At 72.7% G+C, this 57,671-nt stretch carries 42 protein-coding genes and 1 tRNA gene (1 of these 43 running past the window's edge); 20 read left to right on the forward strand and 23 right to left on the reverse strand.

Annotation, left to right across the window (positions count from 1 at the left end; translation table 11 throughout):
* Positions 1-93 precede the first annotated feature (93 nt).
* The 6 genes from pknB to AB0M03_RS25305 all read right to left on the reverse strand — a co-directional run bounded on the left by pknB (position 94) and on the right by AB0M03_RS25305 (position 8,486).
* Entirely contained in the window at positions 94-2,145 is a 2,052-nt protein-coding gene (gene pknB / locus AB0M03_RS25280) for a Stk1 family PASTA domain-containing Ser/Thr kinase (protein WP_363494586.1), read from the reverse strand.
* Between the two features lie 269 nt (positions 2,146-2,414).
* Positions 2,415-3,878 (reverse strand): penicillin-binding protein 2, encoded by a 1,464-nt coding sequence (locus tag AB0M03_RS25285; protein WP_363494588.1) that lies wholly within the window; start codon positions 3,876-3,878, stop codon positions 2,415-2,417.
* A gap of 13 nt (positions 3,879-3,891) precedes the next feature.
* Complete coding sequence (locus tag AB0M03_RS25290; RefSeq protein ID WP_363494683.1) at positions 3,892-5,280, reverse strand: FtsW/RodA/SpoVE family cell cycle protein; 1,389 nt, start codon at positions 5,278-5,280, stop codon at positions 3,892-3,894.
* Positions 5,281-5,370: 90 nt separating this feature from the next.
* Positions 5,371-6,972 (reverse strand): protein phosphatase 2C domain-containing protein, encoded by a 1,602-nt coding sequence (locus tag AB0M03_RS25295; protein WP_363494590.1) that lies wholly within the window; start codon positions 6,970-6,972, stop codon positions 5,371-5,373.
* 122 nt (positions 6,973-7,094) lie between these two features.
* Positions 7,095-7,607 carry an FHA domain-containing protein gene (locus AB0M03_RS25300; RefSeq protein ID WP_363494592.1) on the reverse strand — a complete coding sequence of 171 codons (513 nt, stop codon included), beginning with the start codon at positions 7,605-7,607 and terminating at the stop codon, positions 7,095-7,097.
* A gap of 12 nt (positions 7,608-7,619) precedes the next feature.
* Positions 7,620-8,486 (reverse strand): DUF3662 and FHA domain-containing protein, encoded by an 867-nt coding sequence (locus tag AB0M03_RS25305; protein ID WP_363494594.1) that lies wholly within the window; start codon positions 8,484-8,486, stop codon positions 7,620-7,622.
* Positions 8,487-8,938: 452 nt separating this feature from the next.
* On the opposite strand from AB0M03_RS25305, the gene AB0M03_RS25310 reads away from it, so the two are divergent.
* Together AB0M03_RS25310 and AB0M03_RS25315 are read left to right on the forward strand one after the other, a co-directional pair.
* A tRNA-Leu gene (locus AB0M03_RS25310) sits at positions 8,939-9,022 on the forward strand.
* A 397-nt stretch (positions 9,023-9,419) separates the two neighbouring features.
* Positions 9,420-12,452 (forward strand): S53 family peptidase, encoded by a 3,033-nt coding sequence (locus AB0M03_RS25315; protein WP_363494596.1) that lies wholly within the window; start codon positions 9,420-9,422, stop codon positions 12,450-12,452.
* A 76-nt stretch (positions 12,453-12,528) separates the two neighbouring features.
* Here the strand turns inward: AB0M03_RS25315 and AB0M03_RS25320 are convergent, their stop codons facing one another.
* A complete protein-coding gene (locus tag AB0M03_RS25320) occupies positions 12,529-13,665 on the reverse strand; it encodes a histidine kinase (protein WP_363494598.1) in 1,137 nt (378 codons plus the stop codon).
* Positions 13,662-14,333, reverse strand: a complete 672-nt coding sequence (locus tag AB0M03_RS25325; protein WP_363494600.1) for a response regulator transcription factor — start codon at positions 14,331-14,333, stop codon at positions 13,662-13,664. Before AB0M03_RS25325 ends, AB0M03_RS25320 begins: the two co-directional genes overlap by 4 nt.
* Positions 14,334-14,664: 331 nt before the next feature.
* Between AB0M03_RS25325 and AB0M03_RS25330 the strand changes: the two genes are divergently transcribed.
* Both AB0M03_RS25330 and AB0M03_RS25335 read left to right on the forward strand, forming a co-directional pair.
* Positions 14,665-16,443, forward strand: a complete 1,779-nt coding sequence (locus AB0M03_RS25330; protein WP_363494685.1) for a phosphatidylglycerol lysyltransferase domain-containing protein — start codon at positions 14,665-14,667, stop codon at positions 16,441-16,443.
* Between the two features lie 286 nt (positions 16,444-16,729).
* Entirely contained in the window at positions 16,730-17,458 is a 729-nt protein-coding gene (locus AB0M03_RS25335; protein ID WP_363494602.1) for a hypothetical protein, read from the forward strand.
* Between the two features lie 4 nt (positions 17,459-17,462).
* Here the strand turns inward: AB0M03_RS25335 and AB0M03_RS25340 are convergent, their stop codons facing one another.
* Positions 17,463-20,234: a SpoIIE family protein phosphatase gene (locus tag AB0M03_RS25340; protein WP_363494604.1), complete on the reverse strand. Its 2,772-nt coding sequence runs from the start codon at positions 20,232-20,234 to the stop codon at positions 17,463-17,465.
* Between the two features lie 362 nt (positions 20,235-20,596).
* On the opposite strand from AB0M03_RS25340, the gene AB0M03_RS25345 reads away from it, so the two are divergent.
* From AB0M03_RS25345 to AB0M03_RS25365, 5 genes are all read left to right on the forward strand, one after another.
* The gene (locus AB0M03_RS25345; RefSeq protein WP_363494606.1) at positions 20,597-21,781 is read left to right on the forward strand and encodes a rhodanese-like domain-containing protein; all 1,185 of its coding nucleotides are present in this window, start codon (positions 20,597-20,599) and stop codon (positions 21,779-21,781) included.
* Positions 21,782-21,926: 145 nt separating this feature from the next.
* Positions 21,927-22,559 carry a DUF5819 family protein gene (locus AB0M03_RS25350; RefSeq protein WP_363494608.1) on the forward strand — a complete coding sequence of 211 codons (633 nt, stop codon included), beginning with the start codon at positions 21,927-21,929 and terminating at the stop codon, positions 22,557-22,559.
* Positions 22,560-22,651: 92 nt separating this feature from the next.
* Positions 22,652-23,608 carry an HTTM domain-containing protein gene (locus AB0M03_RS25355; RefSeq protein WP_363494687.1) on the forward strand — a complete coding sequence of 319 codons (957 nt, stop codon included), beginning with the start codon at positions 22,652-22,654 and terminating at the stop codon, positions 23,606-23,608.
* 10 nt (positions 23,609-23,618) lie between these two features.
* Positions 23,619-25,760, forward strand: coding sequence for an FUSC family protein (locus tag AB0M03_RS25360; protein WP_363494610.1), 2,142 nt, complete (start codon positions 23,619-23,621; stop codon positions 25,758-25,760).
* An 11-nt stretch (positions 25,761-25,771) separates the two neighbouring features.
* The gene (locus AB0M03_RS25365) at positions 25,772-26,437 is read left to right on the forward strand and encodes a TrmH family RNA methyltransferase (protein ID WP_363494689.1); all 666 of its coding nucleotides are present in this window, start codon (positions 25,772-25,774) and stop codon (positions 26,435-26,437) included.
* A 7-nt stretch (positions 26,438-26,444) separates the two neighbouring features.
* Here AB0M03_RS25365 and AB0M03_RS25370 read toward each other — a convergent pair whose 3' ends face one another.
* From AB0M03_RS25370 to AB0M03_RS25390, 5 genes are all read right to left on the reverse strand, one after another.
* Complete coding sequence (locus AB0M03_RS25370) at positions 26,445-27,704, reverse strand: peptidoglycan-binding protein (protein ID WP_363494691.1); 1,260 nt, start codon at positions 27,702-27,704, stop codon at positions 26,445-26,447.
* Between the two features lie 142 nt (positions 27,705-27,846).
* Positions 27,847-28,734 carry a pyridoxamine 5'-phosphate oxidase family protein gene (locus AB0M03_RS25375; RefSeq protein WP_363494612.1) on the reverse strand — a complete coding sequence of 296 codons (888 nt, stop codon included), beginning with the start codon at positions 28,732-28,734 and terminating at the stop codon, positions 27,847-27,849.
* Positions 28,735-28,737: 3 nt separating this feature from the next.
* Entirely contained in the window at positions 28,738-29,211 is a 474-nt protein-coding gene (locus AB0M03_RS25380; protein WP_363494614.1) for a VOC family protein, read from the reverse strand.
* A gap of 118 nt (positions 29,212-29,329) precedes the next feature.
* Complete coding sequence (locus AB0M03_RS25385; protein WP_363494616.1) at positions 29,330-30,433, reverse strand: hypothetical protein; 1,104 nt, start codon at positions 30,431-30,433, stop codon at positions 29,330-29,332.
* 236 nt (positions 30,434-30,669) lie between these two features.
* Positions 30,670-32,820 (reverse strand): protease pro-enzyme activation domain-containing protein, encoded by a 2,151-nt coding sequence (locus AB0M03_RS25390; protein WP_363494618.1) that lies wholly within the window; start codon positions 32,818-32,820, stop codon positions 30,670-30,672.
* A 199-nt stretch (positions 32,821-33,019) separates the two neighbouring features.
* Between AB0M03_RS25390 and AB0M03_RS25395 the strand changes: the two genes are divergently transcribed.
* On the forward strand, positions 33,020-33,577 hold the full coding sequence (locus tag AB0M03_RS25395; RefSeq protein ID WP_363494620.1) for a CGNR zinc finger domain-containing protein: 558 nt from the start codon (positions 33,020-33,022) through the stop codon (positions 33,575-33,577).
* 148 nt (positions 33,578-33,725) lie between these two features.
* On the opposite strand, the gene AB0M03_RS25400 is transcribed toward AB0M03_RS25395, so the two are convergent.
* Positions 33,726-35,210, reverse strand: coding sequence for an FAD-dependent monooxygenase (locus AB0M03_RS25400; protein WP_363494622.1), 1,485 nt, complete (start codon positions 35,208-35,210; stop codon positions 33,726-33,728).
* Between the two features lie 105 nt (positions 35,211-35,315).
* Between AB0M03_RS25400 and AB0M03_RS25405 the strand changes: the two genes are divergently transcribed.
* Complete coding sequence (locus AB0M03_RS25405; protein ID WP_363494624.1) at positions 35,316-36,533, forward strand: glycosyltransferase; 1,218 nt, start codon at positions 35,316-35,318, stop codon at positions 36,531-36,533.
* A gap of 76 nt (positions 36,534-36,609) precedes the next feature.
* Here the strand turns inward: AB0M03_RS25405 and paaN are convergent, their stop codons facing one another.
* Together paaN and AB0M03_RS25415 are read right to left on the reverse strand one after the other, a co-directional pair.
* Complete coding sequence (gene paaN, locus AB0M03_RS25410) at positions 36,610-38,310, reverse strand: phenylacetic acid degradation protein PaaN (protein WP_363494626.1); 1,701 nt, start codon at positions 38,308-38,310, stop codon at positions 36,610-36,612.
* A 102-nt stretch (positions 38,311-38,412) separates the two neighbouring features.
* Positions 38,413-39,684: a glycosyltransferase family 39 protein gene (locus AB0M03_RS25415; protein ID WP_363494628.1), complete on the reverse strand. Its 1,272-nt coding sequence runs from the start codon at positions 39,682-39,684 to the stop codon at positions 38,413-38,415.
* Positions 39,685-39,900: 216 nt separating this feature from the next.
* Between AB0M03_RS25415 and AB0M03_RS25420 the strand changes: the two genes are divergently transcribed.
* Positions 39,901-40,485: a TetR/AcrR family transcriptional regulator gene (locus tag AB0M03_RS25420; RefSeq protein ID WP_363494630.1), complete on the forward strand. Its 585-nt coding sequence runs from the start codon at positions 39,901-39,903 to the stop codon at positions 40,483-40,485.
* Positions 40,486-40,699: 214 nt separating this feature from the next.
* On the opposite strand, the gene AB0M03_RS25425 is transcribed toward AB0M03_RS25420, so the two are convergent.
* A complete protein-coding gene (locus AB0M03_RS25425; RefSeq protein WP_363494632.1) occupies positions 40,700-41,164 on the reverse strand; it encodes an Lrp/AsnC family transcriptional regulator in 465 nt (154 codons plus the stop codon).
* Positions 41,165-41,312: 148 nt separating this feature from the next.
* On the opposite strand from AB0M03_RS25425, the gene pdhA reads away from it, so the two are divergent.
* The 4 genes from pdhA (at position 41,313) to AB0M03_RS25445 (ending at position 46,833) form a co-directional block, all read left to right on the forward strand.
* Complete coding sequence (gene pdhA, locus AB0M03_RS25430; protein WP_363494634.1) at positions 41,313-42,455, forward strand: pyruvate dehydrogenase (acetyl-transferring) E1 component subunit alpha; 1,143 nt, start codon at positions 41,313-41,315, stop codon at positions 42,453-42,455.
* Positions 42,455-43,450: an alpha-ketoacid dehydrogenase subunit beta gene (locus AB0M03_RS25435; protein ID WP_363494636.1), complete on the forward strand. Its 996-nt coding sequence runs from the start codon at positions 42,455-42,457 to the stop codon at positions 43,448-43,450. The genes pdhA and AB0M03_RS25435 overlap by 1 nt, the downstream gene beginning before the upstream one ends.
* 5 nt (positions 43,451-43,455) lie before the next feature.
* Positions 43,456-44,802 (forward strand): dihydrolipoamide acetyltransferase family protein, encoded by a 1,347-nt coding sequence (locus tag AB0M03_RS25440; RefSeq protein ID WP_363494693.1) that lies wholly within the window; start codon positions 43,456-43,458, stop codon positions 44,800-44,802.
* 297 nt (positions 44,803-45,099) lie between these two features.
* Positions 45,100-46,833 (forward strand): globin domain-containing protein, encoded by a 1,734-nt coding sequence (locus tag AB0M03_RS25445; RefSeq protein ID WP_363494638.1) that lies wholly within the window; start codon positions 45,100-45,102, stop codon positions 46,831-46,833.
* 28 nt (positions 46,834-46,861) lie between these two features.
* On the opposite strand, the gene AB0M03_RS25450 is transcribed toward AB0M03_RS25445, so the two are convergent.
* Positions 46,862-47,389 carry an NUDIX domain-containing protein gene (locus AB0M03_RS25450; protein WP_363494640.1) on the reverse strand — a complete coding sequence of 176 codons (528 nt, stop codon included), beginning with the start codon at positions 47,387-47,389 and terminating at the stop codon, positions 46,862-46,864.
* A 344-nt stretch (positions 47,390-47,733) separates the two neighbouring features.
* Between AB0M03_RS25450 and AB0M03_RS25455 the strand changes: the two genes are divergently transcribed.
* Positions 47,734-48,162, forward strand: coding sequence for an SsgA family sporulation/cell division regulator (locus tag AB0M03_RS25455; protein ID WP_363494642.1), 429 nt, complete (start codon positions 47,734-47,736; stop codon positions 48,160-48,162).
* Positions 48,163-48,181: 19 nt separating this feature from the next.
* On the opposite strand, the gene AB0M03_RS25460 is transcribed toward AB0M03_RS25455, so the two are convergent.
* On the reverse strand, positions 48,182-48,559 hold the full coding sequence (locus tag AB0M03_RS25460; RefSeq protein WP_363494644.1) for a phage holin family protein: 378 nt from the start codon (positions 48,557-48,559) through the stop codon (positions 48,182-48,184).
* A 152-nt stretch (positions 48,560-48,711) separates the two neighbouring features.
* Between AB0M03_RS25460 and AB0M03_RS25465 the strand changes: the two genes are divergently transcribed.
* Entirely contained in the window at positions 48,712-49,029 is a 318-nt protein-coding gene (locus AB0M03_RS25465; protein WP_363494646.1) for a cupin domain-containing protein, read from the forward strand.
* Between the two features lie 59 nt (positions 49,030-49,088).
* Positions 49,089-49,751 (forward strand): thiaminase II, encoded by a 663-nt coding sequence (gene tenA / locus AB0M03_RS25470; RefSeq protein WP_363494648.1) that lies wholly within the window; start codon positions 49,089-49,091, stop codon positions 49,749-49,751.
* 62 nt (positions 49,752-49,813) lie between these two features.
* On the opposite strand, the gene AB0M03_RS25475 is transcribed toward tenA, so the two are convergent.
* On the reverse strand, positions 49,814-52,585 hold the full coding sequence (locus tag AB0M03_RS25475) for a PKD domain-containing protein (protein ID WP_363494650.1): 2,772 nt from the start codon (positions 52,583-52,585) through the stop codon (positions 49,814-49,816).
* Between the two features lie 223 nt (positions 52,586-52,808).
* Between AB0M03_RS25475 and AB0M03_RS25480 the strand changes: the two genes are divergently transcribed.
* A complete protein-coding gene (locus AB0M03_RS25480) occupies positions 52,809-53,009 on the forward strand; it encodes a DUF5326 family protein (RefSeq protein ID WP_363494652.1) in 201 nt (66 codons plus the stop codon).
* A gap of 58 nt (positions 53,010-53,067) precedes the next feature.
* On the opposite strand, the gene AB0M03_RS25485 is transcribed toward AB0M03_RS25480, so the two are convergent.
* Positions 53,068-55,833 (reverse strand): PKD domain-containing protein, encoded by a 2,766-nt coding sequence (locus AB0M03_RS25485; RefSeq protein ID WP_363494654.1) that lies wholly within the window; start codon positions 55,831-55,833, stop codon positions 53,068-53,070.
* A 32-nt stretch (positions 55,834-55,865) separates the two neighbouring features.
* A protein-coding gene (locus tag AB0M03_RS25490; protein ID WP_363494655.1) for a PKD domain-containing protein crosses the window boundary here: on the reverse strand, positions 55,866-57,671 show its 3' portion. It continues 960 nt past the right edge of the window; 1,806 of the gene's 2,766 nt are visible here — the last part of the coding sequence; its start codon lies beyond the right edge, outside the window — the gene reads right to left on this strand; it ends in the stop codon at positions 55,866-55,868.

A 57,671-nucleotide genomic window follows, 5' to 3' on the forward strand; every position in this document is an offset into this window, starting at 1 on the left:
GCCTGGACCGGACCGTTGAGCTCGGCGATCAGACGGCGGTGCGGGGCCGGGACCGGATCCGGCGGTGCGCGGCCCCTCCGGTGCGTTCGGTCGTCAGTTGCCCGGAGGCGTGTCACCCGGCTTGGTGGTCAGGCGGATGACCGTGCCCGGCTCGACCGGGGTGCCGGACGGCGGGTCGCTGGTCAGCACGATGGCGTTGTCGTCCTGCGGGCCGAAGATGACCTGCGGCTGGAGGCCCTTCTGGGTCAGCAGCGCGAAGGCCTGCTTGTAGGTCTTGCCCACGAGGATCGGCACGGAGGGCTTGTCCGCCAGCTTGCCGACCGTGATGGTGACCGTGGCGCCCTTCTTCAGCTGGCCGCTCTTGGGGCTCTGGTTCAGGACGAGGTCCACCTGCGCCGGGTCGGTCACCGGCTGGGTGTTGACCTTGACCTGCAGGTTGGCGTCGGTGATCGCCTGGTTGGCCGCGTCCTTGGTCTGGCCGACCACGCTCGGCACCGGGACCTTGTCGGCGCCGCCGGAGATGGTCAGGGTGATCTGGGTGCCGGCCGCGGCCTTGCCCTTCGGGTCGTACGAGATGACCTTGTCCTGGGCGACCGAGTCGTCGTTCTTGATCTCGGTCTTGACCGTGAAGCCCTTGCCCTGCAGCGTCGTGGTCGCCGCGTCCACCGACTGGCCGGTGACGTCCGGGATGTCCGTCTCCACGGGGCCGGAGGACAGGTGCACCTTGATCGGGGTGCTCACGTCGATCTGGGAGTTGGCGACCGGCTCCTGGGTGCAGACCTGATCCTTCTGGATCTTCGCGTCCGGGCAGGCGATCGGGTCGCCGGCCTGCACCAGCAGCTTGTCGTTCTGCGCCTTGGCCTTGGTCTGCGCGTCGGCGAGGCTCAGGCCGACCAGGTTCGGTGCGGTCGTCTTGCCGCCGCCGCCACCGCTGTTCAGCATCGCCTGCACGACGAAGAACGCACCGACCAGGACCAGTACCGCCGCGACGGCCAGCACGATCCAGGAGGTGTTGTTCTTCTTCTGCTGGCTCTGCCGGCGGCTGCTGCGCCCGTAGCCGTCCTCGTCGTCGTAGCCGCCGCCCTGGCCGCCGCCGTAGCCGTCGTCGTGCGCCTGGGGCGGGTAGCCGTAGCCCGACTGCGGGGAGCTGACCGGCGGGAGCATGGTGGTCGGGCCGGCCGCGCCCTGCTGCGGCAGCAGGTTGGTCTGGCCGTACGGGTCGTACTGCGGGGCGCCGCCCTGGTCGTAGCCGTAGCCGGCGCCGCCCATGCCGTACGCGGCGGCCTGCTGGGCCGCGGCCACCGGGAGGCCGTCGAGGAAGCGCTCGATGTCGTCGCGCATCTCGTCGGCGCTCTGGTACCGGTAGTCGCGCTCCTTGGCGAGGGCCTTGAGCACGATCGCGTCGACCTCGGGGCGGACCTCGGGGTCGAAGGCGGACGGCGGCTGCGCCTCCTCCCGGACGTGCTGGTACGCCACCGCCACCGGCGAGTCGCCGACGAACGGCGGACGCACGGTCAGCAGCTCGTAGAGCAGGCAGCCGGTGGAGTACAGGTCGGAGCGGGCGTCGACGGTCTCGCCCTTGGCCTGCTCGGGGGAGAGGTACTGGGCGGTGCCGATGACGGCCGAGGTCTGGGTCATCGTCATGCCGGCGTCGCCCATGGCCCGGGCGATGCCGAAGTCCATGACCTTGACGTTGCCCTGCCGGGTCAGCATGACGTTGGCGGGCTTGATGTCGCGGTGGACGATGCCCGCGCGGTGCGAGTACTCCAGCGCCTGCAGGATGCCGATGGTCATCTCCAGCGCGCGCTCCGGCAGGAGGCGGCGGCCGGAGTGCAGCAGCTCGCGAAGGGTCGAGCCCTCGACGTACTCCATCACGATGTACGGGATGGAGATGTTGTCGATGTAGTCCTCGCCGGTGTCGTACACGGCGACGATGGCGGGGTGGTTCAGCGAGGCCGCGGACTGGGCCTCGCGGCGGAAGCGCGCCTGGAACGAGGGGTCGCGGGCCATGTCCGCGCGGAGGGTCTTCACGGCGACCGTGCGGCCGAGCCGGGTGTCATGGGCCAGGTAGACCTCGGCCATGCCGCCGCGTCCGAGGACGCCGCCGAGCTCGTACCTGCCGCCGAGGCGACGAGGCTCTTCCATAGTTCCGACCCTCTCCCTCACCGGCCGGTGAGGATGTGACGTAGGTGTCCCCGCACGCACTGTTGGACGCTTGCCGCCGCCCCAGCGGTTCTGTGGCGCCGACCCCGCGGCCGGAGCCACGGCTTGGCAGTGGGTAGACCCGCTGCTGGCGGATACGCTACCGGGCGAACCCACGGCAACCCGAACAGCCTGCCAGCTGAGACCAGACCGGTATGCATCGGAACGGTCCCGCTGTGACGATTCCCTCAGGTCGGTGCCCGGCCCCCGTGCTACTTGCCCTGGACCACCGCCTGCATGATGCTCTTCGCGATCGGCGCGGCGATCGAACCGCCGCTGATCTCGCTGCGGTCGTTGCTGCCGTTCTCGACCACGACCGCCACCGCGACCTGCTTGCCGTCGGCGCCCTTCGCGTAGGACATGAACCACGCGAACGGCAGGCCGCTGTTGTCCTGGCCGTGCTGCGCGGTGCCGGTCTTGCCGCCGACCGTGACCCCGTCGATCTTCGCCTTGGTGCCGGTGCCGTTCTGCACCACCGACTCCATCAGCTGCTGGAGCTTCTGCGCCGTGCCGGCCGAGACCGCCTGGCTCATCACCTTCTCGGAGTGCTTGGAGACCACCGCGAGGGTGCTGGAGCGCTCCTGGTCGACCAGGTACGGCTCCATCAGGGTGCCGTTGTTGGCGATCGCCGCGGCGACCATGGCCATCTGCAGCGGGGTGGCCCGGGTGTCGTGCTGGCCGATGGCGTCCATCGCGGTGCCGTCGGGGGAGGAGTTCGTCGGGAAGACGCTGGTGGTGGCCCGGATCGGGACCTCGACCTTGTTGTTGTTGAAGCCGAACTTCTCGGCCTGCGCGCGCAGCTTCTGCCCGGTGAGCTCGGCGCCGATCTTGCCGAAGACGGTGTTGCAGGAGTAGTCCATCGCGGTCAGCAGGGTGGCGTTCGCGCAGGGCTCGGTCTTGCTGGCGTTCTTCAGCTCGGTCTTGGTGCCCGGCAGGAAGTACTGCTCCGGGGTGTCGGTCACGTCCTCGGGCTTCTGGAACTTCCCGTCCTCGAACGCGGCGGCCGCGGTGACCAGCTTGAAGGTCGAACCCGGGGGGTACGTCTCGCGCAGCGCCCGGTTCAGCATCGGCTTGTTCGGGTCCGCGTTGAGGTCGGTCCAGGCCTTGGCGTCCGCCGCCGAGCTGCCGGAGAAGGTGCCCGGGTCGTAGGACGGGGTGGAGACCAGCGCCAGGATCGCGCCGGTGCGCGGGTCGATCGCGACCGCCGCGCCCTTCTTGTTGCCGAGCCCCTCGAACGCCGCCTTCTGGGCCTTGGCGTCGATCGTGGTGACGACGTCGCCGCCCTTCTTGTCGTCACCGGTCAGCATGTCGAGGGTGTTGCGGAAGAACAGCCGGGAATCGGTGCCGGCCAGGATGCCGTCCTCCAGCGACTCCAGCTGGCTCGTCCCGAAGGACTGCGAGGAGTAGCCGGTGACCGGGGCGTACATCGCGCCGTCGATCCAGCTGCGCTTGTACTTGTAGCGCAGGCCGTTGACGAAGTCGGAGTTGGTGACCGGCTGGCCGCCCACGATGATGTTGCCGCGCGGGTAGGCGTAGCGGTCGTACTTGTTCCGGTCGTTGTTCTTGTTGGTGGCCCAGGCGTGCGCCTGGACGCCCTGCACCCAGTTGGTGCGCACCATCAGGGCGAGGATCAGGATCAGGCAGAAGACCGCGACCCGGCGGATGGGCTTGTTCACGTGTCGATCCCTTTCAGGCCGCAGCCGGGGCGGTGGCCGGCTCCGGGTCGGCGGCCGGGCGGCGCGCGCTGTCGCTGATCTTGAGCAGGATGGCGATCAGGCCCCAGTTCGCCACCACCGAGGAACCGCCCTGGGCGAGGAAGGGCATCGTCATACCGGTCAGCGGGATGAGGCCGGTCACACCACCGGCGACCACGAACACCTGCAGTGCGAAGGCGGAGGACAGGCCCACCGCCAGCAGCTTGCCGAAGGGGTCGCGGGCGGCGACCGCGGTGCGCAGGCCGCGCTGCACGATCAGGCCGTACAGCAGGAAGATCGCCATCATGCCGGTGAGGCCGAGCTCCTCGCCGAACGAGCCGAGGATGAAGTCGCTCTTCGCGGCGAACTGGATCAGCCAGGACCGGCCCTGGCCGAGGCCGGTGCCGGTGACGCCGCCGGAGCCGAAGGCCATCAGGGTCTGGCCGATCTGCTCGGAGGTGCCGGGCGGCGGCGGGTCGGCGAAGGCCGCCATCGGGTCGAGCCAGGAGTTGATGCGGGTCTGCACGTGCGACTCGACGGAGGCGACCACGGCCGCGCCGCCGAAGGACATCACCAGGCCGAAGAGGATCCAGCTGGTGCGCTCGGTGGCGACGTACAGCATCACCACGAACAGGCCGAAGAACAGGAACGAGGAGCCGAGGTCGGTCTCGAACACCAGGATGAGGATCGACAGCAGCCAGACCACGATGATCGGGCCGAGGTCGCGGCCGCGCGGCAGGTACAGGCCCATGAAGCGGCGGCTGGCCAGCGCCAGGGCGTCCCGCTTGACCATCAGGTAGCCGGCGAAGAACACCGTCAGGATGATCTTGGCGAACTCGCCGGGCTGGATCGAGAAGCTGCCGATGTGGATCCAGATCTTGGCGCCGAAGTCGCCCGCCCGGGCCGGGAAGAACGCCGGCGCGGCGAGCAGCACCAGGGCCACCGCCATCGAGATGTACGTGTACCGCTGCAGGATGCGGTGGTCCTTCAGCAGCACCATGACGCCGATGAAGAACGCGATGCCCAGGCCCGACCACATCAGCTGGTTCGCGGCCGCCGGGAAGTTGCTGGCCAGCAGCTTGCCGGCCTTGTCCAGCCGCCAGATCATCACCAGGCCGAGCCCGTTGAGCAGGGTCGCCAGCGGCAGCAGCAGCGGGTCCGCATAAGGCGCGAAGCGGCGCATCAGCAGGTGCGCGACCAGCGCCAGGGTGCCCATGCCGAGGCCGTACGCCAGCATGCCGGTCGGCAGCGAGCCGTCCATGGCGAGGCCGACGTTGGCGTAGGCGAACATCGGCAGCACCACCGCGAAGCCGAGCATGGCGAGCTCGGTGTTGCGGCGGTTCGGCGCGTTCTGCGGGGTGATCGTGGTGTTGCCCCGCCGCAGGCCGCGGCGCTCGGTGGCGTTGTTGCTCAGGTCAAAGGTGCTCACGTGTAGGCCGCTCCCCGACGGCTGAGGCCCCTGGCGGGGTTGGTGCTAGGGGGTCGTCGGGCAGGAGCTTGCCAGCTGCTTCTCCTGCTCGGTCAGTTCGGGCGTGGTGCCGGGATTGCCGGTGCTCAGGGTGTCGGTGCTCGGGCTGGGGCTCGGGCTCGCCCCCGGGGCGGCCGTCTCGGACTTGAACCCGGCCGTGGTCAGCGCGGTGCCGGACACGGACGGGGAGGCGGACGGACTGGGGCTCGGGCTCGCCCCGGGCTGCGGGGTGCCGCCCTCGGCGGGCTTGGCGCCCTGCGCGACCTTCTTGCAGACCGCCGCCTGGGTCCCCAGGGTACGGACCTGCTCGCGCGCGTCCGCCAGGCTCTTGGCCTGGATGGTCTTCGTCACCTGCGTCCGCTGGTAGGTCGGCAGGAACTTGAGTTCGATGTCGGCGTGCGGCTCGTACACCGAGGACAGGCTCAGGCCGGCCAGCGACTGGTTCAGCCCGCGGTAGACCGCCACCCCGTCGCCGTCCGCGCCGACGTAGTACTGGTCCTGCGTCCACCGCCAGCCCACGTACCCGCCGCCGCCCAGCAGGCCGAGGACCGCCAGCACCGCCAGCGAGACCTTCAGCTTCCTGCCCTTGCGGCGGCGCCGGGACGGCCGCTCCTCGTCGTACCCGTCGTACGGCTGCGCCTCCGCGCCGTAGCCCTGCTGCGCGCCGTACTCGTCGTCGTAGCCCTCGGCCGGGCCGAAGCCGGCCGGGTCGTAGCCGTTGGCCGGACCGAAGGCGCCCTGCGGCGCCTGCGGGCGGCCGAGGCCCGCCGCACGGCCCGCCGGGGTGTTCAGCAGGTTGTGGTCGCCGTGGTGCGGCTGCGCCTCGGCGACCGCGCCGACCACCACGGGGATGTCCGCGAGCCGGCCGCTGAGCGTGTCGGTGGCGCCCACGTCGATGACGTCCGCCACGATGCAGGTGATGTTGTCCGGGCCGCCGCCGCGCAGCGCCAGCTGGATCAGCTCCTGGACGGTCTGCTCCGGGGCGTAGTAGCTCCCGAGCGTGTCCTCCAGGGTCTGGTGGCTGACCGGGCCGGACAGGCCGTCCGAGCAGATCAGGTAGCGGTCGCCGGCCCGCACCTCGCGGATCGAGAGGTCCGGCTCGACCTGGCCGCGGCCGTCGAGCGCCCGCATCAGCAGCGAGCGCTGGGGGTGGGTCTCCGCCTCCTCGGGCGTGATCCGGCCCTCGTCGACCAGCCGCTGGACCCACGTGTGGTCCTGGGTGATCTGGGTCAGCGAGCCGTCCCGCAGCAGGTACGCCCGGGAGTCGCCGATGTGCACCAGGCCCATCCGCTGGCCCGTCCACAGCATCGCGGTCAGGGTGCAGCCCATGCCCTCGAGCTGCGGGTCCTCCTCGACCATCTGCCGCAGCCGGTCGTTGGCGCCCTGCACGGCGTCGCCGAGCAGGGTCAGCAGGTCGGCGCCGGGGATGTCCTCGTCCAGCCGGACGATCGAACCGAGCACCTCCGAGGACGCGACCTCGCCGGCCGCCGCACCGCCCATGCCGTCGGCGACGGCGAGCAGCCGCGGACCGGCGTAGCCGGAGTCCTCGTTCCCCTCCCGGATCAGGCCCTTGTGGGAGCCGGCGGCGAAGCGCAGCACCAGGCTCATGCGGTCGCCGCCCCCTTCCGGGCCCGAGCGGTGGCGACCATGCCGCGGGCGCGCACGGCAGCGGCAGCGCGGCGGCCGCGCTCCCGGCTGGTCTTGGACGGGGTGGTGTCCCTCATGCGCCGCTACTTCCGCAGTTCGATGACGGTCCGGCCGATACGGATCGGCATTCCGGGCTGGAGCGGCATCGGTGCAGTGAGCCGCTGCCGGTCCAGATAGGTGCCGTTGGTGGAGCCTAGATCCTCGACCGTCCACTGCCCAGTCTGATCCGGGAAGATCCTGGCATGGCGGGACGAGGCGTAGTCGTCGTCCAGCACGATCGTGGAGTCGTGGGCCCGGCCCAGCGTGATCGTCTGCCCCTGCAGGGCGACGGTGGTGCCGGCGAGCGAGCCCTGCACGACCACCAGGTGGGTGGGCGCACCGCGGCGCTGGCGCGGCTGCGGCGGGGCGCCGGCCCCGCCCTGCTGGGGGGGACGGCCGGTGGACGCGGCTGCGGTCGGGGCGGTGCGCCGCGACGTGCGCGGGTTCACCTTCGTCCCGAACAGGTCGCTGCGGATGACCTGGACCGCGACGATGACAAACAGCCACAGCACGGCGAGGAAGCCCAGCCGCATGACCGTCAGGGTCAGTTCTGACATGAGTGGCCCGCTCTACCCTTCGACCTGTCGGTAGACGATGGTGGTGGACCCGAGGACGATTCGGGAGCCGTCGCGGAGCGTAGCGCGCTGGGTGTGCTGCCCGTCCACCACGATGCCGTTGGTGGACCCGAGGTCGAGCACCATCGCCGGCGTCCCCGGCCGGATCTCCGCGTGCTTGCGGGAGACGCCGGGGTCGTCGATCCGGATGTCCGCCTCGGTCGAGCGGCCGAGCACGCACGCGTTGCCCGTGATCTGGTGCCGGGTCCCGTTGACCTCCACCCAGCGGCGGGTGTTCGCACCGCTGTGGCCGGCGCCCGGGAAGGGGCGGACGTTGCCGCCGGCCGCGGGCGGGCCCTGCGGCACCGGCGGGGGCGCGGCGGGCGGCGGCGGCGCACCGTACGGCGCCGCGCCCTGCTGCCACGGTGCGCCGGGCGCGGGCGGGGTCGGACGCCGCTCGTAACCGCCCGGGGCGGCCGGCGGCTGCGGCTGGTGCTGCGCGGGCTCCTCGCCGGCGAGGGTGCGGCTGCGCACCCGGTACAGGCCGGTGTCCAGCTCGTCGGCCTTCTCCAGCGACACCTGGAGCGGGCCCATGAAGCTGTAGCGCTGCGCCTCGGCGTACTCGCGGACCATGTTGGCGAGCTCGTTGCCGAGCTGGCCCGCGTACGGGCTGAGCCGCTCGTAGTCGTGCGGGCTGAGCTCGACGATGAAGTCGTTCGGGACCACCGTGCGGTCGCGGTTCCAGATGGTGGCGTTGTTGTCGCACTCGCGCTGCAGCGCGCCGGCGATCTCTACCGGTTGGACCTCGGACTTGAACACCTTGGCGAAGGTGCCGTTCACGAGACCCTCGAGCCGCTGCTCGAACTTCTTCAGGACTCCCACGGGGCACCCCCTTCCAGGGCGTCGGCCGGGCCGCGCTCGCGGGCCGGGTTGCGGTTTTCCGTACTGATCGTATCCACGTCGGGCCCATCCGTACGGTTCCCCGGGAACGTGGTCCCGGGGCGTGAGACCGGGCACACCCCCCGCCACCTGCCCGGCGGGTGCCGGATCGGACGGTGGGCCCGGTGCGGACGCCGTCGCGGAACGGGCCGCGCGGCAAGCGGGGGGTACCCGCACGAGCCCATCCTCATCCCTCGGTCACCCGTTCGTCCGCCCCGCAGGGGGGCGGCTGCACGGGTGGCGGGGAAACGGATTCGGAGGTAGCCCGCAGGCCGTGCTAATGTTTTCCACGTCGGAAGGGGCGCCCGAGAGGGAGCCGGACGGAAGACCCGGAGAGATACGGTAAGGTTCTCGACAGGTCGGAAGAGCGGCAAGCATCTTACGACAGCACCCATGCGCGGGTGGCGGAATAGGCAGACGCGCTGGATTCAGGTTCCAGTGCCCGAAAGGGCGTGGGGGTTCAACTCCCCCCTCGCGCACAGCGAAGCCCCGCAGATCTTCGGATCTGCGGGGCTTTCTCGTTGTCCGACTCCGCCGTGCGGTGGGGCGGATTTGGGGGGAGTTCGGGCGAATTCCGGGATGTCCGCGCTCCGACAATGTCTCTGCCTGATAACAGCAGGTGCCCCCGAACGGTTCGTGTCGGCGCCGACTGGTAGAACATGCAGCGGAATTTCCGTCCGACAGTTCGATTGAAATGTCCGTTTGGCGTCGATGGTGCCAACTCGGGCGTCCCCACGGGGGGTTGTACGTGGGGGTTTCAGCCGGAAGACCGCTGCTGACGCGGCGCGCCGGCCTCTTGTCTTTCGATCGTGGAAACGACGTTCTGTCCGGAATTCCGCTCATATCCGCTGCATTGTCATCCCAAGGAGAACGCGGATGCTCGACCCATCGGGTCCGACCAGGACGCGAATGCGGGCGGCAGGACGTGCGACCACCCTTGCCGTCGCCACGGCCGCCCTGGTCTCCGGGGCCGGCCTGCCCGTCCTCGCGACCGCCCAGGCGGAGTCCCTCGCGCCCAAGCGCATCGGTTCTGCCCCCGTCGTGCCGAAGGGCGCCGTCAAGACGGCGGCCCCGGCCGACGGCACCGAGCTCGACCTCAGCATCACCCTGCAGCCGAAGGACCAGACCGCGCTGACCACGTTCGTCAACGCCGTCTCCACCCCCGGCTCCCCGCTGTACAAGCACTACCTGGGCACCGGCGAGTTCGGCAAGCGCTTCGGCGCCGACCCGGCCACCGTGGCGAGCGTCCGCGCGGCCCTCACCGAGGCCGGCCTGCACCCGGGCGAGATCGGCGCCAACGGCCTGACCATCCCGGTCAAGGCGACCGTCGCCGAGGCGAAGAAGGCGTTCAACACCGACTTCGCCGGATACAAGCTGTCCGACGGCACCACCGCCTACGCCAACACCCAGGCCCCGGCCGTCCGCGGCGACCTGGCCGGCAAGATCGCCGGCGTGGTCGGCCTGGACACCACCGCGACCTACAAGCCGCGCTCGGTGGTGAAGTCCAAGGCCGCCATCAAGGGCCCGGCGATCGACTCGGAGAAGTCGCGCAACATCGGTGCCTACCCGCAGCTCTGCAGCGAGTGGAAGACCATCCTCGGCAACGCCGGTCTGGTGGACGGTCAGCACTACTACAGCTCCGCGGCGCTGGCGCAGGCCTACGACGTGTACGGCATCGCGGACGGCGCCGCCGGCTCCACGATCGCCATCCTCTCGCTGGAGAACTACGACACCCGCGCGGCCGCCGCCTGGCAGTCCTGCAACGGTACGAAGACCAGCGTGACCAACATCCCGATGCCCGGCTTCGTCACCAAGGCGCCGGACGTCGACCACGGCGAGGGCGGCGAGACCGCGCTCGACGTGGACACCGTCTCGTCGCTCGCGCCGGGTGCGTCGATCCTGGTCTACCAGGGCGTCAACAACGGCCAGGGCGTCATCGACACCTACCAGCGGATCGTCAACGACAACCGCGCACAGGTCGTCTCGATCAGCTGGGGCCGGTGCGAGGCGGAGCGCGACTCCGGGCGTGAGAACACGCTGAACCTGATCCTGAAGCAGGCCGCCGCCCAGGGGCAGTCCGTGGTTGCCGCCGCGGGCGACGCCGGCTCGACCGACTGCAACGGCTCCGGCCTCAACGAGAACGTGCTCAACACCGACAGCCCGGCCTCGCAGCCGTACGCGACCGGTGTCGGCGGTACCTCGCACTCCGGCCTCGGCACCTTCCCGGGTCCGATCTCGGTGTGGAACCACGACGGCGGCTCCGGCGGTGGCGGTCTGTCCACCCGCTGGGCGCTGAGCGACACCGACTTCCCGTGGAACGCCCAGCACGCCGCGCAGTACTCGAACGTCTGCGGTGCCGCTGCGGGCTCGTCCTGCCGCCAGGTGCCGGACGTGTCGGCCCTCGCCGACCCGTCCCACGGCTACCTGATCTTCACCGACATCGACGCCGAGGGCACCCTCTGGGCCAACATCTACGGCGGCACCAGCGCCGCGGCCCCGCTCTGGGCGGCCCTGGTCGCGCTGGCCAACTCGTCGACCGACTGCGCCGCCAACGGCCCGGTCGGTTACCTGAACCCGATCCTGCACAAGCTCGACGGCTCGGTGTTCAACGACGTCACCATCGGCAACAACGACATCAGCGGCTCCGGCAAGTACTCCGCTCTCGCGGGCTACGACCTGGCCAGCGGCCTCGGTTCGCCGAAGGGCCGGGCCGTGATGAGCGCCCTGTGCCAGCAGCTGCCCTCGCAGCCGGCCGGCACCTACACCAGCGTCCAGCCGAAGCGCCTGCTGGACACCGGTGTCCCGGGTGTCGCCTCCCGCACCGCCACCACCCTGCAGGTCGCCGGCTCGGCGAACAGCGGTGTGCCGGCAGGTGTCACCTCGGTCGTGCTGAACGTCACCGTGGCGAACACCAACGGTCCGGGCTATCTGACCGCGTGGCCGACCGGCAAGACGATGCCGCTCTCCTCCAACCTCAACTGGATGCAGGGCAGCGTCGCCGTCCCGAACGTGGTCACCGTTCCGGTGGGCACCGACGGCAATGTCAGCCTGTTCAACGGCAGCTGGACCGGCCCGGTCCGCATGGTCGTCGACCTGATGGGCTACTACACGCCGGACACCGCCGGTGCGACCTTCAAGCCGCTGGCACCGACCCGCCTGTTCGACACCCGCTACGCGGGTGACGCGAACGTCGCGCAGGCCCCGGTGGGCGGCAAGAAGAAGATCGACGTGAAGGTCGCCGGCGGCGTCTCCGCCAAGGGCGTCTCGCTCGGCGTGCCGGACACCGGCGTCACCGCGGTCGTGCTGAACACCACCGTGACCCGCGGCCAGGGCAACGGCTGGATGGCGGTCTACCCGACCGACCCGACCGGCACCTTCGTGCCGAAGTCGTCCAACCTGAACTGGACCAACGGCCAGACCGTGCCGAACCTGGTCGTCGTGCCGGTCGGCGCCGACGGCAAGGTGACGTTCTACAACGGCCTGGACGGCACGGTCGACGTGCTCGCCGACGTCTTCGGCTACTTCACCTCGGACGCCTCCGGCAGCAAGTTCCACGTCGCCGGCCCGAAGCGCCTCGTGGACACCCGTACCGGCAAGGGCGCCCCCTACGCCGGCAAGATCGGCGACGGCAACGTGCTGCACGTCAACCTGAACGACAACGGCGTGCTGTCCGGTGCGACCTCGGTCGTGCTGAACATCACGGTGACCAACACCCAGTGGGGCGGCTACCTGAACGCCTGGCCGGGCGGCACCGCGCGGCCGGCCTCGTCCAACCTCAACTGGACCGCGGGCAGCCAGACCATCGCCAACTCGGTGATCGTTCCGGTCAACAACGGCACGGTCGACATCGCCACCAACAGCCCGGCCGACGTCATCGTCGACCTGATGGGCTACTACAGCGTGAACTGATCCCCGATCGGTTCGGCAGGCACCGGGCGGCGTCCTCCCCTCGCGGGGAGGGCGCCGCCCTCGCGTGTGCCCGGGCTCAGTCCGCCGTCGCCGGGAGGGCGGCGCGGACGGTGAAGCCGCCGTCCGCGGTGGGGCCGGCGACCAGGGTGCCGCCGAGCAGCTGGGCGCGCTCGCGAAGACCCACCAGGCCGTGCCCGCCGCCCGGCAGGACGGGCAGCTCCGAGGCGCCGTCCGGCGGCGCGGCGTTGTGCACCTCCACCAGCAGCCGGGAGCCGCCGCCCACCACGCGGACGGTCACCGCGGCGCCCGGCGCGTACTTGGTGATGTTGGTCAGGGCCTCCTGGACCGTCCGGTAGGCGGCCCTCTCCACCGCCTCCGGCCACTGCCGACCGTCGGCGGGGAGGTCGCTGGTGACCGCGAGCCCGCTGCCGCCGATCAGCCGCGGCAGGTCGGCGAGGCGCGGCTGGGGGGCGAGCGGCTCGTCGTGCTGGACCCCGGCGGCGCGCAGCACGCCGACCATCTGCCGGAGCTCCTGCAGGGTGCGGACGGCGAGCTCGCGGATGGTCGAGGCGGTGTCCTTCGAGGCCGGGTCGCCGGTGGAGACCTGCAGTGCCCCGGCCTGGATGGAGATCAGGCTGACCTGGTGGGAGACCACGTCGTGCATCTCCCGGGCGAGCCGGGCCCGCTCGGTGGCCAGCACCCGCTCGGCGAGCAGCCGGCTCTCGCGCTGCTGCCCGCGGGTCAGCTCGTCCAGCCGGTCGGCGAGTTCCCGGCGGGTGCGGGCGAGCAGGCCGAGCGCGGCGGGGCCGGCCGCGAGCATCACGCACTGGATGGCGTAGAGCGCGTTGTCCCGATCGAGCTCGAGCGGGTGGTCGGAGAGCGGCCAGTGGAAGAACTCGACGAGGGCGAAGGCGGTGGCGCAGACCGCGGTGACCCGCAGCGCGGCCCGCTGGGCGGCGACCGAGTAGACCGCGGTCATCGGTGCGATCCAGATGTAGTCGACGAACGCCCCGGGCAGGGTCAGCAGCAGCACCGTCACCGGGAAGCGGCGGCGCAGCAGCAGGGCGAGCGCGGCGAGCACCGACAGCGCGGCCTCCCACCAGCGCGCGCCCTTGGAGACCAGCGCGGCGTCCAGCAGGGAGACCAGCACCGGCAGCAGCAGCATCAGCCAGGTCGCGGTGCACCAGGCCGGGAGTGTTCTCGGGCCGGTCATGCGCCGGGGTTGCCCTGGCTGCGGACGAGGCCGGCACGGTGCGCGACGACGGCGGCCTGGACGCGGTTGGCCGCGCCGAGCTTGGCGAGGATGGCGCTGATGTGGTCCTTGACGGTGCCGGTGCCCAGGTAGAGACGGTCGGCGATCTCGGCGTTGGACAGGCCCTCGCCGAGCAGTGCGAGGACGTCGAGCTCGCGGCTGGTGAGCTGGCGGGCGAGCGCGGCGGCGTCCGCGTCGGGGCCGCCGCCCTCGACGTAGCCGTTGATCACGGTGCGGGCGACGGTCGGCGAGAGCATGCTGCCGCCGGCGGCGAGCACCCGCACCGCGTGCACCAGCTGCTCGGGCGCGGTGTCCTTGAGCAGGAAGCCGGCGGCGCCGGCGCGCAGGGCGGTGCCGATGTACTCGTCGGTGTCGAAGGTGGTGAGCATGGCGACGGCCGGCGGGTCGGGCAGGGCGCGCAGCCTGCGCAGCACGCTGATGCCGTCCAGGTCGGGCATCCGGATGTCGAGCAGGACGACCTGCGGCCGCAGGTCGACGGTCTGCTGCTCGGCCTGGCCGCCGGAGCAGCCGCCGACCACCTCCAGGTCCGGGGCCGATCCGACGATCAGGCCGAGGCCCGATCGGACGAGGACCTCGTCGTCCACGATCAGGACGCGGATCGGTGGCATGGCTCTCCTCGGGCGTGCGCGGCTCTCTTCGAGCCTAGGGGGTCGGCGGCCGGCGGTTCGGTCCACCGGCGGGGTGGACACCCCCGCCGATCGGCGGGGGTCCGAATCGGCTACCGGATTCACGCAATTCTCATCCGGGGTGCGGAACCATGGACACGGAGCCCCCTGTGGGCCCTGGCCGCTCGGAGACCGGGTGTGCGGGCCGCTCCGTCCCTCCGCGGGTGCCGTACGGATGCGTCCCCCACGTTGATCGTCTGGAATTGGAGCTGTGTCCACTGTGAAGCCGGCGCCCACCGCCGTTCCTGCCGCGCAATTCGGAGCACGTGCCGGGCTGCTCGCCCGCTGGCGGCCGCGGGCCGCTGCGGGCACGGTCTGGTACCTGAGGCTGCTGGCCCTGCTCAACCTGGTGGCGGTGCTCGCCGTCCCGTTCCGGGACCAGGTGCAGGAGCACAACGAGGGCGAGTACTTCACCCCGTACCTGCTGACGGCGGGTCTGACCACGGTGCTGCTGTCGCTGTTCCTCGCGGTGGCGATGCGGCGGCGCAAGCGGGCCGCGTGGATCTTCAACGCGGTGGTGTCCGGGCTGTTCTCGGTGCTGTACGTGCTGCTGATGCTGCTGCCGGGCGGCGGCTTCGCGGACCACCCGCTGAACTACGTCTCCACCGTGCTGACCGTCGGTTTCTTCCTGGCGCTGCTGGTGGGCCGCCGCGAGTTCACCTCCAAGGGCGACCGCTCCAACCCCAAGACGGGGGTGGCGACCTTCTTCGGCGGGCTGCTGCTCGGCGGCGTGGTCGGTGCGGCGCTGGTGCAGCTGACCAACACCATCCACGGCGCCGGCTTCGGCACCCGGTTCGGCTACGCGGTGGCCCGGATGGTGACCCTCACCCCGTCCGGCCGGCTGGCCGACGAGATCGCCGTGCCGACCTGGGTGAACGCCTTCATCAACGCCATGGGCGCGGTGCTCTTCCTGCTGGTGCTGTACCTGGCCTTCCGCAGCCCCCGCGGCCAGGAGCTGCTGACCGCGGCCGACGAGGTGCGGCTGCGCGAGCTGCTGGACCGGCAGGGCGAGCGGGACTCGCTGGGCTACTTCGCGCTGCGCCGGGACAAGGCGGTGATCTTCTCGCCGTCCGGCAAGGCGGCGGTCGCCTACCGGGTGGTCGGTGGCGTCTCGCTGGCCTCCGGCGACCCGATCGGCGATCCGGAGGCCTGGCCCGGGGCGATCGACGCCTGGCTGCAGGAGGCCCGCGAGCACGCCTGGGTGCCGGCCGTGATGGGTGCCTCCGAGGAGGCCGGCGTGATCTACGCCCGGCACGGGCTGGACGCGCTGGAACTGGGCGACGAGGCGATCGTCGAGATCGACGAGTTCTCGCTGGACGGCCGGGCCATGCGGGTCGTCCGGCAGGCGTACAACCGGGTCAAGCGGGCCGGGTACACGGTGCGGATCCGCCGCCACGAGGAGATCCCCGACGAGGAGATGGCGGCGCTGCTGGACAGGGCCGACCACTGGCGGGACGGCCAGACCGAGCGCGGCTTCTCGATGGCGCTCGGCCGGCTCGGCGACCCGGACGACGGCCGCTGCGTGATGCTGGAGTGCCACGACGGCGACGGCGAGCTGCGCGCGCTGCTGAGTTTCGTCCCGTGGGGCCGCAACGGCCTCTCGCTGGACCTGATGCGCCGGGACCGCGACAGCGAGAACGGCCTGATGGAATTCATGGTGATCGAGCTGCTGCAACGCGCCGACGAGGTCGCGCTGGAGCGGGTGTCGCTGAACTTCGCGATGTTCCGTTCCGTTTTCGAGCGCGGATCGCGGCTGGGCGCCGGGCCGGTGCTCCGGCTCTGGCGCTCCGTGCTGGGATTCTTCTCGCGCTGGTGGCAGATCGAGTCGCTGTACCGCGCCAATGCGAAGTACCGCCCGATCTGGGAGCCGCGTTATCTGCTCTTCGAGAAGAGCAGCGAGATTCCGCGCATCGGAATCGCGAGCGCCCGCGCCGAGGGCTTCATCACGGTGCCGAGTCTGCCCGCACTGTTCCGTCGCCGGCATGTCCGGGCCGCCGCCGCACAGGCGCTGCCCGGCGGGGGGCCGACGGCGGAGCGGGACGGGAAGGGGTAGTCCCTCCGCCGGGGGGCGGAGGGCCGCCGATCGGGGGGTGCCACCCGCCGAATCGGTAACCCCCCTCCATCTTGAGTATGATCCGCGATTCGCCTCGCAAGGTGACGCGCTCCTTTTCCCCCGTCCCTACCGTGGAAGTACGGCCGGAGAATCCCGGCCTCACGGGAAATGTCCCGGGAATTGCACGGCGGGGCGTCGAGGGGGCGTCCGGCCGAAAAGCGGACGGGGAGATTCAGCGGTGGAGCGGACGGCTCGTACGGGGGGCGTGCGGAAGGGCCCGGCGCCGGTGGCGGTCAGGGCGGCCGCGGCCGAGTGGGGATCGTTGTTCGGCACCGTCCGGGACCATGTGCGGCGGCACCGGTTCGCCTCCGTCCCGCTGGCCACCGCGGCCACCCTGCTGGTGCTGGCCTTCTCGGTGGTCCAGCACCTGCCGGGCGGCGAGCGGCTGGTCACCCAGGTCGGGGTGGTGCGGGCCGCGCTGCCGCTCGGGGTCTCCCTGCTGAGGACACCGCTCTCGCTGTACGTGCCCGCGCTGGACCTGCCGGTCTGGGGGGCGCTGGTGCAGGTCTTCCTGGTGTTCGGGATCGCCGAGATCGTCCTCGGCCGGCGTCTCACCGTGGCCGTCGCCTACGCCTGCACCCTCGCCGGGACGCTGTTCGCGCGGATCGGCGTGCAGCTCGGGCCGGAGCACCTCTTCGGCCTCCCGAGCGCGGTCGGCCACGTGCGGGACACCGGGCCCTCGGCCGCGGTGGTGGCGCTCGCGGTGTGCGTGGCGATCCGCTGCCGGGCCTGGTGGACGGGCGGGGCGGTGGTGCTGGCGATGGTCGTGGAGGCCGTGCTGCTGCCCAACCTCGCCGGCCTGGAGCACGTGGTGGCGGTGCTGGTGGCCGGCCTGATCGCCGCCGCGCTGGAGGTGTTCGGCCAGTTCTGGCCGCGGGTGCTGGCGGGCGTCGGCGCGGCGGCCTCGGTGGCGGCCGAGGCCGGGCCGCGGGCGGCGGTGCCGGCGGCGCACTGACCGGTCAGGCCCGGGGCAGCGCCAGTTCGAACCAGACGACCTTGCCGACCGCCTTGCGGGCGGTGCCCCAGCGCTCGGCGAGCTTGCTCACCAGGTTGAGGCCGCGGCCGTGCTCGTCCAGCGACTCGGCCGGCTCCAGCGACGGCAGGTTGTGGTTGTCGTCGCTGACCTCGACCAGCAGCTTGTCCACCCGGATCAGCTGCAGCTGGACGTGGTCCCTGGCGACCCGGACGGCGTTCGTCACCAGCTCGCTGACCAGCAGCTCCACCGTGTCGGTGAGGGCGGTCAGCCCCCAGCCGGCGAGCCGGTCCCGCACCAGGGCCCGGGCCCGCCGCACCTCCTCCTCCGAGACGCCGAGCTCCCAGGTCGCCACCTCGCTCGGCGGGACGCCGTCGAAGCGGGCGACCAGCAGGGCGACGTCGTCGGCCCGGTCGTCCGAGTGCAGCCGCTCCAGCACGGTGTCGCAGGCCTCGTCCGGGGTCTGCTTGGGGTCGATCAGGTTGCCGCACAGCGCGGCCAGGCCCTCTCCTATGTCGCCCCCGCGGACCTCGACCAGGCCGTCGGTGCACAGCACCAGCATCGAGCCGTCCGAGACGTCGATCCGCTTCGCCACGAACGGGACGCCGCCGACGCCGATCGGCGCGCCCTCCGGGATCTCCAGCAGCTCGCCGCGGCCGTCCGGGTGGACCAGCACCGGCGGGACGTGGCCGGCGCTGGCCAGCTCGCAGGTGCGGTTGATCGGGTCGTAGACCGCGTACAGGCAGGTCGCCAGGTGGTCGTCGCCCAGCTTGTGCGCCAGGTTGTCCAAGTGGCGCAGCAGCTGGCCGGGCGGCAGGTCCAGCGCGGCGAGGGTCTGCATGGCGGTGCGGAACCGGCCCATCGCGGCCGCCGAGTGCAGTCCGTGGCCCATCACGTCGCCGACCACCAGGGCGACCCGGCTGCCGGGCAGCTGGATGGCGTCGAACCAGTCGCCGCCGACCTCGGCCCGGGAGTCGCCCGGCAGGTAGCGGTGGGCGATCTGCACGCCGGGGATGCGCGGCGGGCGGGTCGGGATCATGGAGCGCTGCAGGGTGGTGGCCACCCGCGACTCCGCCCGGTGCAGCCGGGCGTTGTCCAGCGACAGCGCGGCCCGCGCCGCCAGCTCCTTGAGGGTCGCCGCGTCCGACTTGTCGAAGGGCGACCGGTCGGACAGCCGCAGCAGCTTGAGGATGCCGAGCACGGTGCCCCGCGCCGACAGCGGCAGCACCAGCATCGAGCGGCCGACCACCACCGGGACGAGGTCCGGGCCGCCGCCGAGCGAGGCCGCGTAGTCCACCGCCACGTCCGGGTCGATCACCGGCACCAGCACCGGCTGGTTCTCCTGCAGGGCCAGGCCGGGCGGGGTGGAGCGGGGCATCGCGAGCAGCGCGCCCTCGTCCAGGACGTGGTCCCAGTGGCCGGGGGAGCTGTTCACCGCGCGGGCCACCCGGCGCAGCATCGTCCGGTCGTCGGGGCGTTCGTCGGGCAGCTCCGAGTCGGAGATCAGCCCGTCGAGGAGGTCCACGCAGGCGAAGTCGGCGACCCGCGGGACGAGCACCTCGCACAGCTCGCGGGCGGTGGTGTCGAGGTTCAGGGTGGTGCCGACCCGGTTGCCGACCTCGCTCAGCAGGGCCAGCTGTTCGCCGGCCTGGCTGACGGCCAGCACCTCCACGGACGGCGGCGCCGGCGGGGCGGGCACCCCGGGCACCTCGGGGCGGTGGGCGTCCGGCCCGTCCGGTCCGCCCTGCGGCGGAGCGGACCCCACGGCGGTGCGGGCGGGCGCGGTGCCGTTGGCGGTGGACTCGATGGCGGGGCCTCCCTGGCTCTGGCCGTTCGCGGTGGCCGCCCCGGACTCGCGCTGCCCGGGCACGGTGGTGCCGATGGCCCGCCCGTCGTCGGCGCCGCGCGCCGCGCCCGCGGAGAGGACCTGCAGGCCGATCGTGCCGCGCCCGCCGGGCGCCGCCGGATCGGCCGGGCGGCGGGCCGCCCGAGGCCGGTCGGCCCGCTGCTGCGGCGTCGGGTAGCGGCGGACCAGCCCGGCCGCGACCCGTGCCGCACCGCGGCCGGTCGGCTCGTAGGGGAGGACGGGGAGCCTGGTCGCGGCGTCCACCCAGAGCGCGGGCACGCCGACCTCGGCGACCTGGTCGAGCAGCCGGCGGCGGCGCTCCTGGGAGCCGCGCGGCAGCAGACCCTCGAACGGCACCGCGCCGGAGCGGCCGGCCGGGGCGAAGGCGGGGGCCACCCGGTGGAAGGCGCCGGTCGCGGCCGGCGCCGCCGCGTACGCGAGCAGCCGCTCGCCGAGGGCGATCCGCGGGCCGCCGGCCCGCAGCGGGCGGGCGTCCGCGGCCAGGGCGAGCAGGCTGCGGCCGGTCGGTTCGACCAGGGAGTAGGCCCACCAGATGACGTCGCGCAGCCGCTCCTCCCGGTCGACCACGGCCATCGAACCGGCCCAGGCGGTGTCGAGCTGGGTGAGGTCGTCGAGCGTGTCCAGGGCGTCGCAGCGCCGGGCCGGTGCGCCCGGGCGGGGCGAGCCGGTCTCCGGCCGGGGCTCGACGGCGGGCAGCAGGCCCGAGGCGGTACGGCCGCAGGCGACCTCGGCCCGGTGGCCGAACAGCTCCTCGGCCGCGCGGTTCCACAGGGCGATCCGGCCGTCCGGATCGACCATCACCGCGGCCACGCGCAGCAGGGCGACCACTCCGGAAGGAGGGTCACCCGTGCGGTCTTCGGCGGTCGGTGTGGAGTTCGGCTCGTCCACCATGGATTCGGTCTGCTCCCGCCTGGCCGCCGTGCCTGGGGGCGGCCGTCGTGTGGGGGCGGCGGCGTACTGGGCCTCGTCTCCTGCCGCTCCTGTGTGTCCCGTCTTTTGTACGCCTGCACCCGTGCGGCACTGCGGCGTGCCTGCGGTGCAGCACCGGTGCATCCTCCAGCGAAGCACGTGCGAGGGCGGCTTCGACAGCGAATCGCGGAGATTCCTCGGTATCAGTTACATGTCATTGGGTGAGCAGCCGTGTGCGCTGCGAGTTCAGTCGGACGGGGTACCCGGACGGAGCCTCCGCGTCCGGTCCGCACCCCCCGGTAGGGTGGCAGGCTCGGAAACCGGGTGCATGCGGAGGCGGACTGGTGAGCGCGGAGAGCCCCGTCCAGTGGAGCGATCACGAGCGGCTGCTGCTGGAGGAGCGGGTCGCCGCTGCCGAGCTGGCCTGGCTGACCCTCGACGTCGACGTCGAAACCCTCCGGGTGGAGATCGACAACTTCGCCCTCGTCCACCACCGGCTGCTCGGCCCGCTCTACGCCAGCCTCGACGAGCTGGACGCGCTGATCGCCGAGACCGTCGCCGCCCGCAGCGGCGATCCGGAGGCGCTGCGCCGCGCCTCCGAGGCCCGCAGCCGGGTCGCCGAGCCGGACGACCCGGCCGCCGCCGACCTCGCCCCGGAGCCGCCGGCCGCCGCGAAGGTCCGCCCCGACCGGGACGCCCAGCGGATCTACCGCGACCTCGCCCGCCGCGCCCACCCCGACCTGACCACCGACCCGGCCGAGCAGGAGCGCCGCTCCGCCTTCATCGCCCGGGTCAACGAGGCGTACGCGCAGGGCGACAACGCCGCCCTGGAGGAGCTCGCCGGCGAGTGGTCCACCGCCCCCGAGAGCGCGCCCGCCCCCGACTCCCCCGAGCGCCCGGACTGGCTGCTGCGCCGCCTGGAGTGGCTGACCGCGCGGATCGGCCAGCTCGCCGCCGAGCAGGTCCGGCTGGAGCGCACCCCGATGGGCGAGCTGCTGCTGCTGGCGCCGCAGGAGCCGGAGCGCCTGCTGGAGGAGCTCGCCGAGCAGCTGCTCGGCCGGGCCGCCGAACGGCGCGCCGAACTGGAACGGCTGCTCGGCGGCGCCGATCCGCAGGGGCCGCACTCCGGCGGTCGGCACAATGGAGGTGAGGACCCCTCCCAGCACCGTTCCCGCCCCGACTCCCAGGAGAACCCGACGATGTTCGCGCAAGCGCTGCCCACCACCGACGCCGCGTCCGTGCCGGCCGACGCCGCCCTGCTCGACGTCCGCGAACAGGACGAGTGGGACGCCGGCCACGTGGACGGTGCGCTGCACATCCCGATCGGCCAGGTGATCGCCCGGCTCGGCGAGCTGCCCGACGAGAAGCTGTACGTGGTCTGCCGGGTCGGCGGCCGCTCCGCGCAGGTGGTGCAGTACCTGGTCGGGCAGGGCCGCGAGGCGGTCAACGTGGACGGCGGCATGTTCGCCTGGGAGGCGGCGGGCCGCCCGATGGTCGGCACCGACGGCCGGGCGCCCTTCGTCCTCTGACACCTCCCGCACGGCTGACACCTCCCGCACGGCGCCGGGGCCGGTACGCGGCCCGGCGCCGTGATCCTCCTGTCGTCCGGCGCCGCGGTACGGCAGGATGGCCGGCAACCGTCGCCGCAGGGCAGCCGCAGGGGAGGAGACCGCCGTGCGCACCTGGTCCACCCCCGCCCTCGCGGTGATCTGCCTGTCCGGGGCCGGCATGCTCGGCGGCACCGCGCTCCTGCTGGGCGTGCTGTTCCTGCACAACGCCCCGCCCAATGCGCTCTCGCAGCAGTACCGGGAGCAGCTCGACGGGATCGTCTACCCCGAGTTCGAGCAGAACTGGAAGCTGTTCGCGCCCAATCCGCTGCAGCAGAACGTCACCGTCGAGGCCCGGGTGCAGACCATCGCCGAGGACGGCGAGGTGCACATCCGCGACTGGGTCGGCCTGACCGCCCGGGACGCCGCCGCGATACGCCACAACCCGGCGCCCAGCCACGTCGACCAGAACATGCTGCGCCGCGCCTGGGACTTCTACGAGTCCACGCATCCGACGGAGGAGGGCGCGCCCGCGCCCGGGCAGCGCGGCAAGCTCGCCGAGGAGTACCTCAAGCGGATAGCCCTGCAGCGGTTCGGCCGCACCGCCGGCGGCGAGCGCATCCTGCAGATCCAGTTCCGCTCCGCGGCGGTGGCCGTGCCGCCGCCCGCGTGGAGCACCGAGCAGCCTGCGGAGCCCGTCGCGCCGCAGGAACTGCCCTGGTGGCCGGTGGACGAGGACGACTACCGGGGGCTGCTGTGAGCGAGACCCGCACCACCGCCGCGGCCTCCGAGACTGCCGGGACTGCCGAGACCGCCGCCCCCGCCGACGAGCGGGCACCCGCCGCGGCGGCCGTGCCGCCCACCCGCTTCGAGCGCTTCTTCGACGCCTTCACCGGCACCGTCTTCGGCCGCCACCAGGCCGCCGTGGTGCGGATCGGCTTCGGCCTCGCCTGGCTCGGCTTCCTGCTCCGCGAGTGGCCCCACCGCCGGGTGCTGTACGGGGACAGGTCGCCCTGGTCGGCCGAGCTCTCCGACGGGCTGCTGTCGGCCACCCACGCCTTCACCGTGCTCTCCTGGTCGGACGGCCGGCTCTGGTTCGAGACCCTCTACCACCTGGGGATCGCCGCAGCGGTGCTGATGGTGCTGGGCTGGCGCACCCGTGCCACCGCCGTGCTGTTCGCCGTCACCGTGCTCTCCCTGCAGAACCGCAACGTGCTGGTCGGCGACGGCGGCGACAACGTCGTCCACCTGATGGCGATGTACCTGGTGCTCGTCCGCTCGGGCCTGGTGTGGTCGCTGGACGCCCGGCGCCGGGCCCGCCGGGCGGCCGCCGCGCCCGCCGGGGAGGTGCGGGCGGTGGCGGACGCGCTGGCCACCATGCTGCACAACTGCGGCATGGTGATCATCGCCGCGCAGGTGGTGCTGATCTACTCCACGGCGGGCTGGTACAAGGTCCAGGGCTCCCGCTGGCAGGACGGCACCGCCCTGCACTACCCGCTGCACCTGGACTACTTCACCCCCTGGCCGGAGCTGTCCGCGCTGCTCGGCTCCAGCCTGCTGATCACCTTCGTGCTCAGCTACGGCACGGTCGTGCTCCAGGTCGCCTTCCCGTTCACCCTGGTCAACCGGCGGCTGAAGAACGTGCTGCTGGCCCTGATGATCGCCGAGCACTCGGCGATCGCGGTCGTCCTCGGCCTGCCGTTCTTCTCGCTGGCGATGATCGCCGCCGACCTGGTGTTCCTGCCGACCGGATTCCTGCTGCGGCTGGGCGCCGTACGCCTCCCGGCCGGGTGGCGCCGCAGCACCTAGACTGCCCGATATGCCCTGGTCCGTTGCGCTTCGCGACACTGCGAAGGCCGGACTGGTCCCGGCACGCGAACTCTCCGACCCGCGGCGGTCGCTGCGCGGGGCGGTGGCCGTCGCCCTGGTGGTCTTCCCGGTGCTGGCCGTCGCCGGGACGGGGCCCGCCACCTCCGCCGCGATGGGTGCCTTCATCGCGGGCACCGCGACCTTCCAGCGCACCTTCCGCCCCCGGGCGGGGCTGGCGGCCGCAGCCGGCCTGGGGCTCGGCATCAGCACCTTCCTCGGGTACGCGGCGGTGGGCGTCCCGGGCGCCTTCCCCGTCCTGCTGGCCGTCTGGTCGTTCGGGGCGGGCATGATCTGGGCGATCGGTTCGACCGGCGGCACCGTCGCCGCCACCACGGTCTCCGTCATGCTGGTCGTCGTCCAACTGCCCGTCAGCATCCCCACCGCGGTGGGCCACGGCCTGCTCTGCGCGCTCGGCGGCGCGGTGCAGGCGCTGACCGGCGCCCTGTGGCGGATCGACCCCTGGCGGGGCCACCGCGACGCCCTCGCCGACACCTACGCCGAACTCGGCGACTACGCCCGCCGACTGCGCCACGACCCGGTCGCGATCGTCGACCCCGGACCCTTCATGACCGCCCGGCGGGCCGGCGCCCTGACGGCCTGGCAGGCCAGGCACCGCCCGCCCGAGCTGAACGGGCTGCGCGCCGTCGCCGAGCACATCCGCCCCGCGCTCGCCGCCCTCGCCGACCCCGCGGTGGGCGCCCCCGCGGAGGGTCCTGGCCGGGACCGGGCCCGGGAGATCCTCGCCGCGGCCGCCGAGCTGCTGGACGCCCTGGCCGCCTCCGTCCGGGCCGCCGAGGCGGTGCGGCCGCCGACCACCACCCCCGCACTCACCCTGGCCGAGGTCGCCGAGAGCCCCGAGCTGCCCCGGGCGGCCCGCCGCTCGGCCAAGCGGCTGGCCACCCAGATCAGCCGGGCGGTCGGCGCGCTCGACCGGCAGGACCGCTCCGCCGTCCGCGCGCCGCAGCGCCGCCGCCCGTCGTTCTGGCAGGTGCTGCCGGTCGGCTTCGCGACCGTCAGGCGGCAGCTCCAGCCGCGCTCCGCGGTCTTCCAGCACGCCGTCCGGCTGTCCTGCGTGGTCACCCTCTCCTACCTGGCGGCGCGGCCGCTCGGGCTGCACCACGGCTACTGGGCGCCGCTGACCGCGGCCATGGTGATGCGCCCGGACTTCGCGCAGACCTTCAGCCGGGGCGTGGCGAGGCTGGCCGGCACGGTCGTCGGCGTGGCCGTCAGCACCGCCGTCGTCCAGGTGCTGGACCCGGGGCCGTGGCTGTCGACGGCGCTCGCCGTGGTGTGCATCTTCGGCGCCTACCTGACCATCCGCACCGGGTACGCGTTCACCACCGCCTGCGTCTCCTCCTACGTGGTGTTCCTGCTCGGGCTGCAGGCCGGCGATCCGCTGGAGACCGCGCTGGAACGCGTCCTGCTGACGCTGCTCGGCGGTGCGATCGCGCTCGGCGCCTACGCGCTCTTCCCGACCTGGCAGACCGCCCGGCTCACGGAGCGGCTCGCCGAGTGGCTCGCCGCGGCCGGCCGCTACGGGGCCGCGGTGATCGGTGCGTACGGCGACCCGGCCGGGCGGGACGACCGGGAGGTCCGCGACGCCCTGCTGGACGCCCGCGAGGCCCGGGCCGAGCTGCTGGAGGCGCTCGAGCGGGCCGACGCCGAGCCCGTCCGGCACGCCGACCGGTTGCCCGACCTCTCCCGCAAGCAGCTCGACCGGGCCCGCACCGCGGTCGGACTCCTCGCCCGCAGCGCCGTCCTGATGGAGGCCCACCTGCCCGGCGCCGACAGCCGGCCGGTGCCCGGCGCCGCCGACTTCGCCGAGGAGCTCCGCTACTCCACCGCGATCGCGGCGGCCGCCGTGCTGATCGGCGAGCAGGTCGACTTCGACGGGCTGCGCAACGCCTACGCCCGCTGGGACGGCCGCCCGGACCGCGGAGCGGAACGCTCCACGGCCGGGCACAGCGACGCCCCGGGCGCCGGCCAGGACGACCGGGACGCGCTCGCCCGGGCCGGCGCCAAGCTGATGCTGCAGGCCCTGGGCGACCTGGAGAAGGCCGTCCGGCCGCGCCGCGTACCCTCGGGGACGTGAGCGAGACCGGAGTGCCCCACGAGGGCGAGCAGTACGACGACGCCTTCGTGCAGACCGCCGACGACCGCGAGATCGGCGTCGGTCCGCACCCCGGGCCGTGGCCCGAGGGCGACCACTGGGACCGCGAGCTGCTGGCCGCCGGCGACCGCCGCAACGTGGTCGACCGGTACCGCTACTGGACCCGCGAGGCGATCGTCGCCGACCTGGACACCCGTCGGCACGGCTTCCACGTCGCGGTGGAGAACTGGCAGCACGACTTCAACATCGGCTCGGTGGTGCGCACCGCCAACGCCTTCCTGGCCGAGCAGGTGCACATCGTCGGCCGGCGCCGCTGGAACCGCCGCGGCGCCATGGTCACCGACAGGTACCAGCACGTGCGCCACCACGAGTCGGTGGCCACGCTGGCCGCCTTCGCCGCCGAGCGGGGGCTGCCGGTCATCGGCATCGACAACCTGCCCGGCGCGGTGCCGCTGGAGACGTACGAGCTGCCGGAGCGCTGTGTGCTGCTGTTCGGGCAGGAGGGCCCGGGGCTGACCGCGGAGGCCTGGGAGCACTCCTCGGCGGTCTGCTCGATCGCGCAGTTCGGCTCGACGAGGTCGATCAATGCGGGGGCGGCCGCCGCCATCGCCATGCACGCCTGGATCAGGGTGCACGGAAACGGCGCCGGCCGCCCGTGACGGCGGCTCAGCCGAACAGCAGCCGCCAGGTGTGCGGACCGGGGTAGCCGTCCGCCTCGGTGCCGCGCCAGCCCTGGGCGAGCTGGAACGCCTCGACGTTGCGCCGGTCGCTCTCGGTCCACTCCGCGCCCGGGCCCACCGCGTAGTACGCGCCGTAGCCCTTGCGCACCAGCTGCTCGCCGAGCAGCGAGACGGCGGCGTTGACCTTCCCAGGACCGAAGGCGTCCACCCCCGGGAAGGCCGGCGCCGCGGGAGCCCCCGGCAGCCGCGGCACCGGCGGCACCGGCAGCGGTGCCGCCGGAATGGCACTGCCCCGGCCGCTCACCAGCAGCGCCCAGGTGTCCTTGCCCGGCAGGCCGTCCGCCTCCGTGCCGCGCCAGCCCTGGGCGAGTTGGAACGCCTGGGTCGCCAGCCGGTCGGTCTCGCTCCAGGCCGAGTGCGGCCCCTCGGGGTAGAACTGCCCGCCGCCGCGGGCGACCAGCATCTCGCCGAGCCGCTTGACGTAGGGGTTGGTCTGCCCGGGGCCGAACCAGCCGAGGCCGGGGAAGGACGCCTCGTCCGTGGTGGCCGCGAGGCCGCGGTAGCGGTAGGGCAGGTAGGAGCCGGAGTGGTTCCAGTACGCGTAGGGGGTGCTGCGCCGGATCGTGTTGGGGCTGGTCTGTTCGTAGGCCGTGTAGCGGGTGTGCGAGGAGTCCGTCCAGCCGCCGAAGAGGACGGCGTGCGAGCCGCCCTGCGGGCTGGAGGAGTCGTTGTAGATCAGCGCGTCGCCGGGCTGGAGCTCGTCCTTGCCGATCCGGTCGGCGAAGTTGGGCAGCGTCCAGGTGGTCTGGCTGCTGCCGAGGCCCCAGGCCATCGAGATGAAGCCCGAGCAGTCCTGCCGGTAGCCGTCCGACCAGTAGCGGCTCATCGAGTACGGCACCTTCTGGTCCACCCAGCGCTGGGCGCGGGCGATGATCTCCTCCCGGGTGGTGGCGCGCTGCAGGGCCCGCGGCTGCTCGGCCTCGGCGCCGAACGGGCCGGAGACCTCGCCCTGCGGAGTGGTGGGCGCGGGGCTGTCCGCAGCGGCGGCCCGCGGGGTGACTGCTATGGCGCTGGTGGCGCCGCCGAGCGCGGTGCCGACCGCCGCGACCAGGACGGCGGCGCGGCGGGCGCCGTGGACGGCCGGCCGCCCGACGGGCCGGCGGGCGGCGTGCGACCGCGCGAGGCGGCGGGCCGCGCAGCCGGGGCAGCTGCAACGGTCGTCCGGCTCGACCTCGGTGAACTCCATCAGCACGGTTGGATCCCTTCCTCGTTGTGCGGGAGAGGGATGTGTTCCACCGTCAGCCGACGGAATATCACCTGTTAAGTAACAAAATATGACAAGCCGGTGAAGAGATGTCGGACGGAACCGTCGGGGCGTCGGGCCAGGCTCACCTCGGCACCGGCGGGTTGGCCGGTGAGAACTCCGGCTCCGACCAGGCGAGGGCGGTGGCCCGGGCCAGCTCCACCACCTGTTCGACGGCGTAGTCGACCGCCGGGGCGGCCGGGTCGGACCAGTCCACCTCGGCGCGGCCGGTCAGCAGCAGGGCGCCGCCGGTCTCCCAGTCGGGCAGCAGCAGGCCCGCGGAGGGGTTGAGCTCCAGGTTCCCCAGGGTCATGAACATGCTGTTGCCGGGGTACTCGGGCCAGCGCAGCCGGTCCGGGCCGAGCACCCGGACGAAGCCCGGATTGCCGCCCCGGTGCGAGGCGTCCACCCGGCCGTCCGGCCCGGCGGTGGCGATGAAGAAGGTGTCGGCGCTCGCCACGGCCAACTGGCCGCCCAGTGCCAGCCGGCCTCCCGAGGAGGCGGTGGCGGCCGTGGTCGGCCCGGCCGCGGGGAGGTCGTGCGGGCTGCGCCGCTGGATGTACTTGGGGCAGTTGGCGTACACCTGGTCGGCGGTGATCCGCAGTCCCTCCGGGCCGTGCGGGACGGAGCGGCCGTTGAGCCGCATCCGGCGCCGCCCGGCCGCGTCCAGGGCGATCGTGCCGACCTCGGCCGGCCCGGCCAGCACCTCCGCGAGCGGGTCCCCCGGGACGGGGCGGGCCGCCACCGCCATGATGTGCTCGCCCTCGGCCCGGACGAATCCCGCCGGCCCGGAGAGCTGGGTGGCCCACAGCCGCCCCGTGCGGTCGGCCGCGCCGACCACGACCGTGCGCCGCTCGGCCAGGAACCGGGCGGCCACCGGCGGAATGACGCGACCGATCGACCGGCCGGTATGGTCGGCCCGCTCCTGCTGCCCGGCGCGCCGCTGTACGGCCCGCTCGCCCTCGTGCCACATGGTCTAGAAGAACCCGCAGGTCGGGGCGGTGCCGTCGGGGGCCGCGGCGCCGGTGGCGGCCACGCCCGCGGCGGTGAAGACCTCCAGTCGGATGCCGTCCGGGTCGGTGAAGAAGATGCCGCCGGAGTCCGCGCCCTCGCGGTGCGGGACGACGCCCTCGTGGGCGAACGCGGCGCCCAGCTCCTTGAGGACGGCCTCGGCCGCCTGCACCTCCTCGACCGAGTCGACCCGGAAGGAGAGGTGGTGCAGCCCGGGGGCGCCGGGGGAGAAGGTGCCGCTGCTCTGCTCCCAGAGGGTGAGCACCAGGGTGCCGTCCCGGCCGAGCAGGGCGTGGCGGCGGCCCGGCTCGGCGGACTCGGCGGCCACCTCCAGGCCGAGCAGGCGGCGGTAGAAGGCGACCGAGCGGGTCAGGTCGGTGACGTTGAGCCCGACGTGGCCGGTCTGCAGGGTGCGGGGGGCCAGGGCGGCGGTGGACACGACGCATCACTCCCGGAAGAGGGGACGGCCCGGTCGTCTAACCGGTACTCCTGACAGTACGGGTTAGATGATCGGGCCGCAAACCGGTATGGGGTCGTGTAATGGTTAGATGATCCGGCTACTCCCACTGCCAGCGGATGCCGACCTGGCCCGGTGGCTGGTCCGGCGCCAGCACATGGGCGCTGGCCGAGGCGCCGATCCACAGCTGCTCCCGCTTGCGGTCGACCTCCGCGCCCGGCTCCCGGTCGAAGCGCTCGCAGTGCGCGGGCACCGCCGTGGGGTCGAAGTGCACCTGCAGCACGTACTCGCGCACCGGCACGGCGAAGAAGCGGCCGTAGTCGGTGGTCGGCCCGGTGTCGGGGGTGCCCAACTCGTACTCGAAGACGGTGGAGTCGCCGAGCGCCAGCGGGCGGTCCAGCAGCAGCTCGGCCACGAGCAGGCCGCTCTCGGGGCGGCGGCGGACCCGGCCGAGCCGGGCGTGCCGCACCGAGGTGATCTCCGGGCAGCCGACGACGCCCTCGTCCGCCTTGTGCACCACCACGCAGCGGGCCACCCCGCCGACGGTCGCCCGCACCACCTGGCGCATCCTCAGCAGGTGGCCGCGGCGGTTGGCGTCGACGAAGTACGAGTCGTGGATGGAGAGGCGCTCCAGGTCGCCGGTGGGCGGGGCGTCCAGCTCCTCGAAGACCTCGGCGATCTCCTGCTCGCCCGGCCAGACCTGCTCCACCCGCAGGGCGTCGTGGGTGGTCGGGGCGATCCAGCGGCCGCGCGGGCGCGGCGGCCCGAGCAGCGAGGAGAGCGTGCCGCGGCGCAGCGCCAGCAGCTCCTCCAGCAGGTGGACGGCGCGCAGCGAGGCGGCGCGTTCCGGCTGGCTGCGCCCGCGGCGCCAGTAACTGAGGGTCGTGACGCTGATCCTGACGCCCTGGTGGGCCAGGGCGGCCCTGATCCGGTCGAGGCTGAGCCCGCTGGCCTCGATCGCGGCGTTGAGCACCTCGGCGAAGCCCAGGCCGTGGCCGGCCGCGGCTGCGGCCGTGGCGGGCTGCGGGGGCGCGGGCTGGGGCGGGACGGCGGGCTGCGCGGGCGGTCGGACCGGTGTGCGCGCGGGTGCCGGGCCCGGGGCGCGCTCGGCCGTCGGCCGGGGCTGCCGGCCGTACGCCGGACCTGCGTCCCGCTCTCCGACCAGCCTGAGCCGGCCCGCTTGCTGCGGCTGCTGTGAACCCATCCGGAAACCTCCCCCACCAGGCGAGTTCGGCGGCGTCGGCCCAGCGTTCCGTGATCGGGCTGCCACACCGAGCTGGGGGCACACCCTACGCACCGTCGAGAGGCTACGTCATCAACTCGGACATATGACAGTGGTCACGACAAAAAAGTCCTGGTTCACGGCGGATAGAAACACATCCGCAACAGTGCGGCCGGCACGGGCCCGAAAGGGGTCCGCGCCGGCCGGCGGGCGACGGCTCAGGAGACGGTGAGCGCGGTGTCGTCCACGACGAAGCTCGTCTGCAGCGAGGAGTCCTCGGTGCCGGTGAACTTCAGCGTCACGGTCTGCCCGGCGAAGGCCGACAGGTCGAAGGACTTCTGCACGAAGCCGCTCGCCGCGTTGGCGTTGGAGTAGGTCGCCAGGGTGGTGGAGCCGGCCGTGACGGTCAGCCTGTCGTACGCGGTGCTGCCGGTCTCGGCGGTGTCCACGTGCAGCCAGAAGGTGAAGGCCGCCTTGCAGCCGGCCGGGATCGACACGGTCTGCGAGACCGAGTCGGTGTGGGCGGAGCCGTAGCCGTCCATCCAGGCCTTCCAGGAGCCGGAGTGCGCGGCCTCGGAGGCGCTGTTGTCGACGACTCCGGAGGACGCCGTCCACGGGGCGGCGGTGCCGGTCTCGAAGCCGGCGTTGCCGAGCAGCTGGGCGGCCGTGCAGCCGCCGGTGGGCGGCGGGGTGGTGCCCCCGCCGAGCAGGGCGGTGGTCAGCGAGTCGGCGATCGGGGTGCCCCAGCCGGTGACCTGGTCGTAGCCGGTCTTGGTGGAGAAGTCCTGGTTCTTGCCGGTGGTGATGTCGTGCAGCACGCTGCCGTAGCTGCTCGAGTTCGCCAGCGAGTAGAGCTTGGGGTTGGCCTCGCCGAGCACGGCCTGGCCGGCGGCCTTGGCCTTCTGGTTGTACAGCGCGGTGTAGCCGGACCACAGCGGGGCCGCGGCGGAGGTGCCGCCGTAGACCTGCCAGCCGCCGGTGGTGTAGATCGCGAAGCCGCTCGCCGGGTCGGCGTCGGAGGAGATGTCGGGCACGGTGCGCATGGTGCCGGTGACGCCGGTGCCGGTCTGCCAGCCCGGCTTGGCGAACTGGGTGGAGACGCCGCCCCCTGCGGTGCTCCAGGCGCTCTCCGAGGAGTACGCGTTGCCGCTCACCTTGAGGTTGGTGCCGCCGACGCCGGTGTTGTACGGGCTGGACGCCGGGAAGTCGACCGCCTTCACGGCGGAGCCGCTGGTCGAGCGGGTGCAGTCGCGGGAGCCGTCGTCGCCGGAGGCGGAGAAGATCGATATGCCCTGGGCCGCGGCCTGCTTGAAGGAGTTGTTCACCGCGGTCATCGAGGACGGGGTGGTGTCCGGCTCGCAGGAGCCCCAGGAGATGGAGATGACCGAGGCCCGGTTGTCGGACACGATCTTCGCGGCCATGTCGATCTCGCCCTGGTCGCTGTTCGGGGCCTCGTAGATCAGCTGGGTGGCCTTCGGGGCGACGCCGCGGACGATCTCGCTGTCCAGCTCCACCTCGCCCTGGCCGTCGCCCGGCGAGGAGTCGTAGTTCGCGCCGTCCACCGACACGGTGGAGACCGCCGGACCGCTCAGGCCGTACTGGGTGTCGTAGGTGCGCAGGTTGGCGGAACTGTAGCCGTCGAACTCCCAGAGGGCGACGGTCACGCCGGTGCCGTCGGCGCCGACCTTGTCCAGCCGGTAGGCGCCGTCGTACTGCGCCGGGGCCAGTCCGCTCGGCGCCGCGAGCGGTGCGGCTGCGTCCGGCTTGACCGCCCGCGAGGTGCGCACGGTGTGGTTGTCGAGGCCGGAGATCCCCTCGACGGTGCCGGCCAGTTCGGCCGGCACGGTCGCGGCGGCGTCGTTGGCGAAGAAGGTGCGCCCGCCCTGCTGCGGGTCGCGGTACGAGCTCTCGTGGGTGCCGAACGCCTGTGCCACCCGGTCCGCGGTGCCGCGGACGTTCACCACCTGGCGGTTGGCGCTCACCGAGGTGACCGTCAGGCCCTGGCCGGTCAGGAAGGCGCGGACCTTCGCCACGTCGGCCTCGGTCGGCCCGTACGCGGCGGTGAACTGCGCCGGCGTCAGGTACCGCCCGTACTCGGGCGATCCGGGGGTGCTCACGGCCTTGAGGAAGCGGTCGAGGTCGGCGGTGTTGCGCAGCTTCAGGTCGACCGACACGGACAGCGTCCGGTCGGCGGGCAGGTCGCCCTGCTTCTGCGAGCGGGCCACCGCCGGGGTCACGGTGTTCGGCAGGGCCACCCGGGAGGCGGCCTGCGGGGTCGGGGCGGCCTGGGCGGTGGAGGCGCCGAGGGAGGCCACGGTCAGGGGCAGGACGGCGATGGCCGCGGAAAGAGCGAGCGAGCGGGGTCGCACGGGTTCCTCCGGAAGGTGTGGGGCGTTCCGGGATCGAAAACGCTTGCACGAAGTTCCCAGAAAGCACCCAGGAATGGGCCCATGCGGCAGCAATCGCTTGCTAAAGAACAGTCAACTGTGGAATCCGGATTCATCAACAGAATGAATGTGAATTCATACAGTGAATGGTTCCGGGCTGCGGAGCACTACACTCGGCGGCATGGCCGACCCCCGTGACCCGCGCCCGCTGATCGGCGAACCGCTCGCGCTCGATCTGCTGAACACGCGCTGGCGCGACGCCGGTGAGCAGGACCTCCTGGCCGATCTCGACGGTTACCGCATCTGGCTCTCCTCGGCCGGCCTCGCCGACCGCTGCCCCGCCGACGAGGCCTCGCTGAGCGCCGTCAGGGCGGCCCGCAGCGCCCTGGACGCCCTCGTCGACACCCCCGGCACCCCCGAGGGCGCGGCCGCCCTCAACGCCGTCCTGGCGCACGGCCGGATCCGGCACACCCTCGCCGCCGACGGCCCCGCCGAGACCGCCGAGACCGACACCCCGCAGCAGCTCGCCGCCTGGCTGGCGGCCGACGACTACCTCTCCCTGCTCCGCCTCGGGGCCCACCGCATCAAGCGCTGCGCACACCCCGCCTGCATTCTGCACTTCTTCGACACATCGCAGAACGGCCGCCGCCGCTGGTGCTCGATGGCCGTCTGCGGAAACCGCTCGAAAGCCGCCCGCCACTACGAGCGGACGACCGGCGAGCGCACGGCCACCCCTTAGGGCGGTGGGGCACCTCCCGGCCGAAGGCTGGGGGCGGAGCTGCGCAATTCGGGAGCGACTGCCTTGCGGATCATGGGCCGGCCCGTTCCGCTTTGACACCCGCATCCGAATTGCGCAGCTCCCCGTACCCCTGAATCGACCGTTCCGCTTACGGGCGGGAGGGGCGGCCCAGCCAGTGGGTGAGGGCGGCCCGGACCTCGGAGCGGCTCGGGTCGACCGCGGCCCAGGCCGCGTAGCCGTCCGGCCGGACCAGCAGCACGGTGTCGCGCAGCTTGCCGTGCGGGTCCGCCGGCGCCGCCGTCACCACCCGGCCGGACCACTCCTCGGCGGCCGGCTGCTCGTCGTTGCCGACCAGCACCGAACGGCCGGAGCGCAGCGCCTCGTACAGCCGCGGGGAGTCGCCCGGCTCGTCCACCGCCAGCCGCAGGTCGGGGATGCGCCGTCCGACCAGCGGGTGCGCCTCCCCGGCCGGCGGGTACGCCACGGCCAGGCCGGAGACCGTCCGGGCGCCGCGCCGGGCGAGCGGGCCGAGCCGGTCCGCCGCGTGGGTCAGCACCCCGCCGGCCAGCCGGGCCGGCAGCGACTGGGCCAGCGCGATCCGGATCAGTGCCCCGGAGCTGCGCAGCACCGCCCGCCCCACCGGGTGCCGCTCGGCCTGGTAGGTGTCGAGCAGTGCGTCCGGCGCCCAGCCCTGCACCGCGGCGGCGAGCTTCCAGCCGAGGTTCGCGGCGTCCTGCAGGCCGGTGTTCATGCCCTGCCCGCCGGCCGGGGAGTGGCAGTGCGCCGCGTCGCCGGCGAGGAACACCCGGCCGGAGCGGTAGGCCGGCACCTGGCGCTCGTCGCTGTGGAAGCGGGACGACCACCGCACGTCGTGCAGTCCGTGGTCGGAGCCGAGCACCGCGCGGAGCAGCCCGGCCAGTTCGACGGTGTCCACCGGGGCGCCGTCCGGCAGGCTGCGGTGGCGGTCCCAGGCGACCACCCGGTACCAGCCGTCGCCGAACGGCACGACGAGTGCGAAGCCCGCCTCGTTGGCGGCGACCGTCAGCACCTCCTCCGGTGCCTGCTCCAGCCGTACGTCCGCCAGCATCACCGAGTCCACCACCGAGGTGCCGGGGAACGGCAGGCCGATCAGGTCGCGGACGGTGCTGTGCACGCCGTCCGTGCCGACCGCGTACGCCGCCCGGTGCACCGCGGGCTCGCCGTCCTCCCGGACGTCCAGCCGCACCCCGGCGGCGTCCTGCCGCAGCCCCACCACCTCGACGCCCCGCCGGAGCACCGCACCGGCCTTCAGCGCCCGCTCCTGCAGCAGCCGTTCGGTGTTCGACTGAGGGGTGATCAGGACGAAGGGGAACCGCGTCGGCAGGTCGCCCAGCTCCACCCGCAGCCGGCCGAACAGGCGCAGCGAGGACAGCGCGGTGCCGGTGGCGATCAGGTCGTCGGCCAGGCCGCGGGCGTCCAACTGCTCCAGTGTCCGTGCGTGCACCGCGAACGCCCGGGTGAGGTTGGACTCCGCACCGCGCTTCTCCAGCACCGTCACCCGCACCCCCGCGGCCGCCAGGTCGCCGGCCAGCAGCAGCCCGGTGGGCCCTGCGCCGACTACCACGACATCGGAGTCGAGCTGCCTGTCAGCCATGTGTCATCTCCCGTTGGTCGTAACGACGAGCGGGCCGCGCGGTTCTCAGTCCGCTCTCAGACTCCCATCATCCCGGGCCCATCAGGCGCTGTGAGCCTCTTTGCCATGACAGAGCCCGCAACGATCCTGGCCGACATCCCGGTGACCGGGGACAAGGTACGGACGAGCCTGGTCGAGGTGGTCGTCCCGGTCTACAACGAGGAGCACACGGTCGAGCGCTGCGTGCGCCGGCTGCACGCCTACCTCGCCGAGACCTTCCCCTACCCCTACCGGATCACCGTCGCCGACAACGCCTCCACCGACCGCACCTGGCAGGTCGCGACGGCGCTGGCCGCGGAGATCCCCCAGGTCAACGCCGTCCACCTGGAGCTCAAGGGCCGCGGCCGCGCGCTGCGGCAGGTCTGGGGCGACAGTGACGCCGACGTCGTCGCCTACATGGACGTCGACCTGTCCACCGGCCTCGAGGCCTTCCTCCCGCTGGTCGCCCCGCTGCTCTCCGGGCACAGCGACCTCGCCATCGGCAGCCGGCTGCACCGCGGCTCGGCGGTCGTCCGCGGGCCCAAGCGGGAGTTCATCTCGCGCACCTACAACCTGCTGCTGCGGGCGACCATGGCGGCGAAGTTCTCGGACGCCCAGTGCGGTTTCAAGGCGGGGCGCACCTCGGTGGTGAAGCAGCTCCTCGACGAGGTCGAGGACAACGCCTGGTTCTTCGACACCGAGCTGCTGCTGCTCGCCGAGCGGTCGGGGATGCGCATCCACGAGGTGCCGGTGGACTGGGTCGACGACCCGGACAGCCGGGTGGACATCGTCCGGACGGCGGTCGACGACCTCAAGGGCATGGCCCGGGTGGCCCGCCGTTCGCTGTCCGGCGCCGCCGACGTCCAGGCCCCCGAGCGGGTCCGGCAGGCGCAGCTGCCGCCCGGCCTCGGCTGGCAGCTCGCCAGCTTCGCGGTGGTCGGCACGCTCTCCACCCTGGCATACGTGCTGCTGTACCTGGGGATGCGCCAGCTCATGCCGGCGCTGGCCGCCAACTTCCTCGCGCTGGCGGTCACCGCGGTCTTCAACACGGCGGCCAACCGCCGCTTCACCTTCGGTGTGACGGGGCGTCGGGACGCCCTCAAGCACCAGATCGAGGGCGGTATCGCCTTCGCCGTCGGGCTGGTCCTCAGCAGCGGCGCGATCGCCCTGCTCGGTGCGGCCGCCCCGGCCGCCGGGCACTCGGCGGAACTCGCCGCCCTGGTCGGCGCCAATGCGCTGGCCACCCTGGTGCGCTTCCTGCTGCTGCGGGTGTGGGTGTTCAACCCCCGCCGCGCCCGCCGGTGAGGCGGCGGGCCGGGGAAGGCCGGCGGCCCGCCCCCGCAGTGCGGGAGCGGGCCCCCGACTCGTGCCGGACGCCGGATCAGCTGTGCCGGCGGACCTCCACCGTGCGGAACCGGCCGGCGACGAACGCGCCGTCGCAGTAGGCCGAGTTGGCGGCCGGGTTGGCGCCCGTGCCGTGCAGGTCGGAGAAGGCGGCGGTCTGGTTGACGTAGACCCCGCCGGTCAGGTTGAGCGAGAGCGAGACGCCGGAGTCCAGGCAGGCCCGGACGACGGACTGCTCCACCTCGGGGGAGGTGGTGTAGGCGCCGACCGTCATCGCGCCCTGCTCGCGGACGCTGCGGCGCAGCAGCTCGATGCCGGCCTCGGTGGACTCCACCGCGACGGCGAAGGAGATCGGGCCGAACTGCTCGCCGAGGAACGACGCGCGGTCGTCCGGCTTGTCGGCGTCGGCCTTCACCAGGGCGGGCGTGCGGATGGTCGCGCCGGGGAACTCGGCGGACTCCACCTGCCGCGGGGCGAGGGCCAGTTCGCCGTACTCGCCGCCGGCGGCCTGCGCGGTGCGCTGCAGCACGCCCGGGTTGACGACCGCACCGAGGATGGCGGCCGCGCGGGCGTCGTCCGAGAGCAGCCCGTCGATCGCAGCGGCCAGGTCGGCGACCACCTCGTCGTAGGACTTGTCGCCCTGGTCGGTGCTGATGCCGGTGCGCGGGACGAGCAGGTTCTGCGGGGTGGTGCACATCTGGCCGCTGTACAGGGACAGCGAGAAGGCCAGGTTGTTCAGCATGCCGCGGTAGTCGTCGGTCGAGTCGACGAGCACGGTGTTGACGCCGGCCTTCTCGGTGTAGACGAGGGCCTGGCGGGCGTTGTCCTCCAGCCAGTCGCCGAAGGAGGTCGAGCCGGTGTAGTCGATGACCTTGACCTCGGGGCGGACGGCCAGCACCTGGGCGGCGGTGCCGCCCTCGTGCTCGGCGGCCAGGCACACCGTGTTGGGGTCGAAGCCGGCCTCGGCGAGCACCTCGCGGGCGATCCGGACGGTCAGCGCCAGCGGCAGCACGGCGCGCGGGTGCGGCTTGACCAGCACCGCGTTGCCGGTGGCCAGCGAGGCGAAGAAGCCGGGGAAGCCGTTCCAGGTCGGGAAGGTGTTGCAGCCGATCAGCAGCGCGGTGCCGCGCGGCACCACGGTGAACTCCTTGACCATCTGCAGCGGCTCGCGCTTGCCCTGCGGCTTCGTCCAGCCGGCGCTCTGCGGCAGCCGGGTCTGCTCGGCGTAGGCGTAGGCGACGGCCTCCAGGCCGCGGTCCTGGGCGTGCGGGCCGCCGGCCTGGAAGGCCATGCCGAAGGCCTGGCCGGTGGTGTGCATCACCGCGTGCGCGAACTCGTGCGAGCGGGCGTTGATCCGGGCCAGGATCTCCAGGCAGACCGCGGCGCGGGCCGCGGGGCCGGCCGCCGCCCACGCGGGGCGGGCCGCCTCCAGCGCCGCGATCAGCGCGTCGGGGTCGGTGTGCGGGTAGCTGATGCCCAGCTCGACGCCGTACGGGGAGGCCTCGCCGCCCACCAGGTCGCCGTCGGTGGGCTGGCCCTCGACGGTGAAGACGGTGCCGAGCAGCGCGTCGAAGGCCGCCTTGCCGTCCTCGGCGCCGGTCTCGCCGTACGCCTTGGGGAACTCGGGGTACGGCGACCAGTAGTCGCGCTCGGCCATCGCGGTGAGCGCGCGGTCGAGGGTCTCCTGGTGGCGTTCGATCAGGTCGGCGACCATCGGGTCGGGGGTCGCAGCAGCCATTGGTGCGCTCCTCACAGCGGAGAACGGGACACCCCAAAGAGTAACCGAACGATCGGTCGGGACAAGAGGGCGCGGCCGGGCGGTCGGACGGCCCGGCAGGGGTTACGGAATTCCCAGCTCGAAGATGACGAAACCGGCGTACCAGCCGGAGGCGACGGCGGCGCTGCCGAGCACGGCCGCCAGCGAGGGCGGGGACAGGCGGCGCAGGGCGACCGCGATCGGCAGGAAGAGCGGGAAGGCCGGCAGCAGGTAGCGGGAGGTGTTGCCGAAGATCTGGTAGCTGCCGAGGACCATGACGATGGTCAGCAGGGTGTAGACGGTCAGGGCGGCCGGCGGCCGGAGGCGGAGGTACAGGAAGACCAGGACGGGCAGCAGGGCCACCAGCAGCAGGCCGATCAGGTCCTCGGTCGGATAGGCGAAGCCGTAGTCGTAGTGGCCGAACAGGACGCCGCGTGCCACGTCCAGGGTGTGCCGGCCGTAGTCGAAGTAGTGCTTCCAGGCGCCGCGCTGGAGGGTGAAGTAGCCGCCGAGGTCGCCCATCCGCCAGCCGACCCAGGCGATGTAGCCGACCAGGCCGAGCGGGGCGACCAGGGTGGCGGCGATCGGCGCGAGCGCCGGACCCCGCCGGCGCACCAGCGAGATCAGCGCGGCGGTGCCGAGGGCGGCGACCAGGGCGCCCGCGGTGGGCCGGTTGAGTCCGGCGAGGAAGGTGATCAGGCCGGCGGCAGGCCAGTTCTCGGTCAGGATGCAGTAGCACGCCCAGGCGGCGAGGGCGACGAACAGGGAGTCCGAGTACACCGCCCACTCGACGCCGGAGCCCGGGAACACGCCCCAGACCGCGGCCGCCACGATGCCGGTGCGCCGGTCGGTGAGCCGGGCCGCGACCGCGAAGATGCCGACCGCGGCGGCGAACGACGCCACCACCGAGACCAGCATGCCGGCGCCGTAGGAGCCGAGGCCGGTGACCGAGGAGACCAGCCGCATCAGACCGGGGTAGAGCGGGAAGAACGCCGCGGAGTTCTGTTCGTAGTCCCACGGGCCGCCCGCAGGGAGTGCGATCAGCTGGGGGTGGTAGCCGTTCTCCGCGATCTGCCGGTACCACCAGCCGTCCCAGGAGCCCAGGATGTCCCAGAAGGTCCGGCCGCCGCCGAACCGCGGATCGTTCTTGTGGAAATCCCCCGACCAGTTCGCGAGCAGGGCGAAGACGGTCAGGCCGACCAGCCGTACCGCGCCGTAGACCAGCAGCGCAGGCCCGTAGCGGCCGGCTGCGGCGCGGAGCCGGTCACGGCCGCGCCGCCCGGCCGGGCCGGTCGCACCGACGGGATCGTCCGGAGCCGTGGGGTGTTCCGTGGCCGTGCCGATCGTCGAACCCATACCGCCGGGTCTCCCGTCTCGTGCGCCATCCGCAGTGCGGCACCGGTCGTCCGTTCATCCTGTGCAAAATCCGACCAGCGTACCGGCTGCTGTTCAGGACTCCGGCCCCGCCGCAGGAGTTCCGCCCGTACCGGTCCCGGCCGCGTGACGGGCGGGACCGCCGCCGCGGCGACCCCGGGCCGATCACGCCCCGATCGGCCGGGGATACTCGTGCACATGGCCGAGAACACCCCCCGCACCGCCTACACCGTCGACTCGCTGCTCGCCGTGACGGTGCAGGTCTTCAACGACCGCGGGTACGACGGCACCTCGATGGAGGACCTCTCCCGGGCAGCCGGGATCTCCAAGTCCTCGATCTACCACCACGTCCGCGGCAAGGAGGAGCTGCTGCGGCTCGCCGTCGGACGCGCCCTGGACGCGCTGTTCGCCATCCTGGAGGAGCCCGCCGCCGTCACCGGCCCGGCGGTGGACCGGCTGGAGCACGTGGTGCGCCGCACCGCCGAGGTGCTGCTCGCCGAACTCCCCTACGTGACCCTGCTGCTTCGGGTGCGCGGCAACACCGCCACCGAACAGTGGGCGCTGGAGCGCCGGCGCGACTTCGACCACCGGGTCGCCGAGCTGCTGCGGGCCGCGGTCACCGCCGGCGAGCTGCGGGCGGACGTCGAGCCGCGGATGGCCACCCGGCTGCTCTTCGGCATGATCAACTCCATCGTGGAGTGGTACCGCCCCGGCGCCAAGGGCACCGACGGCGTCGCCGACGCGGTCGTCCACCTCGCCTTCGACGGCCTCCGGGCCCGCTAGGGCCTGTCCGGCGGATCTTGTCGGGCGCGCGACGCCGGATCTCCCCCAGCCTTCGGCCGGGAGGTGCCCCCACGCCTGGACGCACGCCTGAATCGCCCACGTACGTCCAGTACGAGGCCGACTCGGGCGCGCGCCCAGACGGGCGCCCGACGCCGCGCGCTGATCCGACAAGATCCGCCGGACAGGCCCTAGGGCCCCCGGGCGGTCACCCGGTTCATGCGTCCGGCGGCACCTGGTCGGTCTCCTCGAAGACCAGCATGGTCTGGGTGCCCAGGACGTCCGGGATCGCCTGGATGCGGTTGAGCACCAGCTCCCGCAGCGCCCGGTTGTCCGCGGTGTGCACCAGCATCAGCACGTCGTACTCGCCGCCGACCAGCGCGATGTGCGCCACCCCCGGCAGCTCCAGCAGCTGCTCGCGGATCGTCCGCCAGGAGTTCTGGACGATCTTCAGCGTGATGTACGCGGCGGCGCCCTGGCCCGACTTCTCGTGGTCCACCCGCGCGGTGAACCCGCGGATCACGCCCTCGTCGACCATCCTGGAGATCCGGGCGTACGCATTGGCCCGGGAGACGTGCACCCGCTCGGCGACCGAGCGGATCGAAGCGCGGCCGTCCTGCTGCAGCAGCCGCAGGATCGCACGGTCGACACGGTCGAGCCTGGACGTCTGTTCAGCCGACATGGCCCCCCACCCTCCCTGATTGGACACGCTGCCCCCAGTCGACCGCTGATCGGGCCGATTGTCCACCACCCTGTCGCACATCTGGTCAAGATGAACAGACAACCGAACAATCGGTAGGGAGCCCCCATCACCCCGGAGGTGCCCCGAGATGACCGTTCTCGACCACCGACACCAGGCGGCCGCGGTACCCGGCTGGCTGCCCGGTGCCACTGCCCCGCGGACCGACCCCGCCCCGCTGCTGCCGGACGACTCCCCCTTCCGCGTCCTGGGCACCCCGGCCCTGGAGAAGGCGGACCCGGCGCTGCTGCGCGAGCTGTACCGGCGCCTGGTCGTCGGCCGCCGCTACAACCAGCAGGCCACCACCCTCACCAAGCAGGGCCGCCTCGCCGTCTATCCGGCCACCATCGGCCAGGAGGCCTGCGAGGTCGCCGCCGCGATGGCCATGCGCGAGCAGGACTGGCTGTTCCCCAGCTACCGCGACACCCTCGCCGTGGTCGCCCGCGGAGTGGACCCGCTGGAGGCCCTCACCCTGCTGCGCGGCAACGCCCACACCGGCTACGACCCGCACGCCACCCGCACCGCCCCGCTCTGCACCCCGCTCGCCACCCAGGCCCCGCACGCGGTGGGCCTCGCGCACGCCGCCCGGCTGGCCGGCGACCCGGTCGTCGCGCTCGCCATGCTCGGCGACGGCGGCACCAGCGAGGGCGACTTCCACGAGGCGCTGAACTTCGCCGCGGTGCTGAACGCCCCGGTCGTCTTCTTCGTCCAGAACAACGGCTACGCGATCTCCGTCCCGCTCACCCAGCAGTCCGCCGCGCCGACCCTCGCCCACAAGGCGGTCGGCTACGGCATGCCGGGCCGGCTGGTCGACGGCAACGACGCCCCCGCCGTGCACGCCGTCCTCACCGAGGCCTTCGAGCGCGCCCGCAACGGCGGCGGCCCGACCCTGGTCGAGGCGCTCACCTACCGCGTCGAGGCACACACCAACGCCGACGACGCCACCCGCTACCGGACGGACGACGAGGTCGCCGCCTGGCGCGAGCACGACCCGATCCTGCTGATGGAGCGGCACCTGCGCCCGCTCGGCATCCTCGACGACACCCTCGTCCAGGAGGCCGCCGACGAGGCCGAGGCGCTCGCCGCCCGGATGCGCGCCGAGTTCCACGAGGACCCGCAGCTCGACCCGATGTCGCTCTTCGCCCACGTCTACGCCGAGCCCACGCCGCAGCTGCGCGAGCAGGCCGCCCAGCTCGCCGCCGAACTGGCCGCCGAGGCCGAGGTGCACCACTGATGACGACAGTTGTCTCCGCCCGCACCAGCACCATGGCACAGGCGCTCAACGCCGCCCTGCGCGACGCCATGCAGGCCGACCCGACCGTGCACGTCATGGGCGAGGACGTGGGCAAGCTGGGCGGCGTCTTCCGGATCACCGACGGCCTGACCGCCGAGTTCGGCCCGGACCGCTGCCTGGACACCCCGCTCGCCGAGGCCGGCATCCTCGGCACCGCCGTCGGCATGGCCATGTACGGCCTGCGCCCGGTGGTCGAGATGCAGTTCGACGCCTTCGCCTACCCGGCGCTGGAGCAGCTGTTCTCGCACGTCGCCAAGATGCGCAACCGCACCGCCGGCAAGCTGCCGCTGCCGATCACCGTCCGCGTCCCGTACGGCGGCGGCATCGGCGGCGTCGAGCACCACAGCGACTCCTCCGAGGCGTACTACGTGCAGACCCCCGGCCTGCACGTGGTCGCCCCGGCCACCGTCCACGACGCCTACGGGCTGCTGCGCGAGGCCATCGCCTCCGACGACCCGGTGGTCTTCCTGGAGCCCAAGCGGCTCTACTGGGGCAAGGCGGAGTGGGACCCGGCCGCGCCGGTCGAGCCGATCGGCAAGGCCGTGCTGCGCCGTACCGGCCGCTCCGCCGTGCTGATCACCTACGGGCCCTCGCTGCCCGTCTGCCTGGAGGCCGCCGAGGCCGCGAAGGCCGAGGGCTGGGACCTCGCGGTGCTGGACCTGCGCTCGCTGGTGCCCTTCGACGAGGAGACCGCCTGCGAGATCGTCCGCTCGGTCGGCCGCGCGGTCGTCGTCCACGAGGCGACCGGCTTCGCCGGCCCCGGCGCGGAGATCGCCGCCCGGCTCACCGAGAAGTGCTTCCACCACCTGGCCGCCCCCGTGCTGCGGGTCACCGGCTTCGACATCCCGTACCCGGCGCCGATGCTGGAGCACCACCACCTGCCCGGGGTGGACCGGATCCTGGACGCGGTCGCCCGGCTGCAGTGGGAGGTGTGACCGTGATGCCTGTCGTCCGCGAGTTCACCCTGCCCGACCTCGGTGAGGGACTCACCGGGGCCGAGGTGGTGCGGTGGATGGTCGAGGTCGGTGAGGTCATCGCCGTCGACCAGCCGGTGGTCGAGGTGGAGACAGCCAAGGCCGTGGTGGAGGTGCCCTGCCCGTACGGCGGGGTGGTCACCGCGCTCTTCGGCGAGGTCGGCGAGGAGGTGCCGGTCGGCGCCCCGCTGGTGACCGTCGCGGTCGCCGCCCCGGCCGACGGTACTGCCGCACCCGCGGCCCCGGGCGGCCCCGGCGAGCCGGTGGAGCGCCCGCTGGTCGGGTACGGCGTCGCCGAGTCGCGCGGCGCCCGCCGGGCCCGGGTCAGGGTCGGCGCCGCCGTCCCGGCACCTGCGCCTGCGACCGCCCCTGTGGCTGCGCCCGCTCCCGTGGCTGTGGCGGCCCCGGCCGCACAGGCCGCGCCCGTGCACGCCTCCGCCGTGGTGCCGGTGATCTCGCCGCTCGTCCGGCGGATGGCCCGCGAGCACGGCATCGACCTCGCCCTGCTCGCCGGCAGCGGCCCGGACGGCCTGATCATGCGGGCCGACGTGCAGCGGGCCGTGGACACCGCGGCCCACGCCGCCCCGGTCCAGGCCCCCGCCCCCGCGGCGGCGGCCTCCGCGGACGCCGAGCTGATCCCGCTGCGCGGACTGCGCCGCACCATCGCCGAGAAGCTCGGCCGCAGCCACCGCGAGATCCCGGCGGCCACCTGCTGGGTGGACGCCGACGCCACCGAACTCATGGCGCTGCGCGCCCAGTTGAACCGGGCCCCGGGGCCGAAGGTCAGCGTGCTGGCCCTGCTCGCCCGGATCTGCACGGCCGCGCTGGAGCGTTTCCCCGAACTCAACTCCAGCGTGTCGGAGGACGGTTCGCACATCGTCCGGCACCGCGCGGTGCACCTGGGCTTCGCCGCCCAGAGCGAGCGCGGCCTGGTCGTCCCGGTGGTGCGGGACGCCCAGCTGCTCGGCACCGAGAAGCTCACCACCGAGCTCGCCCGGCTCACCGAGTCGGCCCGGGCCGGCTCGCTCACCCCGGCCGAGCTCACCGGTGGCACCTTCACCCTCAACAACTACGGGGTCTTCGGGGTGGACGGCTCGACGCCGATCCTCAACCACCCGGAGGCGGCCATGCTGGGCGTCGGCCGGATCACCCCCAAGCCGTGGGTGCACGAGGGCGAACTCGCCGTCCGGCAGGTCACCCAGCTGTCGTTCACCTTCGACCACCGGGTGTGCGACGGCGGCACGGCCGGCGGCTTCCTGCGCTTCGTCGCCGACTGCGTGGAGCAGCCGGGGCTGCTGCTGCGCACGCTCTGACCGTCTCCGACGGACCGGGCCGGGCTCACTGAGCCCGGCCCGCGCGCGTTCGCGGACACGCGCCCGGGCACGGGCGCCCCGGCGTGCGCGTGGGAAAAGGGGGCGCGAGTTGCGTGAGACTAGCGCGTACGCCGGTCGTATGTCCGGGGTTCGGTTGATTCGTGGGACGGGCACCCCGGTCGTGCCAGTCTGCTGAAGGCGTCAGCAGATACAGCACCAGCCGTTCGGCTGTGCAGGGCGACCGGAAGCGGAACGATTCTCTTGGCTACTCGTCATGTCGCGTTGAAGGCACGTCCGATGCGGGTCAGATCCGGATCGGGCTCGACCGGCCCGGCCGCCGTGCCGGGGCTGGCCCCGGCGGAACCCGCCACCCCCGAGACCCCGGCCCCGGCGGAACCCGCCGCCCCCGAGATCCCGGCCGCGGCCGCGGCCGCGGAGACCGCCGAGGCCCGCGCACTTCCCGCGCTCCCCCCGGCCGACCGGGACGCCGCCGGGGCCGCCCCCGCCCCCGAGGACGGTCCCACTGCGGCGGCGCCGCTGCCGACGGGCCTGCCCGCCCTCCGGGCCCTCCCCGCCCTGTCCGCTCCCGCCGCCGCCCCGGCGGCCCCGCCCGGCACTCCCGGGCCCGTGCCGGCGCCCGCGGTGCCGGTCGTCCCGGCGCCGCCCACCGTGCCGCCGCGCATCCCCGCACCGGGCCACCCGGACGCGGCCGGACCCGGCGCCCCGGGGCCGGGCACCCCCGCGCCGGCGCTGCCCCGCCACACCGCCGCCCCGGCCCGCAACTGGACCGGCCCCGGCGACCGCTGGAGCCGCGCCTGGACGGCGGGCGCCCCCGTCGGCACACCGTGGCCCGCGCCGCTGCCGCAGACCGTTCCCCCCGAAGCGTGCCGGCCGCCCACCCCGCGCGACCTCGCCCTCGTCCGGGACAGCCTGGCCGTCGTCGAGCCGGTCGCCGACCAGGCCACCGCGCACTTCTACGCCGTGTTCTTCGTGCACCACCCCGAGGTGCGGGCGCTCTTCCCGGCCGCCATGGACGTGCAGCGCGACCGGCTGTTCCGGGCGCTGCTCACGATCGCCCGCCATGCGGACGACCCGGCCCGGCTGACCGAGTACCTGTCCGGCCTCGGCCGGGCCCACCGCAAGTACGGCGCCCTGAACGCCCACTACGCGCCGGTGGGGGAGTGCCTGGTGGCGGCGCTCGCCAAGTACAGCGGCAGCCGCTGGGACGCCGAGACCGAGCTGGCCTGGCGCCGGGTCTACGGACTGGTCTCCCGGATCATGATCGAGGCCGCCGAGGACGACGCCCGCAGCGCGCCGGCCTGGTGGCGGGCCGAGGTCGTCTCCAACGAGCGCCGCGGCCGGGACGTCGCCGTGCTCACCGTCCGGCCGGAGCAGCCCTACCCCTACCGCGCCGGGCAGTACGCCACCGTGGAGACGCCCTGGTGGCCGAGGGTCTGGCGGCCGTACTCACTGGCCACCGCGCCCCGGCCGGACGGGCTGCTGACCTTCCACGTCAAGTCCGTCCAGGCGGGGTGGGTGAGCACCGCGCTCGTCCGGCGCGCGGCACCGGGCGACGTGCTCCGGCTGGGCCCGGCGGCCGGGGGCATGGTCGTCGACCACGGCAGCGGCGCCGACCTGCTCTGCCTCGGCGGCGGCACCGGCATCGCCCCGATCGCCGCGCTGGTGGAGGAGGTCGCCGAGCACGGCCCCGGCGGCCGCTCGGTGGAGGTCTTCTACGGGGCCCGCAGCACGTCCGAGCTGTACGCCCTGGAGGAGCTGCGGGCCCTCGACCGGCGGCACCCCTGGCTCAAGGTGCACCCCGTGGTGTCCGCGCAGGACGCGGCGTCCGGCGGCGAGGTGGTCGGCGAACTGCCGGAGGTGGTCTCCCGGTACGCGCCGTGGCACGGCCACGACGCCTACCTGGGCGGGCCGGCGGCGATGGTGCGGCGGGCGGTCGGCGTGCTGCTGCGGGCCGGGATCGCGAAGGAGCGCATCCACCACGACCTGGCCGCCGAGCAGGCCGCGGGCTGAGCCCCGGCGGAGGCCGCCGGTCGGCGGGTCAGGCGAGGTCGCGGGCGAGCAGGGCGCGGATGCCCTCGATGTTGGCGGCGAGGTAGGCGCGCAGGCTGGGAGGTACGACGTTGACCGAGGTGACGCCCTCGCGGGTGAACGGCAGCCGGACGATCTCGTACTCGCCGTTCGGGTCCTCCAGTTCGGGACCGTGCCGCCGGGAGAGGTCCATGGAGGCCAGCCGGCAGACGAAGAAGTGCTGGACCTTGACCCCGTGCGGGTGGGCCGGGGTGCCGTCGTCGTGGTGGGAGTGCGCGACGGTGTCGACGAAGGCGGGCACCACGTCCTGGACCTTGGCGCCGAGCTCCTCGTCCACCTCGCGGTGCAGGGCGTCGACGACCGTCCGGTCGCCGGGCTCGACGCCGCCGCCGGGCGTGATCCAGTACGGGTGGACGGCCCCGGGCCGGACCCGGCGGATCAGCAGGATGGTGGCCGGGGCGTGCGGATCGCCCGGGTCGTCCTCCAACAGGATCGCCCGCGCGGTGCGCTTGACGACGGGGCGGACGGGGACGGCCATGGCCACCTCCGGGACACGGGAGTTGTGCGTGATTCTCCCGCGTACAGGGCGGAATGAAACTCGCACACATGGGCGAACAGGGGGAAAACGTTGGGCCGAACGGATGATTCGGCGTGCCGCTGCGTGTTCGACCCGGTCCGGCCGGTCACGGAATTGGATCTTCCATTCAAAGGAAGGTCGCACTCCGGTTGTCGATCGACAAGGTCGGACACTAGTTTGCTCTTGGAATTGAAGCCCAATCGGCGCCTTCACCCGGCGTAATGATTGAAGCGGGGTGGCCCCTGTGCTGCAATGGCCGCCAGCCGGGCAGGCCGACACCAACGGATCGCGGAGGTAGCGCGCGCATGCACAGCAGCACAGTCCTGGGCCATGTGGTGATGGACCTCGTGGCGGGTGACGACCTCTCCGTCCGTATCGCCGTCGACCTCGGGTACGACACCGACGACCCGTACGCGGTGCGGTTCACCTTCCACCTGCCCGGGGACACCCCGGTCACGTGGTACTTCGCCCGCGAGCTGCTGGTCGAGGGCATCAGCCGCCCGGCCGGCGAGGGCGACGTGCACCTGCACCCGATCGGCGAGGACCTCACCGAGATCTGCGTCGTCCTGCGCTCCCCCGACGGGGACGCCACCCTGCGCGCGCCCGCGCCGCCGCTGATCGCCTTCCTCGCTCGGACGGACAAGCTCGTCCCGATGGGCCAGGAGGAGACCGAGGTCGAGCTGGAGGCCCAGCTCGACCTGATCCTCAGCGGCGGCTGCGAGAACGCCGGCTGACCGCCGGCACGGCCGGCGCTCAGTCGTCGTCGCCCAGCGCCAGGTCCAGGCCCCAGGACACGACGCTGATGATGAGGGCGCCGAGCAGGGCCGACCAGAAGCCCGACACGTGGAAGTCCAGGTCGAGCACGTCGGACGCCCAGGACGTCAGCCACAGCATCAGGGCGTTGATCACGAAGGTGATCAGGCCGAGCGTGAGCACGAACAGGGGCAGCGAGAGCAGCTTCACGAACGGCTTGATCAGGAAGTTGACCACGCCGAAGACCAGCGCCACCGCGATCACGGTCAGTGCCTGGTGACCCCAGCTGCCGTCGGACAGGGTGATCCCGTCGACGATCCAGGCGGCGACCCAGATGGCCACCGCGTTGATGAGCGTTTTGATCACGAAACTCTTCATGGCACCGGATGGTCGCAGGCCGCCCGCCCGCTGGGAAGCTCTCGGCGGGAACGTCGTGCGCCTTCTTCGCCCCGGGCCCGCACCGGCGGGCGTCCGGACCGGGTGTTGAATGGTCCCGGCCCGGAACGGGGCCCGGAGAGGAGCAGCGCGCGATGAAGGTCTTCCGGCTGGACGAGCTGGACGCGGAACGGGCTGCCCACCAGGGCTCCTACCTGCGCTTCCTCAAGGAGCGAAACATGTCCGCCGGCCTCTACGCGCTCTCTCCCGGCGACACCGACACCCAGGCCCCGCACGACCAGGACGAGATCTACCAGGTGATCAGCGGCCGGGCCGAGCTCACCGTCGGCCGCGAGACCACCACCGTCGGCCGCGGCACCGTCGTGTACGTGCCCGCCGGGGTGCCGCACCGCTTCCACCACATCACCGAGGAACTGCGCGTCCTGGTGATCTTCTCGCCGCCGGAGGACTGACCGGCGGCGCCGGGTAGGGTCGGCCGGGCGCGACCACCCGGAGACGAGGAGCGAGAACAGTGGCCCTGACCGACGAACTCTGGTCGGCGATCGAGCCGGTCTACGGCGAGATCCTGGCCCACCCCTTCCTGGCCGGCCTCACCGACGGCACCCTGCCCCGGCAGGCGTTCCGCCACTTCGTCGTCCAGGACTCGCACTACCTGCGCGACTACGCCCGGGCGCTGGCCGTGTGCGCGGCCAAGGCGCCGGACGAGGCCGACGTCCGCGCCTTCGCCGACGACGCGGTGGGCGCCCTCGCGGCCGAGCAGGAGATGCACGCCGAGTTCCTGACCGCCTTCGGCGAGACCGCGGCGGAGGCCGCCGCCGAGCCGGTGCTGCCCACCACCCTGGCCTACACCAGCTACCTGCTGGCCACCGTCCACGGCGGCTCCTTCGCCGAGGCCGTGGCCGCCGTGCTGCCCTGCTACTGGATCTACGCCAGGGTCGGCGAGGCGCTGCTGGCGAAGTCCTCCCCCGACCCGCTGTACGCCAAGTGGATCGCCGCCTACGGCGACGAGGCCTTCCAGTCCGTCGTCCGCCGGGTGCTCGACCTCACCGACCGGCTCGGCGAGGAGATCTCCCCCACCGAACGGCGCCGGATGGTCCGGCACTTCACCACCACCTCGCGCTACGAGTGGATGTTCTGGGACGCCGCCTGGCGCGGCGAGACCTGGCCGGTCTGACGGTCCGCATAAGGCCGGGACCCCGTTTCCGATCGCGGGAGCGGGGCCCCGGCGACGCCGGGTCAGGGCAGTGAGAACCAACCGGTCAGGTCGAGGACGACATGGGTGTCGCCGGTGAAGTTGTACACGCGGAGCCGCCCGTCGGTGGCGATCGGGCTGAACGGCACGGTGACGTGGTTGGCGACGGTCTGTCCCGGTGCGAAGTTGAGGTTCGAGGTGGCGGGCCTGGTGCTGCTGCCGCCCCAGACCGTCAGGTAGCCGGAGGCCGTCGGCTGGACCGCGGTGACGTTGAGCAGGACGGCCGATGAGTAGAAGGGTGCACCGAAGCCCGTGATGTCGACACCGAACGTGCCATCCGGACCGACCGGCGAGCCGCTGCGGGTGTCGCGGATGCGCCTCGGCACGATCGGCGTGAAGAGGGCCCCGCTGTCAGGGCTGTAGTAGCCGAAGACGTCGGCGATGACCCGGGTGCTGCCGGTGAAGTTGTAGAGGTCGATGCTGCCGTCGGCGCCGAGTGGCACGACGGCCTGGTTGGCGACGGTCTGACCGGTGCGGAAGTTGAGGTTGGAGACTGTGGGTCGGTTCATCCCGTGCGGGAACGCGGTGAGGTAGCCGTTGGCCGTGGGCCTGTCGGCGGTCAGGTTGAGGACGACGGCGGTGGCATCCTCGGGGACCCCGGCGGTTCCGGCCACCTTGAGCGTCTTGGTGGTGTTCCCGGTCAACGTGGTGTCGACCAGCCTGGACGCCTTGGTCGAGCTGAACCCCTGCCCCGCGTTGGGCTGGTAGTAGCCGACGAAGTCGACCACCACGTCGGAGCGTCCAGCATGGTTGTAGACCCGGACGGTGCCGTCCTTGCCGACCGGCACGGTGACCAGGTTGGCGACGGTCTGCCCGGCCTTCACATTGAGGTTGGAGGCGGTCGGACGGTCCTGGCCGCCGGGGAAGAGCGTCAGGTAGGTGTCCGCGGTCGCGTTGGTGGCGGTGACGTTCAGGACGACGGCCTCGGGGCTGCCGGAGGTGACCGGCTTGTCGCCGCTGGGATAGCCGTTGGAGACGTCCAGCGTCAGCGAATTGCCGCCGCTGAGGGACTGCCAGGTCTTCCGGGTGTCGAGCATCCGGAACGGCTTGACCGGCGTGTACGTCGCCTTCGCGTACTCCACGTGGGCCGTCGTGCTCGTCGAGGCCGAGCTGCCCTTGGAGTCCTTGACCGTCACGGTGACCTTGTAGTCGCCGGGCTTGGCGTAGGTGTGCGACTCGGCCTGGTAGCCACTGGTCACCACCGGGGAGCCGTCACCGAAGTCGAAGGCGTACGAGGTGGTCGGCCAGGGCGCCGCGGTGGCCGCGGCGTCGGCCCGCACGGTGAGCGGCGGGGTGTGGGAGATCGGGTCGTTCGACGAGGGCAGGGCGGGGTTCACGGTGATCTTCGGGGTGAGCTCGCCCGGAGTGGTCGCCTTCACCTCGACCTGGGCCGTCTTCACCTGTCGGCCGGACTGGTCCGTGACGGTCACGGTCGCCTTGCAGGCGCATGCCGCGCCGTAGGTGTGCGTCGCCGTCGACAGGCCGGTCTGCTTCACCGACGTGCCGTCGCCGAAGTCGAAGGTGTAGATCAGTGTGGCGGGCCAGCGGGACTGGGCCTTGGCCGTGAAGGTCACCGCAGTTCCGTACGGCGCCCATGAGTTGTCGGTCGAGAGCGTCACGGAGTCCAGCGCGTCCTGGAGTTCGTACGCCCCGCGGTCGAGGACCCCGGATCCCGAGCCGCTGTTGGCGACCAGCGGGTCGTCGACGGGCGGGTTGCCGACCAGGTCGGTGTCCAGGACACCGGGGGCGTCCATGGCCGCGGAGTCGATGGCCGGGGAGCCCTCGCCGGGCATGCCCGCGATGATCATGGGGTCCGCCATGAGGTCGTGGGTGCCCTCGCCGTTCGACACGGCCAGCAGCTCGGCAACGCTCTTGGCAGCAGTGCCGCCCCAGTTGTACGCCAGGCCGCCTGTGGCAGGCCAGACCAGGTTGTAGTCGGCCTTGCTGCCGGGCAGTGAGTCCGCGGAGGCCAGCACCTCGGTGGCGGAAGTGCCCTCGCCGCAGGTGTCCCGCGGGTTCGGGTGCGTGCTGGTGTGCCAGGCGACGATGTTGTTGTACAGGCGGAAGCCCGTGGAACCGCCGGACAGACCGATGCCCGGACCGCAGCCGTCCAGCACGGTGTTGTTGGTGACGACCGTGCCGGTCGCCCCGTCCACCACGATGCCCCTGCGGTCGGTGGCGACGACGTTGCCACTGACGACGGTGCCGGTGGCACCGCCCGAGACCGAAACCCCGGTGCTTCCGCCCTGGTCCAGCCAGTTGCGGGTGACCCTGTTGTCACTTCCGCCGGTGATGGCGACGAGGGGGAGGGGCGTGCTGTCCGACGCGCTCGTGGTCCGGTCGAAGGTGACCCGGTCCGAGTTCTTCACCAGCGCCGAGAACAGCGGGGCCTCGCGGAACACCACGTCGTGCGCGCCGTCGACGGTCACGGCCGGTGTGGAGTCGTTGGGGTTCACCCCGGTCACCGTGCCCGGGCCGGTGAAGACGACCGGTGCGTCCTTCTCGCCCGAGCGCGTGATGCGGAGGTCCTCCTTGAACCAGCCGTTCAGGTGGACGGTGGTGCCGGGCTCGACCACGGCGGCTGCTGCGCCGACGGTGCAGAAGGGCGCGGCCCGGGTGCCCGGGTTGGAGTCCGAGCAGGTGCCGGTGTTGTCCACGTACAGGTCCCCGGATGCCGCGACGGCGGCCGGAACGGGCATGCCCAGGACGGCCGTCACGGTGGCGGCGGCAAGGCCGATGGCACGGATTCTTCGCATGGCTTGGTGGTCCCCCCAAGTCGTTGGTGAAAGAAGTATGGAGCCGGTCGTTCGGGCACCCATCAGGGGGTCCCCCGGGCCCGGTCTCGGGGTGATCTCCGGGTTCTCTCCGGGGCCCGGGCCCTCGTTCCGGTGCAGGCGGCGCCCTACGATCGAAGTACCGAAACGAACGGGAAGCGGCGGACGGACCGGCGCCGAGCCCGAGGGGAGATAAGGAACGGACATGGCCGAGCTCTGGAAGTCGCTGCCCTCGTGGGTGCGCAACATCGTCGTCCCGATCCTGGTGCTGATCCTGGCCTGGAACCTGCTGTGGTTCGTGGTCGGCGTGGTCGGCTCGCTGATCGGATTCCTGATCAAGGTCCTGCTGGTGGTCGGCCTCGGCGCCGCGGTGGTGATCCTGGTCAAGAAGGCAGCCAGGAACTGACCTTGCCGTCGAAGGGCCCCACTCCCGTTGCGGGGTGGGGCCCTTCGGCATGCTCCGGCTAGCTCTCGGTGAACCAGCCGGCGAGGTCGGCGATGACGTGGGTGTTGCCGCTGAAGTTGTAGATGTTCGCGCGGCCGTTGGTGCCGAGCGGGGTGGTGACGTGGTTGGGGGTGGTGACGCCGGGGGCGAGGTTGAGGTTGGAGGTGCCGGGGCGGGCGGTGCCGTCGGGCCAGACGGTGAGGTAGCCGGGGTTGGTGGGCTGGGTGGCGGTGACGTTGAGGACGGCCGCGGTGGCATTGGCGGGGGCGCCGTGGGTGCCGGCGATGGGCAGGTTGAGCTGGGCGCCGGGGCCGAGCGGCTGCTTGCTGCCGTCGGCACGGGTGTCGGCGAGACGGGTCGGCGTGGTGGGGGTGAAGCGGCCCTTGCCGGTCTCGCTGTAGTAGCCGAAGACGTCCACGACGACACGGGTGTTGCCGGTGAAGTTGTAGATGTCGATGCTGCCGTCGGCCCTGACGGGGACGATGGCCTGGTTGGCGATCGTCTGCCCGGCACGGAAGTTGAGGCTGGAGACGGTCGGCCGGGCCATGCCGTGCGGGTAGGCGGTGAGGTAGCCGTTGGCGGTGGGCCGGTCGGCGGTCAGGTTGACGACCACGGCAGTGGCGTCCGCGGGGACGCCGGCCTTGCCGGCGACCCGCATGGTGCTGGTGGTGTTGCCGGCCATCGGGGCGTCGGAGAGCCGGGCCGGGCTCGTGGCGGTGAAGCCCTGGCCGAAGAACGCGTTGTAGTAGCCGACGAAGTCGACGACGACGTCAGTGCGCCCGGCGTGGTTGTACACCTGGACGGTGCCGTCCTTGCCGAGCGGGACGGTGACCAGGTTGGCGACGGTCTGCCCGGCCTTCACGTTGAGGCTGGACGCGGTCGGGAGCACCTGCGCGCCGGGGAAGACGGTGAGGAAGGTGTCCGCGGTGGCGTTGGTCGCGGTCACGTTGAGCACCACGGCCTCGGGGTTCGAGGCCATCATGTGGTCGTTCCACCCGCGGCCGGGGAGGACGGAGAATTCGAGGGTGGTGCCGCCCTGCAGCGGTGCACCGCCCAGGGTCCGGGTGTCCAGCATGCGGAACGGGGTGTCGGGAACGTACTTCGAGGCCTCGTAGGCCACGTGTTGCGTGCTGGACGCGGTCGAAGTGTGGCCCTTGGAGTCCCGGAGGGTCACCGTGACGGTGTAGTCGCCCGGAGCGACGTAGGAATGCCAGGCTGGCTCCTGGAGCGAGGCCGTGGTCTGCTGCGTGCCGTCGCCGAAGTCGTAGGTGATGCCGGTGATCTGCCAGGGAGCCGTGCTCCGGGCAGCGTCGGCCTTGAAGGTCAGCGAGGGGACGAAGTCGGTGTGCTGCACGTTGTGCCCCTCGTGCACGACGTCCAGGGCGGCCTGGAGGTCGCCGGGCTCGGTGACCTGGACGCTGGACGGGCCGCTGGTCCTCGTGACGCCGCCACCGGTGGTGGCGGTGACCTTCGCCGTGCACTTGCACGGCGCGGTGTAGACGTGGCTCGCCTTGGTGTCCGAGGTCTCGACCACCGTGCCGTCGCCGAAGTCGAAGGTGTACTTCAACCCGCTCGGCCAGTTGTGGGTGGGCGTGGCAGTGGCGGTGACCGTGGTGCCGTAGGGCGCCCAGGCCTCGTCCACCGCGAGGGCGACGGAGGTGAGGTTGTCGTGCTGCTCGATCGCACCGCGGTCGAGATATCCGTAGCCGGTACCGGTGTTGGGCACCCGCGGGTCGTCCTCGGGTCCCTTGCCTGCCGAATCGGTCTCCAGCACGCCGGGCGCCGTGGCGTCCGCCGAGTCGGTGGCCGGCGCCAGGTTGCCGGCAGGGACCGTCCCGGCAGGAACGCCCAGGTCCTTCTCACCCTGCCCGGTGGCCTGCCGGAAGGCCTCGGGAGCGGCGTACTCCGTTCCTCCCCAGGAGTACACGGTCGTGCCGGTCGAGGAAAGCAGGTTGTGGCCCACACGGGTACCGGTGGTCGCCGATGCCGCCACCGAGATCGGAGGCCGTGCCTCACCGCTGCAGGTGGCGGGCGGAGCGGCGGCCGCGAAGACGTTGTTGAAGATGTTCGAGTCCGCCGAGTCCCCGGACAGGACGATGCCGCATCCCCGCGTGTTGGTGTTGTTGGTGACCGTGGTACGTGGCGCGTCCATCGCGCTGACCAGGACGGACGGCTTGTCGCTGGATCCGCCGCCCAGGTTGCGGCCGAGCAGGGTTCCGGTGGCACCCTCGATCTTGACGAGGGGGGAGCCCTGCTGCGCTCCGATGACCGAGCGGGTGACCGCCACGTCGTGGCTGCCGTTCCCGACCAGCACGCCGGGTCGCGTTCCGACACCGTTCGAGACGACCTTGTTGAAGGTGACGCGGTCGGAACCGGTGACGGTGGTGCCGCCGTAGGCGGTGAGACCCTCGAGAACGACGTCGTGGACTCCGTTGACGGCGATGGCCGCCCGCGAGCTCTGGTCGTCGGCCTGTATGCCCACCGATCCGCCGGTGCCGCGGAAGCTGATCGGCTTGTCGGGCTCGCCGGATCGGGTGAGGACCAGCTGCTCGCGGTAGTAGCCGCCCCTGATCTCCACCGTCTGGCCGGGCTGGGCCACGGCCGCGGCCTCGCCGATGGTGCAGAAGGGCTTCTGCTGGGTGCCGTCGCCGGTGACGGTGCAGCCGGCTCCGGAGTTGTTGCTCACGTACAGAGTGGTGGGTGTTTCGGCGTGAGCCGGTGCCGCCAGCACCAGGGTGCCGGTGATGCCGGCGACGGTCAGGGCGGCTGTGCGGTGGATACGCATGGACTGCTTTCCGGAGATGGCAGAGGGGCCGGTCAGGAGTTGGTGAACCAGCCGGCGAGGTCGGCGATGACGTGGGTGTTGCCGCTGAAGTTGTAGATGTTCGCGCGGCCGTTGGTGCCGAGTGGCGTGGTGACGTGGTTGGGGGTGGTGACGCCGGGGGCGAGGTTGAGGTTGGAGGTGTTCGGCCGGGTGGTGAGGTCGGGCCAGACGGTGAGGTAGCCGGGGTTGGTGGGCTGGGTGGCGGTGACGTTGAGGACCGCGGCCGTGGCATTGGCGGGGACGCCGTGGGTGCCGCCGATGGGCAGGTTGAGCTGGGCGCCGGGGCCGAGGGGCTGCTTGGTGTTGTCGTAGCGGGTGTCGGCGAGGCGGACGGGGGCTGCCGGGGTGAAGAGGCCCTTGCTGCCGGGGCTGTAGTAGCCGAAGACGTCCACGACGACACGGGTGTTGCCGGTGAAGTTGTAGAGGTCGATCGAGCCGTCGGCGCCGACGGGGACGATGGCCTGGTTGGCGATCGTCTGGCCGGTGCGGAAGTTGAGGTTGGAGACGGTCGGCCGGTCGGTGCCGTGGGGGTAGGCGGTGAGGTAGCCGTTGGCGGTGGGCCGGTCGGCGGTGAGGTTCACGACCACGGCGGTGGCGTCGGCGGGCACGCCGGCCTTGCCGGTGACCTTCAGGGTGCTGGTGGCGCCGCCGGCCATCGAGGTGTCGGAGAGCCGGGCCGGGCCGGTGGAGGTGAATCCCTGCCCGGCATTGGGCTGGTAGTAGCCGACGAAGTCGACGACGACGTCGGTGCGCCCGGAGAGGTTGAAGAGCTCGACCATGCCGTCGCTGCCGACGGGGACGGTGACCAGGTTGGCCACGGTCTGCCCGGCCTTCACGTTCAGGTTCGAGGCGGTCGGGCGGTCCTGGCCGCTGGGGAAGAGCGTCAGGTAGGTGTCCGCGGTGGCGTTGGTCGCGGTGACGTTGAGCACGACGGCCTCGGGGCTGCCGGAGGTGACCGGCTTGATGACGTCCGGGTAGCCGTAGGAGACGTTCAGCTTCAGCGTGTTGCCGCCGTAGAGGCCGGACATCGGCCGGGTGTCGAGCATCCGGAACGGTGTCACCGGGTTGTACGTCGCCTTCGCGTACTCGGCGTGGAACGTGGTGGAGGCGGTGCCGGTGTTGCCCTTGATGTCCCGGACGGTCACCGTGATCTGGTAGTCGCCGGGCTTGGCGTAGGTGTGCCGGCCGTTCGACCAGGAGGAGCTCTCGGTCAGGGAACCGTCGCCGTAGGAGAAGGCGTAGGAAGCGATCGGCCATGCCGAATCGGTGATCGTTGCGTCGACCGCGACGGAGAGCGGCGAGGTCCGGCCGATCGGGCTGTTGCCGAGCGGGAGGTCCGGGGTGGCCGACAGCGGCGGCACGATCGGGCCGGGGGTGGTGACCTTGACGTCCACCGGGGTGCTGACCTTCGACACTCCGGCCCCGTTCACGCCCGTGACCTTCACCTTGCAGGTGCAGGGCGAGGCGTAGACGTGGGTGGCCGTCGTCTCCTTGGTGGTCACCTGGGTGCCGTCGCCGAAGTCGAAGGTGTAGGTCAGGGCCGTCGGCCAGAGGTCGGTGGGCTTGGCGGTGGCGGTCACCGTGGTGCCGTAGGGGGCCCAGGTCTGGTCGACGGCGACGGCGACGGCGTCGAAGGAGTCCTGCTGCTCGGACGCGCCGCGGTCCAGGTAGCCGTAGCCGGTGCCGGTGTTGGGGACTCGCGGGTCGTCGGCGGGGGGCAGGCCGGAGGAGCTCGTCTCCTGAACGCGGGGAACCGTGGCGTCGGCGGAGTCGGTCGCGAGCGACAGGCTGCCGGTCGC

The sequence above is a fragment of the Kitasatospora sp. NPDC051914 genome (assembly GCF_040680995.1).
Taxonomy (GTDB): Bacteria; Actinomycetota; Actinomycetes; order Streptomycetales; family Streptomycetaceae; genus Kitasatospora.

Coding starts and splice junctions, on each gene's coding strand:
- AB0M03_RS25325 (WP_363494600.1), bottom strand. CDS start 14,333: ATGCCACCGATCCGCGTCCTGATCGTGGACGACGAGGTCCTCGTCCGA.
- AB0M03_RS25405 (WP_363494624.1), top strand. CDS start 35,316: ATGACAGAGCCCGCAACGATCCTGGCCGACATCCCGGTGACCGGGGAC.
- AB0M03_RS25465 (WP_363494646.1), top strand. CDS start 48,712: ATGAAGGTCTTCCGGCTGGACGAGCTGGACGCGGAACGGGCTGCCCAC.
- AB0M03_RS25360 (WP_363494610.1), top strand. CDS start 23,619: ATGCCCTGGTCCGTTGCGCTTCGCGACACTGCGAAGGCCGGACTGGTC.
- pdhA (WP_363494634.1), top strand. CDS start 41,313: ATGACCGTTCTCGACCACCGACACCAGGCGGCCGCGGTACCCGGCTGG.
- AB0M03_RS25300 (WP_363494592.1), bottom strand. CDS start 7,607: ATGTCAGAACTGACCCTGACGGTCATGCGGCTGGGCTTCCTCGCCGTG.
- AB0M03_RS25385 (WP_363494616.1), bottom strand. CDS start 30,433: ATGGGTTCACAGCAGCCGCAGCAAGCGGGCCGGCTCAGGCTGGTCGGA.
- AB0M03_RS25445 (WP_363494638.1), top strand. CDS start 45,100: ATGCGGGTCAGATCCGGATCGGGCTCGACCGGCCCGGCCGCCGTGCCG.
- AB0M03_RS25340 (WP_363494604.1), bottom strand. CDS start 20,234: ATGGTGGACGAGCCGAACTCCACACCGACCGCCGAAGACCGCACGGGT.
- AB0M03_RS25395 (WP_363494620.1), top strand. CDS start 33,020: ATGGCCGACCCCCGTGACCCGCGCCCGCTGATCGGCGAACCGCTCGCG.
- pknB (WP_363494586.1), bottom strand. CDS start 2,145: ATGGAAGAGCCTCGTCGCCTCGGCGGCAGGTACGAGCTCGGCGGCGTC.
- AB0M03_RS25315 (WP_363494596.1), top strand. CDS start 9,420: ATGCTCGACCCATCGGGTCCGACCAGGACGCGAATGCGGGCGGCAGGA.
- AB0M03_RS25480 (WP_363494652.1), top strand. CDS start 52,809: ATGGCCGAGCTCTGGAAGTCGCTGCCCTCGTGGGTGCGCAACATCGTC.
- AB0M03_RS25450 (WP_363494640.1), bottom strand. CDS start 47,389: ATGGCCGTCCCCGTCCGCCCCGTCGTCAAGCGCACCGCGCGGGCGATC.
- AB0M03_RS25415 (WP_363494628.1), bottom strand. CDS start 39,684: ATGGGTTCGACGATCGGCACGGCCACGGAACACCCCACGGCTCCGGAC.
- AB0M03_RS25320 (WP_363494598.1), bottom strand. CDS start 13,665: ATGACCGGCCCGAGAACACTCCCGGCCTGGTGCACCGCGACCTGGCTG.
- AB0M03_RS25435 (WP_363494636.1), top strand. CDS start 42,455: ATGACGACAGTTGTCTCCGCCCGCACCAGCACCATGGCACAGGCGCTC.
- AB0M03_RS25420 (WP_363494630.1), top strand. CDS start 39,901: ATGGCCGAGAACACCCCCCGCACCGCCTACACCGTCGACTCGCTGCTC.
- AB0M03_RS25475 (WP_363494650.1), bottom strand. CDS start 52,585: ATGCGAAGAATCCGTGCCATCGGCCTTGCCGCCGCCACCGTGACGGCC.
- AB0M03_RS25375 (WP_363494612.1), bottom strand. CDS start 28,734: ATGTGGCACGAGGGCGAGCGGGCCGTACAGCGGCGCGCCGGGCAGCAG.
- paaN (WP_363494626.1), bottom strand. CDS start 38,310: ATGGCTGCTGCGACCCCCGACCCGATGGTCGCCGACCTGATCGAACGC.
- AB0M03_RS25370 (WP_363494691.1), bottom strand. CDS start 27,704: ATGGAGTTCACCGAGGTCGAGCCGGACGACCGTTGCAGCTGCCCCGGC.
- AB0M03_RS25460 (WP_363494644.1), bottom strand. CDS start 48,559: ATGAAGAGTTTCGTGATCAAAACGCTCATCAACGCGGTGGCCATCTGG.
- AB0M03_RS25455 (WP_363494642.1), top strand. CDS start 47,734: ATGCACAGCAGCACAGTCCTGGGCCATGTGGTGATGGACCTCGTGGCG.
- AB0M03_RS25295 (WP_363494590.1), bottom strand. CDS start 6,972: ATGAGCCTGGTGCTGCGCTTCGCCGCCGGCTCCCACAAGGGCCTGATC.
- AB0M03_RS25440 (WP_363494693.1), top strand. CDS start 43,456: ATGCCTGTCGTCCGCGAGTTCACCCTGCCCGACCTCGGTGAGGGACTC.
- AB0M03_RS25400 (WP_363494622.1), bottom strand. CDS start 35,210: ATGGCTGACAGGCAGCTCGACTCCGATGTCGTGGTAGTCGGCGCAGGG.
- AB0M03_RS25425 (WP_363494632.1), bottom strand. CDS start 41,164: ATGTCGGCTGAACAGACGTCCAGGCTCGACCGTGTCGACCGTGCGATC.
- AB0M03_RS25485 (WP_363494654.1), bottom strand. CDS start 55,833: ATGCGTATCCACCGCACAGCCGCCCTGACCGTCGCCGGCATCACCGGC.